The organism is Pseudonocardia charpentierae (assembly GCF_031845345.1).
GTDB classification, from domain to species: Bacteria; Actinomycetota; Actinomycetes; order Mycobacteriales; family Pseudonocardiaceae; genus Pseudonocardia; species Pseudonocardia charpentierae.
In genome coordinates this window covers 286,553-342,617 of the sequence record NZ_JAVREJ010000004.1, presented here as the reverse complement: position 1 = coordinate 342,617, position 56,065 = coordinate 286,553, and the positions used below count along the sequence as shown (strand labels likewise).

The window sequence follows — 56,065 nt, the reverse complement described above, 5'->3', positions numbered from 1 at the left end:
ACGAGGCTCGTGAACCACTCGGTCGACCAGTCCACAGTCACTGCGGCATCCCCCTACGGTTCCTGCGGTCGGAGCGCGCAGCCTAGCGAGACCGCTTCCGGCCACCGGGAGCGTGCGCACCACCGGCCGACGGCGCGCACGTCCGGGCCCTGCCTTCACTCCACACAGGACAAGGGCGATGCTGTGCGCACCAACCTCCGCGGAGAGGACGCCGATGAACGAGGAAGTCCGGCCCAGCCGGTCGCGGGTGTCCCGGCGCCGCGCCCTCGCGATCGGCGGCGTCGTCGGCCTCTCCGGCGTGCTGACCGCCTGCGCGGGGGCGGGCGACCCGCCGTCGGGCGGCGTGGCGACCTCGGCGGCGGTCGTCACCGACCCCGCGGCGCTCCTCGACGTCGCGAACACCTGCATCCTCGCGAAGGAGGGGCCGCAGGGCCCCTACTGGTTCGACGTCGACAGCATCCGGTCCGACATCCGCGACGGCCGCCCGGGCTTCACGCTCGCGCTCGCGCTGCGGGTGCACGACGTGTCGTCGTGCTCGGTCGGCGGCCCGCTCACGCCGGTGCGGGACGCGGTGGTGGAGATCTGGCACTGCGACGCCGGTGGCGTCTACTCCGGCTTCGCCGCGGCCCGTGCCGACGAGCGGTCCGGCACGTCCGGTCCGTCGCGGGAGACCTCGGACGGCGCGTACAGCCGCGGCGACCCGGAGGCGAGACCGACGGACGGCGCCGAGTACCTGCGCGGCGCGCAGGCCGTCGACCCGGACGGGATCGTCCGGTTCACGACGATCTACCCGGGCTGGTACGTCGGGAGGACGACGCACATCCACTGCAAGGTGCACCTCGACCGGAAGACGGTGCTCACCACGCAGCTGTACTTCGACGACAACCTCACCGACGAGGTCTACCTCCTGTCGCCCTACGTCGAGCACATCACCCGCGACACCCGCAACGACACCGACCCGCTCTACGACGACGTCGGCCTGGTGACCACGCAGCGGTCGGCGGACGGCTGTCTGGCGGCGGTCAACCTGGGTGTCGACTTGTAGCGCTCGGAATATCCCGGGGATCTCCGCCGCTGCCCGGAACATGAGTGCACGCACGTGGTTCATCACCGGGTCGTCGCGTGGTTTCGGTCGCGAGTGGGCGATCGCCGCGCTGGAGCGCGGCGACAGCGTCGCCGCCACCGCTCGTGACACCGGCAGCCTCGACGATCTCGTGGAGCGCTTCGGTGACCGGATCCTGCCGCTGAAGCTGGACGTCACCGACCGCGCCGCGGTGTTCGACGCCGTCGAGACGGCGCACCGGCGGTTCGGCCGGCTCGACGTCGTGGTCAACAACGCGGGCTACGGCCAGTTCGGGCTGATCGAGGAGATCAGCGAGGCCGAGGCGCGGGCGCAGTTCGAGACGAACGTCTTCGGGGCGCTGTGGGTCACCCAGGCCGCGCTGCCGATCCTGCGGGAGCAGGGATCGGGGCACATCCTGCAGGTGTCGTCGATCGGCGGGATCAGCGCGTTCCCCAACATCGGGATCTACAACGCGTCGAAGTGGGCGCTGGAGGCGTTCAGCCAGTCGCTGGCCCAGGAGGTGGCGGGGTTCGGCGTCAAGGTCACGCTGATCGAGCCCGGCGGCTACTCCACGGACTGGGGCGGGTCGTCGGCCAAGCACGCCGCACCCCTGGCCGCCTACGACGAGTTCCGCGAGCAGGCGGCCGAGGCCCGCAAGGCGCGGATCGGCTCGCCGGGCGACCCGGTGGCCACCCGCGAGGCGGTGTTGAAGGTCGTCGACGCCGAGCACCCGCCGCTGCGGATCTTCTTCGGCGACGGTCCGCTGCGGACAGCGACCGCGGACTACGAGTCGCGGCTCGCCGAGTGGCGCGAGTGGGAGCCGGTGTCGATCGAGGCGCACGGCAAGAAGGACTGACGCAGGATCAGAGCTCGCCGCGACGACGGTCGAGGAAGTCGCGCTCGACCGCGTTGCGTGTCCGGTCGGCCGCGTCGACGTAGGCGGTGGCCGCCTCGTCGGCGCGGCCGAGCCGGCGCAGCAGCTCCGCGCGGGTGGCGTGGAACAGGTGGTGGTCGCCGAGCGCCGTGCGCAGGCCGTCGACCAGCACGAGTGCCGCGCCGGGCCCGTCCACCTCGCCGACGGCGATCGCCCGGTTCAACGCCACCATCGGCGTCGGGGCGAGCGCGAGCAGGTGGTCGTAGAGCGCGACGACCTGGCGCCAGTCGGTCGGTGTCTCGCTGTGCACGGCCTGGATCGCCGCCTGCACCTGGTACGGGCCGGGCCGGTCGCGGCGCAGGCAGCGCCGGACGAGGTCGCGGCCCTGCTCGGCCAGGTCGTCGTCCCAGCGGCTGCGGTCCTGCTCGATGAGCGGGACCAGCGAACCGTCGGGCGCCGTCCGCGCCGCGCGGCGGGACTCGACGAGCAGCATCAGCGCGAGCAGGCCGAGCGCCTCCGGTTCGTCGGGCATCAGCTCGGCCAGCTGGCGGGCCAGCCGGATCGCCTCGGCGCACAGGTCGCCGCGGACCAACGCGCCGCCCGACGTCGCCGTGTGCCCTTCGGTGAAGATCAGGTAGAGGACGGCCAGCACGGCGTGCAGCCGGTCGGGCAGGTCGGCGTCCTGCGGCACGCGATAGGGGATCCGCGCCTTCCGGATCTTGTTCTTGGCGCGCACCAGCCGTTGCGCCACCGTCGGCTCGGGCACGAGGAACAGGCGGGCGATCTCCGCGGTGGTCAGCCCGCCGAGCAGCCGCAGCGTGAGCGCGACCTGGGCGGACGTGCCGAGCGACGGGTGGCAGCAGGTGAAGATCAGGCGGAGCCGGTCGTCGCGCACGGCGCCCTCCTCCAGCGGTTCGTCAGAAACGTGCAGGCGGGACGCCTCGGCCTGCCGCTCGTCCCGGGTGGACTCCCTGCGGTGCCGGTCGATCGCGCGGTTGCGGGCGGTGGTGACGATCCAGCCGGCGGGGGAGGGCGGCAGCCCGCTCTCGGGCCACCGCCGGACCGCCGCTTCGAAGGCCTCCTGGACCGCCTCCTCGGCGAGGTCGATGTCGCCGAGGAGACGGACCAGGACGGCGACGGCGCGGCCGTACTCCTCGCGGAACACCCGCGCGACGTCGGCCTGGTCCACCATCGTCTCGCCCACAGGATCAGGCCCAGTGGAACGGCCGGACCTCGATCGGCAGCCCGATCGCCCGCGCCGACCTGCGGCCCCACTCCAGCGCGGCGTCGAGGTCGGGCACGTCGATGATGCTGATCCCGCCGACGTACTCCCTGGCCTCGATGAACGGCCCGTCGGTCAGCAGCAGCTCGTCGCCCCGCGGGCGCACGACGGTGGCGGTGTCGGGGGCGTCCAGGCCGCCGGAGAACACCCAGGCGCCGGCGTCGCGCATCTCCCGGTGGAGCGTGTCGACGTTCTTCATGATCGCGTCGAGCTCTTCGGGGGTGGGCGGCGTGCCCTCGGTGGGGGTGACGACGCTGAGCAGGTAGTGCGACATCGGATCCTCCTGGGTCGTGGTGTTCCTTCGCCTCCTACACGAGCGGCACCATCGTGGATCGACACACCCGTCGAAGATTTTCTACTCTTCGGCGATGGCACCGGCCGCGTACAAGGATCTCTGTCTCGACGCTGTCGACCCGCTCCGGCTCGCCACGTTCTGGTCGGCCGTGCTCGGGTTGGAGCTCGCCGACACCGGTGACGGGGACGCGGTCCTGCGGGGACACACGCCGCAGCACTCCGTCTGGATCAACAGGGTGCCCGAGCCGAAGACCGTGAAGAACCGCATGCACCTCGATGTCCACGCCGCTTCGGTGCAGGAGCTGCTCGACCTCGGGGCCACGATCGTCGACGAGCAGCCGCGGTGGACCGTGATGGCGGACCCCGAGGGCGGGGAGTTCTGCGCCTTCGTCCGCGAGGAGCCGCCGGCGTACCGGCTGTACGAGGTCGTCCTCGACGCCGCCGACCACCGAGCGGTGGGGCGGTGGTGGGCGGACCTGCTCGGCGGGCGGTGCATCGACGAGGGGAAGGACTTCGTGTCGATCGCCGACGTCCCCGGTGCGCCGTTCGAGTACCTGGACGTCGGCACGGTGCCGGAGCCGAAGACCGCGAAGAACCGGGTGCACCTCGACGTGGTCGGCGACACCGCGGAGATCGTCGCCCGCGGGGCGACACTGCTGGGCGAGTTCCCGCGCTGGAACGTCCTCGCCGACGTCGAGGGCAACGAGTTCTGCGTCTTCCCGCCGTCGTGAGGTAGACCGGAGGTGTGATCACCACGCTGCCGACCGCCGCGTCCGTCGCCGAGGCGGCCGCCGCCGTCGCTCCGCACGTCCGCCGGACACCGGTGCTGCGCGCCGAGATCGACGGGCGACCGCTCGTGCTGAAGCTCGAGCACCTCCAGCGCGGCGGGTCGTTCAAGCTGCGGGGCGCGGTGAACGCGCTGACGGCGGGGCCCCGGCCGACGCACGTGGTCACCGCGTCGGGTGGCAACCACGGCATCGCGGTCGCCACCGCCGCGGCATCGCTGCGCCTGCCCGCCACCGTGTACGTGCCCGTCACGGCTCCCGAGGCCAAGACCCGCCGGATCGAGGCGGCCGGGGCCCGGCTGGTGCGACACGGGGCGACCTACGGCGAGGCCGCCGTGGCCGCGCTGGCCGAGGCGCAGGCGCCGGGCGCCCGGTACGTGTCGGCGTACGACGATCCGGCGGTCGTCGCCGGTCAGGGCACGGTGACGGCGGAGGCGGTCGCCGACGCACCGGAGATCGACGCGGTGGTCGTCGCGGCCGGTGGGGGCGGTCTGTCGGCCGGGGCCGCGCTCGCGTCCGGAGGCCGGACCGTGGTCGTGGTCGAACCGGAAGGCTGCTGCTGCGTGCACCGGGCCCTCGAGGCGGGACGGCCCGTCGACGCGCCGGTCGACTCGGTCGCGGCCTCGGCGCTGGGCGCCACACGGGTGGGGGAGGTGCCGTTCGCTTTGCTGTCGTCGGCGGACGTGGTGTCCGTGCTCGTCACGGACGCCGAGCTGCTCGCCGCGCAGGACCGGCTCTGGGAGGAGTTCCGCCTGGCGGTCGAGCCGGCCGCGGCCGTGCCGCTCGCGGCCTGGCTCGCCGGGCGGGTGCCGGGTGAGCGCGCGTGCCTGGTGCTCTGCGGCGCCAATACGTGAGGCGCCCACGCGTGTCCTGGGATCGAAGCCGCAGCGGAGCCAGGCGTTGATCCTCAGGTGGAATGACTAGTGTTGCACTTGTGAGCAGGCCGTTCGACGCAGTCGAGATCGTTTTCAATCCGAACAGCACCGGTGACGCCCAGGAGCGGGCGGAGGAGTTGGCGGAGCAGCTGGCCGAGCGCGCCCCCGAGCTGCCGGTGCAGCTCCGGCCGACCGAGCGCGCCGGCCACGGCCGCGAGATCGCCCGCGACGCTGCCCGGGCCGGTCGCCCGTTGGTGGTGTCGGTGAGCGGCGACGGCGGCTACAACGACGTCGTGAACGGCTTGATGGACGCCGGTGCGGACTCGGCGTACGCGGCGGTGCTGGCTGCAGGCAACGCCAACGACCATCGGCGCGTCACCCGCGAGCGTCCGCTTGCCGACGCAATCCTCGACGGCGACGTGTCGAAGCTGGACCTGCTGCGGATGACCGTCGACGACGGCCGCGAGCCCCGCTACGCGCACTCCTACATCGGGCTCGGCATCACCCCGACCGTCGCGCTGGAGCTGGAGAAGGGCGGCAAGGGGTCGATCAAGGAGATCATCTCCACGATCCGGACGTTCTCCCGCTTCCGCCCGTTCCAGATCGAAACCGACGCCGGCACCGAGACCTTCGACAGCGTCATCTTCGCCAACATCCGCGAGATGGCGAAGTTCGCGGTGCTGAGCGAGGAGGGCCGGCCGGACGACGGCCGCTTCGAGGTGGTTGTGCTGCGGCACACGGCGAAGTGGCGGGTGCTGGCGACCGCGGTCCGCGCGGCGATCCGCGGGCTGGGCCCGCAGCCGACCGCGCGCGAGTACCGGTTCCGGACGGTGAACCCGATGCCGGTACAGATCGACGGCGAGGTGTCGGAGTTCGAGCGCGGGGTCGCGGTGACGGTGGAGATCGTGCCCGGCGCGCTGCACACCGTCCTCTGACACCCCGGTAGCGCCGGCGCCCGATGCAGCGAAAGCGGCTTTCGGTGCGTTGAGTGCACCCAAAGCCGCTTTCGCTACGTTCGGGCCGCCGCCTACGACGGCTCCGGCTCCTCGGCGAGGGCGGCGATCGCGGCCAGGCGGTCGTCCCAGTGCCGGGCGATCGTCGTCATCCACCGCGCAGCCCCGGTCAACGCCTCGGGACGCACCTCGTGCCGCACCTCCCGCCCGTGCCGGTGCGCCCGAGTCAGGCCGGCGGCGTCCAGCACGGCGAGGTGCTGGACGACCGCCTGCCGGGTGACCGGCAGCTCCCGGGCGAGCGTCGTCGCGCTGGCGGCGCCCTCGGCGGCCAACCGCGTGAGCACCGACCGCCGCGTCGGGTCGGCGAGCGCCGCGAAGACCGGTCCCGGGTCGGCGAGAGTGGTCACGAGAAGTTCGTCGCCACTGCTTCCAGCACCTGACGCCAGCCGTCCACATTGCGCTCGCGGTGCCACTCCTGCTTGTCGGCCGCCCGGTCCAGCGTCGAGAAGCCGCTCTCGACCACCTTCAACAGCGTGCCGTCGCCCTTCTCGGCGAGGGTGAACTCCACCAGGGTCTCCTCGCCGGGCTTCGGCTCGACACCGGGTTCGAGCGCCCAGCGGAAGCTGAACAGGTTCGGCTCCTCGACGCGCTCGACCCGGGCCAGCCCGACCCCGTGCTCGGCCCACGTCATCACGAACGACCCTCCGGGACGCAGGTCGATCTCGGCCTTGTCCGCGCCGAACCAGCGCCCGACGTAGTCGGCCTGCGTGAGCACCTCCCACACCCGCTGGACGGGGGCGGCGACGACGGTCTCGCGGACGATGCTGTCTTCCACCACGACGACTCCTCAGCTCGACATCATGTGCAAGCTGAGGCTTTCACCAGATGAGGTGCAAGTCAATCCTTGCTCCTTGGGCGGGCCAGGCGCAGCTCGTCGACGACCACCCGCACCCGCGGGTCGTCGCGCAGCTCCTCGAGGCTCTCCGGCAGCGGCAGCCGCCAGTTCGGGTACTGGTCGACGGTGCCGGGGAGGTTCGGCTGACGCGTCTCGCCGATCACGTCGTACGGCGAGATCAGCACCAGTCGCGACCGGCTGCGGGCGAGCAACGCGTGCATCGCGACCACGAGCTGGTCCTCGCCGGGGTCGTCGCCCACCACGAGGCCCAGCTCGCGGAGCAGCTCGACCAGCTCCAGACGGTCGAGCTCGGCTCGCGCCTTCTCCGCGTCCGGGTCGGCGAGCAGGCCCAGGTCGGCCCGTGCCCGCACGTGCTCGCCACGCAGGAACCCGGCGGCCGTGGGCAGGTCGTGCGTCGAGATGGTCGCGACGGACTCCGGGTTCCACCGGTCCGGCGGCAGCAGCGGGTCGCCGGGGGTGTCGATGTCGCGGGTGAACCACAGGACCGACGAGCCGAGGATGTTGCGCTCCACCAGACCCTCGGTGACCTCACGCTCCACCGTCCCGAGGTCCTCGCCGATCACCAGCGCGTCCGCCCGCCACGCCTCGAGCGTGAGCACCGCGAGCATGACGTCGGAGTCGTAGTGCACGTAGGTGCCGCGGTCCGGGGACTCGCCCGGCGGCACCCACCACAGGCGCCACAGCCCGGCGACGTGGTCGATCCGCAGCCCGTCCGCGTGCCGGAGCTGCGCCTGCAGCAGGTCGCGGTAGGCGGCGTAGCCGGTGGCGTCGAGCCGGTCCGGCCGCCACGGCGGCAGGCCCCAGTCCTGGCCCTGCTGGCTGAACGCGTCCGGCGGCGCTCCGACGTGCACACCCATGGCGAGGACGTCCTGCAGCGCCCATCCGTCCGCGCCCTGGGGGTCCGTCCCGACAGCGAGGTCGTGCACCACCCGCACCCCGAACTCCTGTGCGACGCCGTGCGCCTCCGCCAGCTGCCGCTGGACCTGGTCCTGCAGCCACGCGTGGAACGCCACGCGTGGAGCGAGCTCCAGGCGCAGCTTGTCGACGTCGGGGGCTCCCGGATGCCGGAGTCCCTCGGGCCAGAGGCTCCACCGGCCCCCGTACCGCTCCGCGAGCGAACAGAAGATCGCGAACTGCCACAGGTCGTCCGGGGCGCCGATGGGCTCCGGACGCCCCGCCGAGTGCCACAGCAGCTCGCACGCCGACCGCTTGGCGGCCCAGATCCGGTCGTGCTCGATCCGGTCGCCGACGGTGTCCGGGCGCAGCGCGTCCACCTGCGCCCGGGTGGCCTCGTCGGCGGTGCGGTAGGCGTCGAGGTCGGTCACGCGCAGCGCCAGCGGCGTCGCGAACCGCCTGCTCGACGGGGTGTAGGGCGACGCCTGCACCGGCGATACCGGCGTGATCGCGTGCAACGGGTTGAGCAGCACCGCGTCGGCATCGTGTTCGCGGCCGGTCCAGGAGATGAAGTCACGCAGGTCACCGAGGTCGCCGATGCCCCACGACCCGCTCGAGTGCAGCGCGTAGAGCTGCAGCATCCAGCCCCACGACCGCGGCGTCTCGGGCAGGGCGGCCGGCGCGACGACCACGGTGACGTCGCGGCCGAGCTGCTCGTCGACCAGATCCAGCCGGTGATAGCCGGGCGTCAGGTCGTCGGGCAGCTCGGTGACGTCGGTCCGCGTGCCCTCGGCGTCGATCAGCACGCCGGGGCCGGGCAGCACCCGCGTCGCACCGACGCGGTGCGCGATCGTGCCGGGCAGTGCGCCGGTCGCCGCCTTCTCCCGGGCCAGAGCCAGCGCCGCCGTCCGCGACTCCGGCTCGGCGGCGTCGACGTCGAGGAGGCCGAGGATCCGGACGACGACGTCCTCGTCGACCTCGACGATCTTCCGTTCGCCGTCGCGGTAGGAGGTGGCGACGCCGTGCGCGGCCGCCAGCTCGATCAGGTCGGAGTCCACGGGCCGATGGTTCCCCGTCGAGCTCCCGGGAATGCGACCGGGTGCGCAATCCCTCTTAGACGACCACCACGTCGTCGGAGCCGTCGCGGTGCTCGACGTCCGGGTCGTTGAACCAGTTGCCGTCCTCGGCGAGGTAGCGGAACCGCAGACGAGTGCCGCGCGGCACGGTCACCGACGTCGAGCGGGTGCCGTTGGCGCGCTTGCGCAGCTCGTGGCTTCCCGGGATCCACTCGTTGAAGTCGCCGACGACACTGCAGCGCCCTGAGGCGATGTGCAGTGGCAGCGCGAACGTCACCTTGACGCGGTCGGAGGAACGGGACGTGCGGATCACGGGCGGTCTCCCTGAGGCTCGGAGGCTGTCAGTCACCTGTGGGTCCGCGCCGCGCTGCGCGCCCACAGGACATGCATCGGGCGGCGCCAGGATGAAGGGACGCGCGGCTTGATCGGAAGTCGGCACGCCGGATCGGCACCCGGGCCGAAGTCACACCCACGGATCGGTGACCGGGCTTGACATCCACTCGTGACCAGGGCGAACACACCGCCTTGCCCCGGTGGGTTACGCCCGACCGGGTGCTACGGTCACCGACGGCGGGCCACGGCGGCCCGATGCGCTCCCCCGGGCATTCCGTTGGCCGCCGTCGGCCGGGTGACACGCGGGGATGTGTGTGTTCGAGTCGTCCGGGTGGGCAAGGAGATAACGGCATGACCACCGTGATCCTGGTCGGACTGATCGTCGTCCTGCTCGCCGCAGCGGCGTACGTCGGTGTCCTGCTCCTCCGCCGCACGCGCTCGGAGCCGCCGGTCGCACCGGAGGTCGACGAAGAACGACCGCGGACCGTGGCGGACCTGGTCAAGCGGCGGTCCGAGCCGGACGACCTGTCCGGCCCGGACCTGTTCGCTCCGGTGGTCCCGCGCCAGGACGGCGTCGCCGTCCCGCCCGCACCGGTCGCGGCGGCCGCTGCCGTCGCACAGACGGCGCAGCCCGCGACGCCCGCGGGCGGTCTCGAGGTCGGCGACGCCCCGTGGCGGCGCGCGGCGCGCATGTCGGGTGCCGAGCCGGGCGGGGCGTGGGAGACCGCGCCGTTCCCGGTCACCGAAGACGCGGCGACGGGCGGCGGCACCCCGGAAGCGTCCGCCAACGGTTCCACGCGCAATGGGGGCCGGTCGAAAGGCGTCGCGGCGTCCCCGTCGGTCGTGGTCGTCTCCTGGGCCTCGACGCCGGTCGCCCCGGTCCCGGCTCCCGCGTCGCCGTGGACCGAGCCCGAGCCGGCTCCGGTCGCACCGGCTCCCGTCGTGCAGGCGTCACCGTTGACCGCGCCCTCCGTGCCCTCCGTGCCCGCCGAGGTCGAGGCCGAGATCGAGGCCGAGGTCGAGGTCGAGGTCGACCCAACGCCGGCCCCGGAGGCGGAGAGCCTGCCGGACGCCCGGGCCGACGCCGCACCGGACGACGACGACGCGACCGGCCATGCGCCCTCCGACCCTGAGGTCGCCGTCGCCGACGACTCCCCGACCCCCGCCGAGCCCGCGGCGGTCTCCCGTCCGCTGAGCGACCCCGACCTGACCCCCCTCATGGGGATCCCCGTCATCCGACCGGTCGCCGCCGATGCGCCGGGGGTGGTGGCGGCTCTGCGCGATGTACCGGAACCCGCCGCGGTCGCCGTCGCCGATGTGCCGCACGACGACACCGCGGCGGACCCGGTGCCCGGGCCCTCACCGCGGATCGCCGACACCTTCCTGCAGGACGACGACGAGGTCGTTCTGATGCAGCCCACCCCCACGCGATCGTTCCCTGTCGTGGCGGCCCCGGTCGCCTCGGGGAGCCCGCAGCCCGTCTGGTTCCGGGTGGTGCGCCGCGACGGCGAGCCTGTCGCCAAAGCCGTCGTCGCCCTTCTCGACGACCGCGGCCGCGAGGTCGACACCACCAAGACGGCGCCGGACGGTGGCGGCGAGCTGCACACCCCGCACGGGGGCCGGTTCCTGATGATCGTCAGCGCGGACGGCTACCAACCCCGCGCGGCCACCCTCACGGTCGACGAGCAGCCCGTCGAGCTCGCGTTGCTGCTGCCCCGCTCGGCGGCGGTCGCCGGGTCGGTGCATGCGGGCGGCGTCGCGGTCCGTGCCGCTCTGGTCGTCGTGCGGCAGGACCACGACGTCGTCGACGAGGCCCTCACCGCGGGCGACGGCCGGTACCGGTTCGACGACCTCGCCGAGGGCTTCTACACCGTGGCCGCGACGGGCGGGCCCGGTTCCGCGGTGGCCCGGATCAACATCGGCGAGGGGGTCGACGCGGAGGTCGACCTCGACCTGGCCCCGCCGCTCTTCGTGCGCTGACCCACGTGGAGCACGTCGACGGGCGGTTCGCCGGCGTCGAGGGCGTCGAGCTGTACTGGCAGGGCTGGTTGCCCGACGCCGCCCCGCGCGGAGTGCTGCTGATCTGCCCCGGGATGGGCGAGCACTCCGGGCGCTACGCGACCGTCGTCGACACGCTGCGGCCCGACGGCTGGGCCGTCTACGGGCTCGACCACCGGGGCCACGGGCGCTCCGGCGGCGTCCGGGTGCACGTGCGTCGCTATGCCGACTTCCTCGCCGACTTCGACACGTTCCGGCGCACCGTCGTCGCGCGCCATCCCGATCTGTGTCCGTTCCTGCTCGGCCACAGCATGGGCGGCCAGATCGCGCTCGCCTACGCCCTCGACCACCAGGACGACCTCGCGGGCCTCGTGCTCTCGGCGCCCGCGCTGCAGGCCCCGCCCGTTCCCCGCGCGCTGCGGACGGCGGTCGTCCTGGCCGCCCGCATGGCTCCGACCCTGCGCCGGGCCGTCGTGGACCTCTCGACGATCAGCCGCGACGAGGCGGTCGTCGCCGACTACCGGGCGGACGCGCTGGTCCACCAGGGGCACCCGACGATCGCGCTCTCGCTGGCGTTGCTCGACCAGATGACGCTGCTCCGGGTCCGGGCGCGCGAGCTGCGGCTGCCGCTGCTCCTGCAGCACGGCACCGCGGACCGGATCTGCTCTCCCGACGGCAGCCGGGCGCTGGAGGCCGCGGTGGGCACGGACGACCTGACCGTGCGCTGGTACGACGGGCTCTGGCACGAGATCTACAAGGAGCCCGAGCGGGCGCAGCCGCTCGGCGACCTGCGGGAGTGGCTCTCGGCGCGCGTCGGAGACGGCGTCTGATGTCCGGACATCTGGGGCAGTGTTCGACCTCTGGGAGAGATTGGGCAGCGGACCCGTCGGTGTGGTCCCATGTGCGCGTGCTGGCGGTGATCCTCGGGGAGATCTGGGGGACCCGCCGTGCCCACCACTTCGACCAGTGCTGTCGACCGAGCTGACCTCACGCGTCCGCTCGGCCCTCGACACCTCGGAGTCCTCCCGTGCTGCTGCACGCCCCTCGCGCTGCTCGTGTCCGTTCCGCCGCCCCGACCCCGCTGGGGCTCGCCGACCTGTCGACGCTCACCTCGAGCATCGCCGCGCAGGTGCGCACCGGCGCCCACGACGTCGTCCTCGATCCCGATCGCCGCTGGTACCGGCGTCTCTACGCCGATCCGTTCGTCGACGTCTGGCTGATCAGCTGGGCGACCGAGCAGGCCACCGAGCTGCACGACCACGCGGGCTCGCTGGGTGCCCTCACGGTCGTCTCCGGGGAGCTGCAGGAGCAGCGCTGGGTGGCGGAGCAGGGCCTGCGCACGCGGCGCCTGCGCGCAGGCAAGGGCGCGACCTTCGCGCTCGGCCACGTGCACGACGTGGTCAACACCGAGCCGGCACACGCCGTGAGCGTGCACGCGTACTCTCCGCCGCTGACCGCGATGTCGTACTACGCCGTCGATCCGACGGGCGACCTGCGGCGCACCCGCACCGTGCTCACCACAGGAGGAGAAGCATGACGGTGGACGACCTCCTCACCGCGGCCCGTGCGCGGCTGGACCGGGTCGGCCCTGCTCGGGCGGCCGAGCTGGCGGCGGCCGGGGCCCAGCTCGTGGACACCCGCCCGCAGTGGCAGCGCGACGACGAGGGCACGCTGCCGGGCGCACTGCTGATCGAGCGCAACCACCTGGAATGGCGGCTCGACCCGGCGAGCGACGCCCGCATCCCGCAGGCGACCGACCACGACATCACGTGGATCGTCGTCTGCTCGGAGGGCTACAGCTCGAGCCTCGCCGCGGCCTCGCTGCAGGACCTGGGCCTGCGGAATGCGACGGACCTGGACGGCGGGTTCCGCGCGTGGAAGGCGGCGGGGCTGCCGGTCGCGTAGCGGCGCGTCGAGGGGTGTCCGGGAATGCAGCATGGTGGCTTTGCTGCACTCCGACCGCAGCAAAGCCACCATGCTGCGACGACCCGGCCCTGTGTAGGTCAGCGGGGCAGGTCGTCGATCGCCTTCTGGATCCGCTTCACCGACACCGGGTACCGCGTGCGCATCGGGTGCGCGTACAGCGCCACCCTTAGCTCCTCGATCATCCAGCGGATCTCCTGCAGCTCCGGCGACGGCTCGACCCCCGTGGGCAGAGCCGCCAGCTCGGCCGCGTACTCGTCGGCGACGACCCGTACCTCGGCCGTCCACTGCGCGTCGCGGGTCGGGTCGGCCCGCAGCTTGTCGATCCGCAGTTCGACGGCCTGCAGGTAGCGGGTGAGATCGCCGAGCCGGGCGGTGCCCGCCGCGGTGACGAACCCGGGCCTGATCATGGCGTTCACCTGCCGCGTGATGTCGCGGCGGCCCTCGGCGAGGACCGGTGCCGTCAGGTCGCTTATCCGCGCCTGCACCCGGTGCCAGACCGTCAGCACGGCACGGACGGCGTCGAGCACGCGGACGGTCGTCGACTCCAGCTTCGCCCGGGTCACCGCGCGCAGCTTCGCGTACGACGCCTCGTCCCACGCCGGACCACCGGCGGCGGTCATCAGCGCGTCGACGGACGCCGTGATGCAGTCGTCGAGCAGCTTGTCGAGCGCGCCGTGCGGGGTGCGGGACATGGCCAGCCGCGCGGCGTTGTCCAGGTTCCGGGTGATCGCGCGGGCCGGCGACGGGGTCTCGAGCAGCAGCAGCCGCCGGACCCCGCGCCGGTGCGCGGGGTCACGCTCGGCGGCCGTCGGGAAGACGCGGACGTCCACCGAGGTGCCGCGGTCGACCAGGCCGGGATATCCGGCGACGACGTGCGGCCCGCGGCGCAGCCCGATCTCCCGCGGAAGCGTCCCGATCGACCAGGTGGTCAGCCCGGTGGCCTCGATGTCCGCACCGGCCGTGGCCAGCTCCTCGCGGACCTTCGGTGCCAGGTCGTGCCGGAGCTTCTCCAGGTCCGTGCCACGGGCGACCTCCCGGCCGCGCTCGTCGACCACCCGGAACGTCACGGTCAGGTGGTCGGGCAGCCGGTCGAGCTCCCACGCGTCGCGCGGGATCGTCACGCTGCGCATGCGGCCCAGCTCGCGCTCCAGGCCGTCCAGCAGCGGCTCCGACCCCGCCTGGAGGCGCGCGAGCACGGCGCGGGCGTGATCCGGCGCGGGGGCGAAGAGCCGGCGCAGCTGCTTGGGCAGCGTCTTGATCAGCGCCGTCACCAGGTCCTCACGCAGGCCGGGGACCTGCCAGGTGAACGGTGTGGGGTCGACCTGGTGCAGCGCCGCGACCGGCACGTCAACCGTGATGCCGTCGGTCTCGCGACCCGGCTCGAACGCGTACGACAGCGGCAGCGTGAGGCCGCCCGCCTCGACCGCGTCCGGGTACGCCGCGGCGTCGACCGCCTTGGCGGCCTCCGTCTTCAGGAACTCCGCGGTGAGGTCGAGCAGGTCGGGCTGCCGCCGCCGGGCCTTCTTCCACCAGCTGTCGAAGTGCCGCCCGGAAACGACCTCCGCAGGCACCCGCGCGTCGTAGAAGGCGAAGAGGGTGTCTTCGTCGACGACGAGGTCGCGCCGCCGCGCGCGGGTCTCCAGCTCCTCGACGTCGTCGAGCAGGGCCCGGTTCGCGGCGAAGAACGCGTGCCGGGTGTCCCAGTCGCCCTCCACCAGCGCGTGCCGCAGGAACAGCTCGCGGGCCAGCTCGGGGTCGATCCGGCCGAGGTCGACGTTGCGCCCGACGACGATGGGGATGCCGTGCAGCGTCACGCGCTCGACGGCGACGGCCCCGGCGCGCTTGCGCGACCAGTGCGGCTCGGAGTACGTGCGCTTGACCAGGTGCCCGGCCAGCGGCTCGATCCACTCGGGCTGGATCCGGGCGACGGTGCGCGCCCACAGCCGGGAGGTCTCCACCAGCTCGGCGGCCATCACCCAGCGCGGCGGCTTCTTCGCCAGCGGGGAGCCGGGGAAGATCATGAACTTGGCGCCGCGGGCGCCGAGGAACTCGCGGGTCTCGGCCTCGCGCAGGCCGACCTGGCTGAGCAGGCCGGGCAGCACCGCGAGGTGGACCCGGTCGGGGTCCGCCGGGACGTCGTTCAGCGTCATGCCGGCGTTGCGGGCCGCGTTGCGCAGCTGCCCGTGCAGGTCCTGCCATTCGCGGATGCGCAGGAAGTGCAGGAACTCGTCGCGCAGCAGCCTGCGGAAGCGGTTGCCGGTGAGCGCGTCGCGCCGCTCCTGGACGTACTCCCAAAGCTTCAGGAACGCGAGGAAGTCCGAGCCGTCTGCGTCGAATCCTTCGCCGGCTCCGCCGGGGGCGTAGAAGCGGGCGTGCTGCGCGTCGGCGGCCTGACGCTGCTCGGCCGGCCGCTCGCGCGGGTCCTGCACCGACAGCGCGGCGGTGATGACCAGCACCTCGCGCAGGCAGCCGGTCCGGTCGGCCTCGACGAGCATGCGGCCCAGCCGCGGGTCGACCGGCAGGGTCGACAGCGCGCGGCCGACGGCGGTGAGCTTCCGGCCGGGGTCCAGCGCGCCCAGCTCGTTCAGCAGTGCGAGGCCGTCGCCGACGGCGCGCGTGTCCGGCTTCTCGACGAACGGGAACGCGGCGAGGTCACCCAGGTCCAACGCGATCATCTGGAGGATCACCGACGCCAGGTTCGTGCGCAGGATCTCTGGATCGGTGAACTCCGGGCGGGCGTCGAAGTCGTCCTCGGCGTAGAGCCGGATGCAGATGCCGTCGGCGACGCGGCCGCAGCGCCCGGCCCGCTGGTTCGCGCTGGCCTGGCTGACCTTCTCGATCGGCAGCCGCTGCACCTTGAGCCGCCGGGAGTACCGCGAGATACGTGCCAGGCCGGTGTCGACGACGTAGCGGATGCCCGGGACCGTCAGCGACGTCTCGGCGACGTTCGTGGCGAGCACGACCCGGTTGCCCGGGTGTGCGGCGAAGACGCGGTGCTGCTCGGCTGTCGACAGGCGCGCGTAGAGCGGCAGGATCTCCGTGTTCCGGAAGTCGCGCTTGGCCAGCGCGTCCGCGGTGTCGCGGATCTCGCGCTCGCCGGGGAGGAACACCAGGACGTCGCCCGGGCCCTCGCGCTGCAGTTCGGCGACCGCGTCACCGATCGCCTCGATCTCGTCGCGGTCGGGATCGGCCTCGGGGTCGTCGGGGTCCACGACCGGCCGGTAGCGCAGCTCGACGGGATACGAGCGACCGGAGACCTCGACGACCGGCACGGTGGTGCCGAGGGCGTCCGCGAAGTGCCGGGCGAAGCGCTCGGTGTCGATCGTCGCGGAGGTGATGACGACCTTGAGGTCCGGGCGCCGGGGGAGCAGCTGCGTGAGGTAGCCCAGGATGAAGTCGATGTTGAGGCTGCGCTCGTGGGCCTCGTCGACGATCAGGGTGTCGTAGCGCGAGAGGTTCCGGTCGCCGGTCAGCTCGGCGAGCAGGATGCCGTCCGTCATCAGCTTGACCAGGGTGTTCTCGCCGACCTGGTCGGTGAAGCGGACCTTGTAGCCCACAATCCCGGATCCACTGTCGCCCAGTTCGGTGCCCAGCTCCTCAGCGATCCGGTCGGCGACCGTGCGCGCGGCCAACCGCCGCGGCTGCGTGTGGCCGATCATGCCGGTGACGCCGCGGCCCAGGTCGAGACAGATCTTGGGGATCTGCGTGGTCTTACCCGACCCGGTCTCGCCGGCGACGATCACGACCTGGTGGTCGCGGATCGCCGCGGCGATGTCGTCGCGGCGGGCGCTGACGGGCAGCGCCGCGGGATAGGTGATGCGGGGGACGGCGGCGCGCCGGGCCGCCAGCCGGGCCTCGGCGGTGTCGACGGCACCGACCAGGGTCGCGAGCGCGCGTGCACGGTCGGCCTCTGCGCGGGTGCGCTGGGCGGCGTCGAGGCGGCGGCGCAGGCGGTGCGCCTCGTGCGTGCCCAGGGCGGCGATGCGCTCGCGGAGGGCGGCGGTGTCGAGGTCGGGGGCTGCGCTCGGGGTAGTGGGGGCGGCGTCGTCGGGAGCGACGCCGCCCGGGAAGGCCGCGACGTCGGCGGCGGGAACGCCGGACGCGGCCTGGTTCGCGGGGTTGTGGGAGGGGGAGCGCCCCCGGCCGCCGCGGCGCCGACGAGGACGACGCGGGGCACCGTCGACCGGGGTGGTGGACCCGGGGTGGCGGTCGTCGTCCGGGCGCGCGCCGGCGGCGGGGGAGTTCATCGGTGATGCAGTGTGCAGGGTCGGTCTCAGACGGATCGCAGGCTGGGGGTGATCTCGTCCGCGACGGGCTCGTCGGCGGCCGGGTGCTCGACGAGGGCGAGCACGCGGTTGGCCAGGAACCGGGCCGTGCGGACCGTGGACCCGCCCCGGGTGATCTCACTGACCTCGACGACGCCGCGGCCGTGAGTGACGTTGACGCGACGTCCGGCGCGGGTGGCCGTCACGTCGTACGTACGTGTCGTCCCGCTGCCGGCGTCGATGACGATCTCGACGCGGTCGCCCTTCATGACATGTCTCCGCTGCTAGAAGAAGAAGAAGTGTCCGGACCCGGCGCTGGTCGCCTCGCGGCGAGTGGCACGACACGGCTCCAGCCGAACGGTGTTCCGTGAAGGCGCTTCATAGGTGAGACCCGGGGACACAGGTCGCCCGGTCCGGACATCTTCTTCAACCACCGCCCCCCGCGGAACATTCCCTGGAAGAGGGTGGTGTCCGAGCCGGGCGCTGGTCGCCTCGCGGCGATTCGCACAACACGGCTCCAGCCGAACGGTATTCCGTGAAGGCGCTTCAATACTGAGACCCGGGGACACAGGTCGCCCGGCTCGGACAGGTTGGTCAACGAGCGGGACCCGGCAGATGTTCCCGTCGTTTACAGGGCCGCGAGCACCCGGTCGGTGAACGGCGGCCACGCCTCGATCGCCCACGGTCCGAAGTCGCGGTCCGTCAGCACGATGCACGCCGCCCCGGCATCCGGGTCCACCCACAGGAACGTGCCGGACTGGCCGAAGTGCCCGAAGGTCTTCGGCGAGCTGTTCGCCCCCGTCCAGTGCGGCGACTTCCCGTCGCGGATCTCGAAGCCGAGCCCCCAGTCGTTGGGCTTCTGCCGTCCGTAGCCGGGCAGAATGCCGTCCAGCCCGGGGAACACCACGGTGGTCGCCTCCGCCAGCGTCGTCTCCGACACCAGCGTCGGTGCCTGGAGTTCCGCGGCGAACCGGGTCATGTCCGCGCAGGTCGAGGTGATGTCCGCGGCGGGCGAACCGTCGAGGCGGGTCGCCGTCATGCCCAGCGGGGTGAGGACCGCCTCGTCGAGGTACTCGGCGAACGCCATCCCGGCGCCTGCGGCGACCGCCTCGCCCAGCAGCTCGAAGCCGCGGTTCGAGTAGATCCGGCGCACCCCCGGCTTCGCCTGGATCTTGCCCTCCTCGAAGGAGACGCCCGAGGTGTGCGCGACCAGGTGCCGCACCGTCGAACCGTCGGGCCCGGCCGGGTCGTCCCAGTCGAGCGCGCCCTCCTCGACGGCGATCAGCACGGCGTAGGCCACGATCGGCTTGGTGACGGAGGCGAGCCGGAACGCCCGCTCCTGCTCGCCGGCCACCGCCGCGACCTCGCCGTCGGCCCGGACGACCGCGGCCGCCACGTGCGGGACGGGCCAGTCGAGCACGGTTCCTACGGCCCTGCGCAGCGAGTCGGTCACCCGACACATCGTGGCAGAAGGTGGGATCTTGTCGCGATGGCACGCGGATGGATAGGGACGTCGGGGTGGCGCTACCCGCCCTGGCGCGGTGTCTTCTACCCGCAGGGCCTGCCGCAGCGCCGCGAGCTCGCCCACCTCGCCGGTCTAGTCAACAGCGTCGAGATCAACGGCTCGTTCTACTCGCTCCAGCGGCCCGAGTCCTACCGGGCGTGGGCGGCGGAGACTCCCGACGACTTCCGCTTCGCCGTCAAGGGCAGCCGCTACATCACCCACCTCAAGCAGCTGCGCGACGTCCGCGTGCCGCTCGCGAACTTCCTCGCCTCCGGCCTGCTCGCGCTCGGGCCGAAGCTCGGCCCGGTGCTGTGGCAACTGCCGCCGCGACTGCGCTTCGACGCGGCGCGGATCGACGAGTTCCTCACGCTGCTGCCGCGCAGCACGGGCGCGGCGGCCCAGCTGGCCGGTGAGCACGACGAGCGGCTCGACGGGCGGGCCGAGACCGTCACGGACGCCGACCGCCCGCTGCGGCACGCGCTGGAGGTCCGCCACGAGAGCTTCCGCGACCCGGTCTTCGTCGCGCTGCTCCGCGCGCACGACGTCGCGCTGGTCGTGGCCGACACCGCGGGCACCTTCCCGTACCTCGAAGACGTGACCGCCGGGTTCGTCTACGTCCGGCTGCACGGTGACACCGAGCTCTACACCAGCGGCTACTCGCCCGAGGCGCTCGACCGCTGGGCCGGGAAGGTGCGGGCGTGGCTGGCGGGGGAGTCGCCTGTCGGAGAGCACACGGTGGCGCCACCGGCCCCACGGACTCCGCGCGACGTCTTCGTCTACTTCGACAACGACGTGAAGGTGCACGCCCCGTTCGACGCGATCGGGCTCGCACAGCGGGTCGATTGAGCACCGGACACGGGGGTACCAATGCGCGGTGATGTCCCGGAGCAGCGACACCCTCGAGGGGCCCGCGAACGGCCCAGTGGACGAAGACGCCCAGGCCGTGCTGGCCGAACGGGCCGGCGAGCTGGCACTCTCCCGCAACCTCACGGTGGCGGCGGCCGAGTCCCTGACGGGCGGCATGATCTCGACCGCGCTGGCCGCCGCCGGACGGTCGAGCGAGTGGTTCCTGGGCTCGCTCGTGGCGTACGCCAGCGAGGTGAAGCACGAGGTCCTCGACGTGCCGCCCGGTCCCGTGGTCAGTGCGACGGCCGCGAGCGCGATGGCCCGCGGCGTGCGTCGGCTGTTGAAGGCGGACGCGGCCGTGGCCGTGACGGGCGCGGGGGGCCCGGGCGGCCAGGACGGCCGTGATCCGGGCACGGTGTTCATCGCCTTCGACGGCGGTGACGAACACCGCGTCCTGCGCCTTAACCTGGACGACGAGCCCAAGGTCGTGTGTGCGACGACGGCGGCGGCCGCGCTGCGGGTGCTGATCGAGGGCCTCGAGGTGCTCACCGGCCAGCGAGAGGACACCGACGGGGACTGAGCGCTCAGCTTCCGGGCGCGGCGTGGGCGGCGCGGTGTGCGAGCAGCAGCCGCCGGCCCACGACTACCAGCAGGGCCGCCGCCACCATCGTCGCCGCCGCGGCCAACCACGCCGTCTCGAATGACGAGTGGGCGGCGACGAACCCGAACGCGATCGGCCCGGCGAACCCGCCCGCGTACACCCCGGTCTGCACGATGGCGCTGGCCGCCGCCGGAGCAGACGGGTTGAGCCGCACCACCGCGAACTGCATCAGGCCCGGCCACGACCAGCCCAGGCCGAACCCGAGGATCGTGCCGATCGCCAGCGCGGGCGTCCCGGGCACCGCGAGCAGTGCGAGGCCCGCCGCCCCGATCGCCATGCTGCCCGCGACGAACGCGACGTGGCCGCCCTCCCGCCGGTCGGCCAGCCAGCCATGCAGGAGCCGGCCGGCGAACCCGACCATGCTGCCGAACGTCAGCACCAGCCCGGCCGTGCCGGGGCCGATGCCCCGGTCCACCGCGGCGGCCACGAGGAAGATGCCCAGGGCGTTCGCCGCGCCGGCCCCCAGACCGGAGCCGGCCCCGAGCACGGCCAGCGCGAGCGTCGCGCGCTCGCCGGGCGGCGGCTTCGGGGCCCGGACGTACTCGCCACCGCGGGGCGCCCCGAAAAGCGCGAGCACGGCCAGCCCCGACGCGATCACGTAGGCCCACCGCCAGCCGACCGTCAGTGCAACGGCCGGCACCGCGGCCCCGGCCAGCAGCGTGGCCAGCGGGATCGCCGCCTGCTTGACGCCGAACGACAACCCGAGCCGGTGCGCGGGGACCGACCGGGACAGGGTGAGGTTCGAGGCCAGCTGACCCATCACGTTGCACCAGGCTCCGCAGAGCAGGATCGCGACGAGCGAGACGTACGAGTCGGCGAACGCCGCGAGCACGAGCATCACCACCGCGACGCCGAGCACGGCGATGCGGCTGGTCGTCGCCCCACCCCAGCGCTCGACGAGCCGGCCGACCGGCAGCGAGCACAACGCGCTCACCCCGAAGTAGAGAGCGACCACGAGCCCGAGGCCTGCGGGGTTGAAGCCGAGCTCGTCACCGAGCTGGACGGCCAGCGCGCCGGTGAGGAACACCGGGAGCACGGAGACAGTGGTGACGGTGATCGCTCCCGCCGCCGCACGGACCGCTCCCGTGTCACGGGACTCCGCGACGGGCGCGCCGGTGGGCGTCATGTGAAGCGATGCTAACGGCGTGACCAGGGGATTTCGCCCGAAAGCGACCGAGACCACCGCGGTCCGGGATGTAGCGAAAGCGGCGTTGGGTGCGTTGAGTGCACCGAAAGCCGCTTTCGCTACATCAGGGCACGGGCTAGTCGCCCCGCCGCAGCACCGGCCGGAGCGCGTCGAGCACGTCGAGGCTCTCGATCGTCGACGGCACCGGCTCCTCGACGCCGTCCGCGATCCCGCGCATCGTGCGGCGGAGGATCTTTCCCGACCGGGTCTTGGGCAGCGCCGCCACCACGTCGACGTCCCGCAGCGACGCCACGGCGCCGATCCGTTCGCGCACCAGCGCCACGAGCTCGGTCCGCAGCTCCTCCTCGGGCCGGTCGACGCCCGCCTTGAGCACCACGAGCCCGCGCGGCACCTGACCCTTGAGCGGGTCCGCCACCCCGATGACCGCGCATTCGGCGACCGCGGGATGCGAGGCCAGCGCCTCCTCCATCCCGCCGGTCGACAGCCGGTGCCCGGCCACGTTGATCACGTCGTCGGTGCGGCCCATGACGTAGACGTAGCCGTCGTCGTCGATCCGCCCGCCGTCGCCGGTGAGGTAGTAGCCCTTGAAGGCCGACAGGTACGACCGAATGAAGCGGTCGTCGTCGTTCCACAGCGTCGGCAGCGCGCCCGGCGCCAGCGGCAGCTTGATGACGATGGCGCCGTCGGTGTTCGGCGGGACCGGCTGCCCCGAGCCGTCGACGACACGCACGTCCCAGCCCACCATCGGCACCGTCGGCGAACCCGGCTTGATAGGCAGCTCCTCGACGCCGACCGGGTTCGCGCAGATCGGCCAGCCCGTCTCGGTCTGCCACCAGTTGTCGACAACAGGGATCCCCAGCAGGTCCGACGCCCAGCGGTAGGTCTCGGGGTCCAGGCGCTCGCCCGCGAGGAACAGGTAGCGCAGCCCTGACAGGTCGTACCCGCCCAGGAGGGCGCCCTTCGGGTCCTCCTTCTTGATCGCGCGGAACGCCGTGGGCGCGGTGAACATGGTCTTCGCCCCGTGCTCGGCGGCCACCCGCCAGAACTGGCCCGCGTCGGGCGTCCCGACCGGCTTGCCCTCGTAGAGGATCGTGGTCGCGCCCACCAGGAGGGGCGCGTAGACGATGTAGGAGTGCCCGACGACCCAGCCGACGTCCGACGCGGTGAACATCGTCTCGCCGGGGCCGACCGCGTAGATGTTGGCCATCGTCCATGCCAGCGCCACCGCGTAACCGCCGCTGTCGCGGACCACGCCCTTCGGCTTCCCGGTGGTGCCCGAGGTGTACAGGATGTAGAGCGGGTCGGTCGCCGCGACGGGGACCGACGCGGCCGGCTCGGCGGTCGCCATCGCCTCGGCCCAGTCGACGTCGTCGGGGCCCATCGCCGCCTGTGCCTGCGGCCGCTGCAGGATCACCCGCTTGCCAGGCTTGTGCTCGGCCAGCTCCATCGCCTTGTCCAGCAGGGGCTTGTACTCGAGCACCCGGCTGCCCTCGATGCCGCACGACGCGGAGACGACGACCACCGGTGCGGCGTCGTCGATGCGCACGGCGAGCTCGCGCGGGGCGAACCCGCCGAACACCACCGAGTGCACCGCTCCCAGCCGCGCGCAGGCCAGCATCGCGACGGCGGCCTCGGGAACCATCGGCATGTAGACGACCACGCGGTCGCCCCGCCCGACCCCGAGCCCGGCCAGCACGCCGGCGAAGCGGGCGACCTCGTCGAGCAGTTGCGTGTAGCTGTATGAGCGCACGGTCCCGGTGACGGGCGAGTCGTAGATCAGCGCCGTCCGGTCGCCGTGCCCGGCGTCGACGTGGCGGTCCAGCGCGTTCGCGCAGACGTTCAGCTCTCCGTCGGGGAACCAGCGGTAGAACGGGGGCCGGGCTTCGAGGGCCCGGGTCGGTGCCGTGTGCCAGTCGATCGCCTGCGCAGCGTCGAGCCAGAAGGCCTCCGGATCGTCGAGGCTGGCCCGCCACCGCTCCTCGAACGCGCCCACCTTGTCGTCCGTCCGCTCGTCCACGAGCCCTCCTCGCCCCGGGAGTCCGGTCGAGGAGACAGTAGGCCGTCGGATCGGTGTCGCGGCACTATCCGAGAGGGCGGCGGGGTTCCGAATCTCACTCGTTCGGACCACTCACGGACGGGTGATTCTTCTCGTTGTGCTGCACGGGGGCGGACGGGCGGCGGGAGGGGTGCCGCCCGTCCGGGTACCGAGGCGGAAGTGCCGGTCGGACGGAGGTGCCGTGTGGGCGACGGACGGCGGGCAGTGCCGGCAGGTGGCGGACTCGGGGTCGTCCTGCTCGCGGCGGTGCTCGGCAGCATGGCCCTCGTCGGTGCCACGGGATCGGAGCCGGCGCCGCGCCCCGCCGTCATGACGGCGGCGGTCGACCGGTGCGGCCCCGGATGGGTGGCCGCCTGGCGGACCAGCCCGCAGCCGGTGCGACCCGCCGACTCGCTCGCCGGCCGCACGCTGCGCATGGTCGTCCGACCCCAGATCACGGGCTCCGGGGTGCGGGTACGGCTCTCCAACCGGTTCGGTACCGCCCCGCTCGCGGTCGGGCCGGTCACGGCCGCTCGAGGGGGGCCCGGCGCGACACTGGTGCCCGGCAGCGTTCAACCGGTGACCTTCGACGGCCGGGCCGATGTCGTCGTCGCCCCCGGGGCCGAGGTGGTGAGCGACGCCGTCCCGGTGGTCGCCGAGGCGGGTCGGCCGATCGCGGTCAGCCTCGTGGTGGCGGACACCCCGGACGTCGTGGCCGGGCATCCGGTCGCACTCCAGACCTCCTACCTGTCCGGCCCGGGCGACTTCGCCCTCGACGTCGACGGCGCGGCGTTCACCACCCCGATCGACTCCTGGATCGTGCTCACCGGCGTCGACGTCGTGACGCCCCGCCCGGTCAACGCGCTGGTGGCGATGGGCGACTCGATCACCGACGGCGTGGGCAGTGGCCTCGACGCCGACTCGCGCTGGTCCGATGCGCTGTCGGACCGCCTGACCCGCCGCGGCGGTGCGGCGACCATGGCGGTGCTCAACGCCGGGATCTCCCGCAACGAGCTGCTCGCAGCCCGCGGCCCGGACGGTGGGGATTCACCTCTGGAGCGGGTGGGCAGGGAGGTCGCCGACGTGCCCGGCGCGACGGACGTCGTGCTGCACATCGGCACCAACGACATCGCCGTAGGTCGCAGTGGGCAGGAGATCGTCGGCGGTCTCGTCCGGTTCACCGGCCTCGCCCGCGCGGCAGGCAAGCGCGTCTTCCTCACCACGATCACGCCTTCGGACGCCGGGCCGCACGGCAGCGCCCGGGCCGCCGCGGTGCGGGACGGGGTCAACCGCTGGGTGCGAGAGCGCGGAGCGGAGTACGCCGACGGTGTCTTCGACTTCGCCGCGGCCGTCGCGGACCCGGCCAAGCCCGGCCGGCTGCTCGGACGCTACGACTCGGGGGACGGCCTGCACCTGTCCCCGGCCGGATACCGAGCGCTCGCGGATGCCGTCGACGTCACCCGCCTCACGGGCAGCCCGTGCCTGGCCGACCGCAGCCCGGCGCGTGTGGTGCTCTCCGATGGCTGACGCAGCCGGCCGCAACCGCCTCCTACCGGCCGAGCCGCCTCAGCGCGTTGCGCCACGCCGGTGCCTCGACGGCGACGTCGATCGGCAGCGGACCGGTCTCCGTGTCCTCCTGGTCCAGCCGTTCGAGGACCCAGTCGACGGCGAGCGCGCCGGGGGAGACGCCCCGCTCGGCGGCGAGCCGCCGCAGCTGCTCCATGCGCAACGCCGGCAACCGCAGGGGGAAGACCTGGGCCGACCCGAACCGGCCGGTGGCCGGCCCGCCCGAGGCGGCGTCCGGGGCGAGCGCCGCCATGTAGGAGTCGAGGTCGGGATCCTGCGGCGGCAGCTCCACGCTCCGCTGGCGCTGCGCCGGAATGCGGTGCCGGGACCGCTGACCGTCGTCACGGGGAGTCATCGCTGCAGGGTACGGCCTGCCGTCGGGGTGGCGTCCGGCCGATGACTGCACCGGACGATATTCACGCCGCGTACTCGTGCGGTCACTCGAAGGTGATATTGATCATCACAGGCTCACCCGGGAAGGGGCGTGCATCGGATGGCCGCGATGGGTAACGTGCAGGTCACGGCCACGGGGGTGGCTACGACATCGAACCGGACCGGGTGGGGGCGCCCGGCCCGGTCTTTGCGTGAAAGAAGGGGACGTCGCGGTTCCCGCGCTACCCCCATGCCATCAGTCGGGCGACCGGAGCGGGGGAAGCGTCGATGAGCATCGGCAGCGCACGACGGGATGTCGGCGAGGAGCGCCCCGGTCCCAACGGGTCGATCCCCGGTCCACGTACCGCGGCAGACGCCTACCGGGTGTCGGACGACCAGATCCACCGGGCCCGGCTCGTCGTCGCCCGCAACTGCGACGACCCGGACGATCTGCGCCGGCTCCTCGACATGCTCGGCCTCATCGCCACGCACCCGGACCAGCCTCCGCCCGTCGGGCGTTGACCAGCGCGGACATCGCGCTCCGACCCCGGTTCGATAGGGGGAGGGATGGTGTCCTATGCTGGTGAAGCTCCCAACGGAAAGCCGTTGGAGGGCGGGGATGGCTCCGGCCGTCCAAGCCCCCATCGTCTAGCGGCCTAGGACACCGCCCTTTCAAGGCGGCAGCGCGGGTTCGAATCCCGTTGGGGGTACGGCTCTACAGCAAGGCCCAGTGGCGCAGTTGGTTAGCGCGTCGCCCTGTCACGGCGAAGGTCGCGGGTTCGAGTCCCGTCTGGGTCGCACCATCACCGGTCCTCGGGGTCGGTGCCCGGCCAGGTAGCTCAGTTGGTACGAGCGTCCGCCTGAAAAGCGGAAGGTCGGCGGTTCGACCCCGCCCCTGGCCACGCCTCCCTGATCCGCACTCGTGCGGTCAGGGATTTTTTGTGCGATCTTGCTGGCACGGTCGGGTTGACCTGCTGTCGAGCGAGGCTCGGGTGTCACCGGCCCAGCGGTCGGGGTCGGAGGGGTACGTGCAGATCATCCACACGGAGGGCGCGCCGTCGCACACCGGCCCGGTTCCCCAAGCCGTCGAGGCGGGCGGGTGGATCTACGTGTCGGCGCTGTTCGGGGCCGACCCCGCGACGCACGCGATCCCAGTCGAGGCGCGCGACGAGGCCGAGCAGGTGTTCGCGAACCTGGTCGCCATCCTCGCCGCAGCGGGCGCTGACCTGACCGACGTCGTGCGTGTGGGCATCGTCATGCGTGCGCTGCAGCGCGATCGACCGGTGTTCAACCAGGTGTGGGCCGAGCGGTTCGGCGAGCACCGGCCGGCGCGGTCGGCGATCGAGGCCTCGGACTTCGGCCGCAAGGGCGAGAACGCCCGGTTCATGATCGAGGTTGTCGCCTTCCGTGGCTGACGACTCCGGCGGCTTCGATCTGGTCGCGAGCTTCTTCACGCTGACCGGGGCCGGCTTCGCAGAGGAACCTCGGTACTCGTTCGTCGAGCGGTGCCGAGCAGCCGCAGCGGCGGGATTCACCGGAATCGGGCTGCACGCCGACGACCTGCCTCGGACGGTTGCGTCCGGGCTCGACGTCCCGGGGATGCAGGCCGTGCTGGCGGACACCGGCCTGCATGTGGTGGAGATCGAGTTCCTCGGCGGCTGGGCGCTGGCGACCGACCCGGCCGAGCTGGATCGCACAGTGCGCCGGATCGAGGCGGTGGCAGACGCTTTCGGTGGTCGGCATGTCAGCGCCGGGGAGTTCCGCGGCAACGTCCCGCTCGATCTGGGCGTGGCGGGAAGACGGCTGGAGGAGCTCGCCCGACGACTCGCGGGACGCGGCCTGCAGGTCGCTGTGGAGGCGTTCCCCTGGTCCGTGCTGGCAGGGCCCTCCGTCGTCCCCGAGCTGCTGCGTCAGGCCCAGGCGCCCAATCTCGGCCAGATGGTCGACGTGTGGCACTTCTTCAACAACGGTGGCACCCCTGACGCCCTGACGGGGCCGATCGCAGCGGTGCAGCTCAACGACGGCCCGCGGGTGCACGGCGACTACCTTGTGCACGCCCGAGCCGCGCGGCGGCTCCCGGGGGAGGGTGAGCTGGACGTCGCCGGCCTGCTGCGGGCCGTGCTCCGCAACGGCTTCACTGGCCCGTGGTGCGTCGAGGTCAACACGCCGGAGTTCCGGGCACTCCCGGTCGGCGAGGCCGCTCGCCGGGCAGCAGCGGCGACAGCCGCGGCGCTTGATGCTGCCGGAGCACCGCGGACACGGGCCTGACCTGTAGTTCCGCCGCGTTCCCGGACTATCCGCGCGCCGCGACGATTCGGCGGCGCAGCGCTTCTTCCTTCTCGATGACCTGGTCGACCTGCTCGGCAGCCCAGGTGGCGCGGTGGCGGGGCACGAGCACGACTCCGTCGGAGTCGGTGACGATGAGGTCGCCGGCCGAGACGACGACACCGCCGACCGCGACGGGTGCTCCGATGACGCCGGGGCCGTTCTTGAAGGGGCCGGCGGGTGTGGCGGCCCGGGCGAAGACGACGAGGCCCTGGGCGGCGAGGGTTTCGGCGTCGCGGACCGCGCCGTCGATGACGGCGCCGAGGACGCCCTTCGAAACCATGATCTCGCCGATGAGGTCGCCGATCAGGGCTCGGCTGAGGTCGCCCTGGCCGTTGATGACGAGGATGTCGCCGGGCTGGGCGTCGTCGAGGGCGCGGTGGATGGCGAGGTTGTCGCCGGCGCGGGTGAGGATCGGCAGGGCGGTGCCGACGAGCCGGGTCGCGGCGGTGAACGGCCGGATCCCGCCGTCCATGACCAGCAGCCGGTCGAAGACGTCGCCGATGTTGGCCGCGGGCGCCTTGGCGAAGCGGTTCAGCAAGTCACGGTCGACGCGCGGCCAGGGGTCGGTGAGGGTGAGGGTGTCGGTGGGGGCGTTGATGAACATGGATGTCCTCGAATCAGAAGAAGGTGAGCGCCGGGCGCCGCCGGGTGGCCCCGGCGGCGGTGTGCGGGTGTCAGGCGGCGGGCACGTGCACGGTGTTGAGGTGGTGGTCGGGCACGGCCCCGGCGAGTGCCTGGCGGATGCAGGCGGTCGCGGCGCGACCGACCTCGCGCAGGGACTCCTCGGTCTGCCCGGCGACGTGCGGGGTGACGATGAGGTTGTCCAGCTCGGAGATCGGCAGGATGTTGTGCGGCAGCGGGTTCTTCATGTCGACGGACTCGGCCTCCAGCACGTCGAGCCCCGCGCCGCGCAGGCGGCCGGAGCGCAGGGCCGCCACCATCGCCTGCTCGTCGACCAGCCCTCCTCGGGAGGTGTTGATCAGTACGGCACCGGGGCGCAGCCGGGCCAGGGCAGGGCCGTCGATGATGTGCCGGGTCGAGGCGACCAGCGGGACGTGCAGGCTGAGCACGTCGGAGCCGGCGAGCAGCTCGTCGAACTCGACCTTGCGGGCGCCGAGGGCGGCGACCTGCGCGTGGTCCAGGACCGGGTCGGTGACCAGGACCTGCATGCCGAACCCGCGGGCGATCTGCAGCACGATCGATCCGATGCTTCCCAGCCCGAGCAGGCCCAGTGCGCGGCCGTGCAGCTCGAACCCGGTCAGCTCGGCCTTGTTCTGCGACCAGAACCCGTCCCGCGTCCTGCCCGCGGCGACGGGGATCTTGCGGCCGAGCGCGAGGGCGAGGGCGAAGACGTGTTCGGCGACGGCGCGGGCGTTGCGGCCGGGTGTGATGGTGACCCACACGCCGGCGTCGGTGGCGGCGTCGAGGTCGACGTTGTCCGAGCCGACCCCGTGGCGGGCGATGATCCGCAGGCGGGGCGAGTCGGCGATCTTGTCGCGGTCAAAGGTCTCGGAGCGGAGCATCACGGCCTCGACGACGTCGCGCACCTGCTGGTAGGCGACGGCGGTCGGCCCGTAGCCGAGGTGCACCTCGCCGAGCTGGCGGAGTTCGGCGAGAACGTCCGCGTGGACGGGGTCGGAGACGTAGGTGACGGTCATGGGTGAGTCCTTCGGTGCGATGGAGGCGGCGTGCGGCGAGGTGCCGCGAGGAGGGCGAAGCGGTGGAGCCGGCCCGCGGTCGTCAGCGGTAGAGGTGGCCGGCCTCGGTGGTGTTGCGGCGCACGCCCAGCAGCACCACGGCCAGGCCCAGGGCGCCGGAGAGCACGAGGATGTAGGCCGGGATGAAGGTGCTGCCGGTGACGCCGGTCAGCCAGGTGGCCAGGTAGGGACCGCCGCCTCCGCCGATCACGGCGCCGACGCTGTGCCCGAACGCGACGCCGGTGTGGCGGACCTTGACCGGGTAGAACTCGGGGATGACCGTGTAGGTGCCGGCCTGGCACAGCGCGTAGGGGATCATTCCGATGGCGAGGCCGAGCATCGCCAGACCGACCGAGTGCTGGTTCATCAGCATGAACGTCGGGATGGTGATGACGATGTAGGCCAGGTACGACCACACCAGCAGGCGCTTGCCGCCGATGCGGGTGCCGAGCTGGCCGGCCACCGGGATCAACACCGCGGCAAGCAGGACGGCGACCAGCACGATCGTCGACGCCGCGCCTTTGGAGAAGCCGAGGACGCTGGAGAAGTACACCGCGACGAACACCGTGCCGATGTAGGTACCGATGTTCTGCACCAGCGCGATGGCGGTCACCTTGGCCAGCGGGGCCTTGTAGCTGCGGAACACCTCGGCGATCGGCTTGTCGGTGGTGTGGTTCTTGGCCTGCTCCTCGACGTACTCGGGGCTGTCCTCGACCTGCAGCCGCATGTAGAGCACCAGCGCGGCGAGCGGGATGGCCAGCAGGAACGGGATGCGCCAGCCCCAGACTCCATCGCCGGCTCCGACAGTAGGGAGGCGGCGAGCGCGGCGATGCCGGCTGCGGCGCCCTTGCCCAGGTTCCCGGCCGAGGGGATGAACGAGATGTAGAGCGAGCGCCGGTCGGGCGCGGCCCACTCACGGATGAAGCTGGCCGCCCCGCCGATCTCACCGCCGGTGGAGAAGCCCTGGGCCATGCGCAGGACGACCAGCAGGATCGGCGCCAGCACCCCGATCTCGGCGTAACCGGGCAACAGGCCGGTCAGCCCGGCCGCCGTGCCCATCAGGATGATGCTGGCGATCAGGCTGACCCGCCGGCCCTTGCGGTCGCCGAGCCAGCCGAAGAACATCGCGCCCAGCGGGCGGACCAGGAACGCCGACCCGAACACCAGCAGCGTGTTGAGCAGGCCGATCGTCGGGTTGTCGCTGGGGAAGAAGACGATCGCCAGCGTCGCGGCGACGTAGCCGTAGACGCTGAAGTCGTAGTACTCGATGAAGGTGCCGAACACGGCGACGCCCGTCGCCTTCTTCGCCTTCGCCTGCCGCTCGGGTGTGGGCGGTGGAAGGATCTCGAGATCGGTCGTCGACATGACTGCTCCTTTGCGGTCTGACTCTATGTCTTGTATTTTGGGACAGTGTCCCAAAGCGATGAGTGAAGTGTGGGACTGTCCTCGCGGACTGTCAAGGGTAACTTGAGACGCTGTCCCGATATTTGTGCAGGTGATCATGCATGATGGCAGCCGGCAGGGCGCGCCATGATCAAGCGAGTGGAGAGGATGAGGCTGAGGTGAGCGAGCAGTCCGCCGAGGCGGTCCCCGGTAACGACCGGATCGTCGCCGTCCTCGACGCGTTGATCACCAGGCATCGTGGTCAGGGCTGGGGTGTGCGGGAGCTTGCCGAGGCTGTCGAACTGAGCCGCAGTACGGTGAACCGGATCCTGCAGGGGCTGACCGCACGCGGTCTCGCCCGCGTCGATGCCAACGCGACCTACTCGGTGGGGCCGCGACTACGGGTTCTCGCCAGGGTGCTGCACGACCGCCACCCCCTGCTGCGTCGTGCACCGCAGGTGATGGACGAGCTCAGCCGGGCCGCGGACGCCACCGTCATGCTCGCCGTGCACGGCCCGCGGCCCGACACCGCGTTCATCGCACTGCTGCGCCGGCAGGCCGGCCCGATCCGCTACCACCTCGAACCCGGAATGGAGCTACCCCTGCACGCCGGCGCCGCCGGACGCGCGATTCTCTCCGCGGTAGGCGTCGACGTGCTCGGCGCTGACCTCGCCCGCTACAGCGCCGACACCGTCGTCGACCCGAACCATCTCGACGAGGCCCTGCAGACCGCCCGGAAGGTCGGCTTCGTGATCAGTGTGGGCCAGCACATCCCGCTCGCCGCCGGCGTCGCGTCCCCTCTGCAGATCGCGCCCGGTCTCGTCGGGTCCGTGTCCGCCACCCGCCTGCGGCACGACACCACCGACACGGACCTCGAACGCCTCGGCCCCATCGTGCGCAAGACCGCAGACGCGATCGAGGACGCGGCCCGGCAGCCGGCTCCCACCGAGCGCCCCGCCGCCCCGTCGAGCGCCGACGCCACCGCGCTCGGGCGCATCCAGCGCCTTGTGGAGATCCTCGTCGCCGAGCCCTCCGGCACCCCCACCGGCGCCGAGCTCGCCCGCAAGCTGAGCGCCAACGAGGCCACAGCAGCACGACTCCGGACCACCGCGCTGACCTCAGGACTGGCGGTTCTCACGACCGAACGCCGCATGGCGACCGGCCCGCTCCTCCTGCGCTGGGCGGCCACCATCGGACCCGAGTGGAACATCGCCGAACTCGTCCACGATGCGGCACACACGCTCGCGCAGGCCAGTGGAGAAACCGTGGGGCTCACTGTCTACGACCCCGCCACCGCCACCGCTGTCTTCGCTGCCGAAGCCCGTGGCAGCGCTCCCATCGAGTACAGCCTCGGCGTCGGAACACCGATCCCCCTGTACGCCGGCGCCGCCGGCAAATCCATCCTCGCCCACTGCCCGCCCGAGATCGTGCGCAGCCAGTCACTACAGCCCATCACGCCACGCTCACCCACCACCCTCGAGCAGCTGGAGCGGGATCTGCAGCAGATCCGCGAGGCCGGATGGGCCCAGGCCGAAGGCGAACGTGTCCCCGACGCCTTCGGGCTCGCCGCCCCCTTCTTCGCGGACGGAGCCGTCGCCGGATCCCTCACCTTCACGATCCCGCGTTTCCGCGCCGACAGGATCGACCCATCGGCGCTGACGACGATGCTCACCGACGCGGCCCGGCAGGTCACAGCACTGCTCTCCGTATAGGACGAAATGAGGAGGTCGTGGATGCGTCTGCATCCCGGTGAGGTCGAGGCCACGGGTTGGCGGGTCGAGAAGCTCGCCGGCGTTCTGCAGCGGCTACGCGCGGCGGCACCCGACGTCGCCGGACGTCCGCGTGTGATCGCGATCGACGGCCGCGGTGGCGCAGGGAAGTCCACCCTCGTCGAACGGCTGCGGGCGCTCGTCCCCCTGTCCGGGATCGTCCACACCGACGACGTCGCGTGGAACCAGGCGTACTTCGACTGGGGCGAGCTGATGGTCGAGAGCATCCTGCGCCCTCTGCACCAGGGAGAGGCGGTCGACTTCCGGCCGCCTGCGTGGATCGAGCACGATCGACCCGGCACGATCCGCGTCGCAGCTGGCGCCGACATCGTGTGGGTCGAGGGCACCGGGATCATCCGCGAGGAGTTCGCCCCGTGGATCGACGCCTCGATCTGGGTGCAGGGCGACCTGGACGAGCAGGAACGCCGGCTGGTGGCCCGCGACGGCGACTCCGTCGCTCAGCGACAGCACGTCGCCGCGTGGCTTGCCGAGGAACTGCCCCTGATGCTCCGCGAACAGCCCTGGACGAAGGCGACGGTCGTCGTGGCCGGCACCACGGAGCTCGACGTCGACCCGGACACCGAGATCGTCGTCGCTCCCGGCGTCAGCCGTCGACGACCGTGTGCAGCGTCTGAATGAGCCCGTTCTCGACCAGCGCGACGTCCATCCCCGTGGCGACCGGGTCGCCGTCCGCGGGCCCGAACCGCCAGGCGAGGACGCCCAGGCTGCCGGCGCTCGTGTACACGGGCCCCCGGGCGGCGAAGACGAACCCGGGTGCCTGGTCCAGCAGGGCCTGGGCCTTGTCACCGACCGCTCGACCGCCGGTGACCGAGCCCTCGGGATCGTGGAAGACGACGTCGTCGGCGTAGGTCAGCGCGATGGCCCGGCCCCGGCGCTCGGGATCCCTCTCGTTGAAGATGTCGAACAGGTTCTGGTGCATGAGCTCCGCGACGGTGGCCATGACGATCATTGTCCGCCGCAACGGCCGTCGGTGCCCGTGGCTGTTGCGCTTGGCACGACCCCTGCGGTTCTGATCCGATGCGCGACATGGCCACCCTGAACGGTCTGCCGTTCTTCCACGACGTGGAATCCGCCCACAGGGTCCGTGGCATCGCCTGGACCTATCCGGTGCTCGGCCCGCCACCGGACTGGCCGGGCGACGGGTCGCGCTTCGACGCGGTCGCGGCCGTGGCGACGCACCCGGCGTTGCCCAAGCTCCTCCTGCGGGTCGGCGACGAGTACCCCTTCTTCGCCCACGTCCAGGACGCCTTCGTCAGCGCCGCCCGGGACGCGGACGCGTCGCTCGAGGTGCTCGACATCCCGCACGCGGCGCACGGTTTCGAGGTGCGGCCGTACGACGCCGAGAGCCGGTCGACGGTGGATGGGGCGATGGACTGGGTCGCGGCCGCAGCGCAGGCCGGGTAGCCGGACCCGCCGGAAAGCCGAACGGCCGGCACCCCGCAGGGCACCGGCCGTTCCGGGGAGCGGCGAGATCAGCCGTTCTTGACGTCCATCTCCGTGTTGCTGAAGATGCTGTTCCCACTCGCCGGGTTGTTCGTGTTGCCCTTCAGCATCACGCCCGTGCGGTTCGCCCAGATCGTGTTGCCGGCCATCGCGAACGGCCCGTCGCTGTCGACGTACACGCCGTAGCGCACGTTCTCGCCGATCACGTTGTTGCGCACGTCGGTCTGGCTGGCCTCGCTGACCAGCCGCAGCCCGTCCTGCTGGTTGCCGCGGACGTCGTTGTCCTGCACGACGTTGTCCTTGGCGGTCTGGCCGATGCCGATGCCCGACTCGATGTTGTCGTAGACCCGGTTCGACTTGATCGTGTTGTTCGACGCCTCGTTGATGTTGATGCCCTGCGCGGCGTTGCCGAACGTCTCGTTGCCCTCGATCACGTTCCGGTCGGAGTGCAGGTAGAGCACGATCCCGTGGTGCTGGTTGCGGTAGACGACGTTGTCGCGGATCACACTGTCGACGCAGTCTTCGGCGAGGATGATCCCGTGCTTGCCGTTGTCGTGGACGACGTTGCGCTCGATCGTCAGGTTGTGCGAGCCGGTGTGCGGGTCGATGCCGTACAGCACGTTGTCGCGGACCTCGTTGTCGCTGATCGTGAGGCCGCCGACGTCGAAGCTGTAGAGCCCGAAGTACAGGTGCGCGATGAGGCTGTTCGTGATGTGCCCGCCGCTGCCCTCGGTACGCCACGCGAGGCCGTACGACTCGACGTCACCGAAGCCGAGGTACTGCAACTCGGCCTTGTCGATCGTCATCTGCGCGCCGTCGCGGGCCAGGATGAACCCGCGGCCGTTGAGGTAGTCCTCGTCGACCGTCCCCTTGGCCTCGTTCCACGAGGTGATGCAGGTGCCGCTGATGTCGATGCCGCCGCCGAGCGCCCTCACCGAGGTGTACTTGCCGGCGTCGTCGCTCCGCAGCTTCAGCCACCGGACCGTCGGCGCCGCGATCTTGAGCGAGGCGCCCTGGTTGATCTCGATGGTCTTGCCCAGCAGCCACTCGCCGGGAGCGGTCTCCTTGAGCAGATCCGGCTTGTTGAGCTTCGCGCTCAGCGCGGGGAGGGTGACGTTCTGACCCCCGCTGAGGACGATCTTGTCGCCGGCGGCGTCGAAGGTCGCGGCCAGTCCGGCCGGTGCCTGCTCGGTCGCCGGGGCCGCCGTCCCCGCCGCTTCGCGGGTGCAGGGCTTGGTGACGTCCGACGTTGCGGCCGGCGCGACGTCACGCCGGACCAGTGCGTTCGGCGCCGTGCTGCCGCATCCGGAGAGCAGGAGTCCGGCGGCGGCCACGAGCGTGGCCACCCGGACGGTGAGTGTGCGTGTCGCGTTCATGGTGTTCCGGTTCCTCAGGCGGTCGCCGGCAGGGACGGCGGCAGGTGCCGGTTGCCTCCGCCGTAGCGGCGCTGGCGCAGTGAGTGCAATGCCTCGAGCACCAGCGCCAGGATGATCAGCGGCACGCCGATCGCACCGAGCAGGTTGATCGCCGGCAGGCTCAGGTCGTTGCCCGTGCCGGTCGGCTCCAACTGGCCGCGGACCGCCTCGAGGGCGTGCACCCGCGAGTTCGTCAGGACGACGGGCGTGCCGACGGCGACGTTCATCCCGACGGTCACCGCGTCCACGGTGACGTCGTCCACCGTGACGGGCTCCGACGTCCGGGCGCGGATGCCCTCGTTGGAGAGGCTCACCGACACCCCGGTGATCGTGGTCGCCGCCTCGGCGTCGATCCCGGTGAGGCCACCGTTGATCTGGCCACCGAGAATCTGCGCGCCGGGGGAGAAGTTGCGGACCGCGTCGTTCTCGACCCCGTCGGCCCGCATGTCCTTGATGACCACTCCGGTGGTGCCGGCAGTGGTCACCAGGCCGTCCTGGCCTCCGCTGAGCTTCAGCGCGTTCGCCACGATGTTGCCCGCACCGCGCTCGACGCGGACGCCTGTGCGCGAGTCGCTCACGGAGACGCCGTCCAGCGTGACGTCGTGGCCGCCGATCGCGATCCCGGCCACCCGGGCGCCGTCGACCGTCGTGCTGCTGATCGTCGCGCCCTTGGTGGTCTTCTCCACCACGATCCCGCGCCGTCCGCCGGTCATCTGCAGGTTCTGCAGGGTCGCGTTGGTGGTGTTCACGTGCATGTACAGCCCGATCGGCTGGTCTTCGGTCGTGACGTCGCGCACGACGCAGTCGGTGCACCGGTTGACCCGGAGCCCGCCCGCGCCGTCGCCGGTCGCGTTGATGTTGTTGACCTGCAGCCTGGTCTGGCCGACCACGGCCACTCCGTACGAGTGGTTGCCGGTGGTGGTGATGTTGTGGATCTCCCGGCCCGAGCTCTCGCCGGTGACGGCGACGCCGTTGCCCCCGTTACGCTCGGCCTTGACGTCCGTGAGCGTCGTGCCCACGTCGCCCTGCAGGAGGAACCCGTCCGACCACGACTCGGTCGCGGTGACGCCCTCGAGCTTGATGTTCTTGGACTTCGACAGCTCCACCCCGGTGGTGTTGCGCAGCAGCTGCGTGCGCACCAGTGCCCCGGTGGAGTCGGTGTTGAAGGAGATGCCGGGATCGCCCTTGTCCGTGCCGGTGGGCTGCACGCCGAGGTCGCTCAGCGTGGAGTCGGTGGCCTCGAAACGCCCCCGGGAGGAGACGACGATGTACGGACGGCCCTGCGAGTTCATCGCCAGCGGCTGGCCGTCCTTGTTCGCCGACGTCACGGTGACGCCGTCGACGAGGATCCGACCGCTGCCGGTGTAGAGGAACGCGGCCTCGGTCGGGGAGTCGCCGCCGCCGAGCGTCAGCGTCTTGATGCCGCTGATGTCGAGTGTCGTCTGCGGGGTCAGGACCACTGCGGAGTTCAGCTTCGCGGTGTCGCCGTCGATGGTCAGGAACGAGTTGGGCACGATCCGGCTCAGCGCCTGCAGCGTCACCGATCCCGACCGCGGGGTGCGCTTGGTGAGGCTGCCGTTGGTGATCGCGTCGATGCCCGACGGCCGCACGATGATCAGCTTCTTCGGCCGTCCGCGCCGGTCCCACGTCTCGCGGGCCTTCGCCGCCGCGGCAGCGGCCTGCGCCGCAGCCTTCGCGGCCCGCTCGGCGGCTTTGCGCTGTGCTTCGGCGGCCTTGCGTGCCGCCTCGGCGGCGTCCTTCTCGGCCTGCGCCTTCTCCTTGGCGGCCTTACTGGCGGCTTCGGCCCGCTCCTGGGCGGCCTCGCGCGCCTCGGCGGCAGCGGCCTGCTGCTGTGCGGCTGCCTCGGCTGCGGCCTGACCCGCGGCGTTGCCGCCGCCTGCCGCCCCGCCGCCTGCGGCCCCGCCGCCTGCGGCTCCACCTCCGCCGGTGCCACCGCCACCGGCACCACCGCCGGTGCCGCCTCCGCCGGAGCCCGAGCCGCCTCCGGCGTCGCCGGCACCACCACCGGTGCTGCCCGCGCCGCCGGCGTCACCGGTGCCGGTCTGCGCCAACAGCAGAGCCGCCGGTGCCGCCTCTGCGGCCTCGGCGGCTCCGACCGGTGCGGCGATTCCCACCAGCGTCGCGACTGTGGCGCCGGCGAGAAGCCTGCGCATCCAGTGCCTGCTCGTGGAGCTGCTCATGCGGGTACTCCTGGCTGCGCCCTCCGGTTCGGCTGGGGGCGCGGGTTGGGCTGCGGACGCGGAGCGGGTTGCGGGGAGTGCGGCGCCGGTGACGCCGAATGCGCGCCCGGGTGCGGTCGCGGAGACGGTCGCGGCCCCGGCTGTGGCTGGGCGTGCGGGTGCGGCTGGGGGTGCGGCTGGGGGTGCGGCCGAGGGTGCTCCGTCCGGACGGGCGCCGTGGGGAGCGACGCTGCACCGCCCGGGGTCCCGACCATGGCGGCCGTGGCGACCGGCTCGGTGAGTGCGACGGGGGAGGCGCCGTACCCGACCGGCTGCGGCTGCTTGAGCGGTTCGGTCAGCGGGTCCGCCAGAGCCGCGTTCTCCGCGGCGTCGTCGGCGGCCCCTTCGGTGCGCACGACCTCGCCGTTCTCGACGGCGACCTGGCGGGTGAGCCACCGCTGCTTGCGGATCGTCACCAGGGCGTGCAGCTTGATGATCGCCATGACCCACGAGAACACGACGTAGGCCGGGATGAAGAAGAACGACGAGGGTCGCCGGTACAGGTGCGGCAGCAGCTTCGCCGACCGGCTGATCTGCCACCACAGCGCGAGCACCGCGGCGAAGATCCAGTTCTGGCTGATCAGGGCGATGGCCATGAAGATCGGACCCAGCAGCACCGTGAAGCCGCTCAGCGCCTTGTCGACCATGGTGTAGGCGAGGAACGGGTGGCTCCAGACCCAGCGGCGCGACAGTGCCCGCAGGTCCGACCGCCAGGTGTTGCGCGCCCAGCGCAGCCGCTGCTTGCGGAACACCCGCGGGCTGTCCGGGAACGTCGACCAGACCTGCGCGGTGCGCTGCATGTAGGTCAGGTAGCCGTGCTCCAGGGTGAGCGTTGTGAGGCGCTTGTCGTCGCCCGACAGGCAGGGCACGCCCCAGAACGTCTCGCCCATGAACTCCTGCTGGATCTGCATCAGCACGGAGCGGCGGTACACCGCGGTGCGTCCGGAGAGGCAGGACACGGCCTTGCCGAGAAAGCTCTGGCTGGCGTTCTCGTCGAAGTAGCGGTGGTCGAGGAACATGTCGGTCAGCCGGGACAGCAGGCCCGTGCTGCCGTACACGCTCTGCCGCGTGCCGACGCCGCCCATGCGGGGGTCCGCGAACGGCTTGCACACCTCGGCCGCCACGTCGGGCGCCCAGATGGTGTCGGAGTCGACCAGTGCGACCAGCTCGGTCGACGCCGCGTTCCAGCCCTTGACCAGGGCGTCGCGCTTGCCCGGGACGTCCGTGATCACGACCGTCACCGGGTACCGGGAGGCGATCTCCTGGCAGACCTTGTCCGACGCGTCGATGACGAGGATGACCTCTTCGACGTTGTTGGCGAGCCATGACTGGATCGCCGTCTCGAAGATGATCGGGTCTTCCTGGTAGACCGGCACCGCGATGCTCATGGACGTGCGGTAGCCGTTCACGACGGGCTTGTAGAGCACCGCCGGGACGCGCCGGATCAGCCAGCACGCCCAGCGGAACAGGCCGAGCACGCCCAGAGGCGTGCCCAGCACGTAGTAATAGAGAGGTAACGTCATGCGCGATCGGTGTTCGGGACCGCCTGCTCGGCGGCGGCCTCGACCTCGTTGCTGACCACCTTCTCCAGGTGCTCGTTGACCTGGACGACGGCCCGCAGCAGCGGCATGTCCACCCCGACGCCGTCGGCGAAGCCGAGGAAGCCGCAGGTGTCCTTGGGCAGGCAGACCCCGCCGTAGGGGGCGCCGCCGCGGATGCCGTACTGCGGGTTGATCGAACCCTCGGCGGACTTCGCGACCGTCGCCGCGATCGGGTCGAGGTCGAGACCGATCTCGCGGGCGACCAGCCACATCTCGTTCCAGAAGCTGATCTTCGCCGCGTTGAAGATGTTGTGGGAGCACTTCACGAACTCGGCCTCGGCCGGGTTGCTGAAGGTGCGCATGTCGCCGCCGAACGGGGAGAGCAGCAGGCGCAGGCGCTCGACGGTCTGCGGGTCGCGGCTGGCGATGACCGTCATCCAGGGGTTCCGGAAGTCCTCGGCCGCGGAAACGGCGCGGAGGAACTCGGGGTTCGAGGCGAGCGCGAAGCCCTCGCCGGCGACCATTCCGGAGTTCTCCTCCAGGAGGTTCTTGACAAGGCCCTCGGTGGTGCCGGGCGGAACGGTGGAGCGCACGACCACAGTGTGACGTGCGGGCGAAGCCTTGAGGGCCTTGCCGACCGCCGTGCTGCCGGCGGAGAAAGCGCGGAGGTCGTACTCGTAGCCCGCGTGCGGCGTCGGCAGCGTCAGGAAGATGAAGGAGTCGGACTCGCCGCTCAGGTCCAACTCCGTCCGCACGTCGTGGCCGCGCGACTGCAGCTCACGAATGCGGGACGCCGAGATGTCGACGAAGGTGACCTCGTGTCCGGCGGCGAGGAACCCCTCTCCGGTGGCGGTCCCCACGACGCCCGAACCCACGATGAAGATCCTCGACGACTGCATGGGTGGTATGCCCCTTCCCCTTCAAACGGAGTGAACCGGTGAGGTCCTTCGCCAGCTTTTCGGAGCCGTCCGGGGGGCTGTTACGCAGGGGGTCGGTGACCCAGAGTGATCCAGTGGTACGTATCTGTACACGCCTCGTGAAGGGATGTGCAGGTCAGAGCGTTGTGGACGGACGCAGCCCCCGAGACTTGTCCACAGAGGGCAACGAACGCTTCAACACTCAGTTACGTCAAATGTGATGCAGATCACAGATTATGATTGAGTTATTTCGGTCTTCGATATTTCTGCTCCACACATGTCGCGACCGCATTTCGCGCGCAGTCGACCGTTCGTCGCTCGAAATAATCCGATCGGCGCACCGCAGGCAACTCTCGTGCAACCTCGACCGAACTCGTCGCCCGGTTGTCCGGCGTTACTTCCCGCTGGTCGACCCGCGTTCTCGGGCGCCCGACAGGACCCGCGCCGCGGAACCGTCGTCTCTCTCTCGCTCGATCCTGGCCGCGCGCAACATCCCCGATGGGATGACACCGCCGATCGTGATGGCACCGTCACCGGCGTGAGATGTGCACGGCGGGCACCATTCCGCGGCCGTCGGTGCTCGTGGTCGCCCGAGGTCACCAGTTCCAGTTGCGCACGGCTGTTCCTTCCGCGTCGTTCGGGTTCTCCAGACTCGGCGGTCACCAGTTCCAGTTGCGCATCGCCGCCTCCTTCCTGGCCGGTGCGTCAGGCGGGCTCGTGCTCACGGGTCCCCACTGCGCTCCTGCGCCTCCCGTCACTGGTGACACCAGCGTCGGCGCGCGGTTACGATCCGCTGACCGAGGAGACGAGCCGAGGATGAACGGCCGAGCGGTCCTAGAGGTACGGGGGTGCGCAACTGTCACCGCATAGCCCGTTCCGGGTCACTCGGTGGGGGGTATGGGCACTGCCTGCCCGCCTGCTCAGCTCAGTGCTCGTCGTCGAGTTGCTGGCCGTCGTCCTGTTCGTCACCGACGTCGTACGTGGTGCCGGGCGGCTGACCGGGCACGGCGCCACCGTTCTCGCGGCGCTCGCGGTGGCCGGTGTCCTGCACACAGAGATCGCGCTCCGGGTCGAGCGGATGCGCCGGCGGGTCACGCCGAGCCCGCACGTCGACCTGAGCTCGGTGTGGACGTTCGCCGCCGCGTTGCTGCTGCCGCCCCTGCTGGCGACCCTCACCGTCATCGTGATCTACCTCCACCTCTATCTCCGGGTGTGGCGACCCACGCGGAACCCGGCCTACCGCTGGCTCTTCACCACCGCAACCGTCGTGCTGGCGGTGCACGCGGCCGCGGGGGCCGTGGCCTACGTCGACAACTCGGACGTGTTCGGCTCGGGGTCGGGTCTGGCCGCCATCGTCACGGCGCTGCTCTGCTACACCGCCGTGAACACGTGCCTCGTCGTCGGCGCCGTCGTCCTCAGCGCCCCCGAGCGCACGTTCCGCCAGCTGCTCGGCCACGGCGACGAGGTCGTCCTCGAACTCGCGACGCTGTCGATGGGCGCGCTCGCCGCCGGGGCGATCTCGTCGACGAGCCCGCTGCACGCACTGCTGGTGCTGCCACCACTCGTCGTCCTGCACCGTGCCGTTCTCGTGCGGCACTTCCAGGAGGTCGCGAGCATCGACGGCAAGACCGGCCTGCTCAACGCCGCCGCCTGGCAGGACCGCGCCCATCGGGTGCTGCAGCGGGCGCAGCGCAACCAGGGAGGCGCCGCCGTCCTCATCCTGGATCTCGACCACTTCAAGCTCGTGAACGACCGGCACGGCCACCTGGCGGGCGACCGGGTGCTCATGTCGGTGGCCGAGGCCCTCCGCGCGGAGGTGCGCGACAACGACCTCGTCGGACGGTTCGGCGGCGAGGAGTTCGTGATCATGCTTCCCGGGCACGACGGAGCCGGCTACGACCGGGTCGAGCTGGAAGCCGTCGCGGACCGGATCCGCCGTCGTGTCGACGCACTCGGCGTGGAGGTCGCCACCGCGGACGGGGCCCTGACCGTGGGCGACCTCAGCGTGTCGGTCGGCGGCGCGTCGTTCCCCGACGACGCGGCGGACCTCGACGGCCTGCTCGAGGTCGCCGATTCGGCTCTGTACGCCGCCAAGCGGTCCGGCCGCAACGCCGTCCGGATGGGGTTGCACGTGCACGCCACGCAGCAGCTCCCGCAGCGGTGGGCGGACGGCGACGGCAGCTGCGCCTCGCCGGCGAAGCGGCCGCTCGGCGAGAGCGCCGAACCGGCTCCGCGGCCGTCCCCGCGCCACTGAAACAAGGGCCGACCCGGACGGGCCGTGGATCTTGGCGTGATAGATTCTGCGCCGGTTGCAGTCGTATTTCCTCGTCGCCCGCCACGCGACCGTGGAGAGCGAGCCCTTCCGGCCCGGACCGTCCGACGACGCCGATCGGCAGGGCTCATGACAGTGGACTCCACGGTGTGAAGGTCCTTCTCCTCGCGGTGTCCGCGCAGCCACCGGCCGGCACGGTGCCGGTCGGATCCGCTTCACATGTGGGAGATCAGGTATGCCGCAGGGCACCGTCAAGTGGTTCAACGCCGAGAAGGGCTTCGGCTTCATCGCGACTGACGACAACGGCCCGGACGTCTTCGTCCACTACTCGGCCATTCAGAGCGACGGGTTCCGCACCCTCGAGGAGAACCAGCGCGTCGCCTTCGAGGCGAGCCAGGGCGCGAAGGGACCGCAGGCCGACACGGTCCGGCCCATCTGACGTCTGACCGACGACTGCAACCGGCCATCGGCCGGAACTGGTGCCGGCGACCCTCCACGGGTCGCCGGCACCGGCGTTTTCCGGCCCCGTGCGTCCGTCGGCCGGGGGAACAGTGCTCCCCGGGCGACCACCGGTCGCACCTCCGGGCCGTCGGCGGCGTTCGTCGACGTCCATCCTGCCGCCCGCCCGTCGATCTGTGGTCGCGGACCGGTCGCCCTGCCGTTCGTCGGTCCTCCGATCGGGTCGTGACCGGCACGTGACGCAGAGCACCCGCTCATCTCGTCGTCACGTACGGTCATCGCTACCCACTCCCCGTTCCGTAGCGGGACGTGCATCCTCGACGTTGAGAGGAACGAAACGCGCAACCGTCATGGGGGCGCGGGTGAGGAGTCGGTGATGTTGCGCTGGGACAGCTACCGGACCGTCTACGGTGCCGAGCTGCGTGCAGCTGCCCGGGAGTACACGGACCACGGTTGGCCGGTCGTGGAGGCCGTCCCCGCGGGGCTGCTGCTGGCCACGGGCACGTCGCTCGACGTCCTGGAGGTGCCCGCCGCCGTCGGTCGGCTCGTCTGCGCGCAGCTGCGGGCTGCCGGGATGGCCGTGCCGGTCGCCGCGACGCCCACGGGCCGCTGGTGGTTCCCGGTGACGACGGGCGGCGCGCTTCCCGCCGCGCTGGCCGATCGCGCCGACGTCGTCCTGCGCACGGCGGGCGCCGTCGTCCTCGCCCCGCCGTCGGAGACCCCTGACGGATGGGTCCACTGGCGGGTCGCCCCCGCGCTCTCCGGCTACCGTCCGTCACCGGTCGGTCCGATCGTCGCGGCGGTGGTCGCCGCAACAGCAGAGGTGCACGAGCACGACCGCCTCCCCGCAGCGGTCGCCGCTCGCACGTAGCCCGGCTCGTTCCCGGTGCCGCGGACCGTCGGTCCGCGCCGGGAGCCACCGGATGCGCCAATCGGTGCGGCGCCCGAGGGGGCACTTCTCCCTCGCCGCGCAGCCGCACCCACCTTCTCGGCCGGGGCCGGTTGTCAGAGGACACCGGCCCCGGCCAGAGCCAGCTCCCCGCGCGACGCGGCACTATGGATTCGTGCAGACATCACCGGCGTCCGCTCCATCCGCGGGCACCTCGCCCCCAATCCCTCCGGGACCGCGGTCGCGACGCGTCGCCGTCGAGGTCGGGCTGGGCGTGGGCGGACCCGCCGACAAGGCACGCGACCTGCGGCGGATGAAGATGCTGGCCACCGGGCTCCTGCTGGGCGCGACGGTGGTGTTCCTGCTCGCCCGCTGGGGCGAGGCCGTCGGGGCGCCCGGCTGGGTGGGCTACATCCGCGCCATGGCGGAGGCCGCGATGGTCGGCGCACTGGCCGACTGGTTCGCCGTCACCGCCCTCTTCCGGCACCCGTTGGGTCTGCCGATCCCGCACACCGCGATCATCCCCCGCAAGAAGGACCAGATCGGCGACAGCCTCGGCGACTTCGTGGGCGAGAACTTCCTGGCCGAAGACGTGGTGCGCGACAAGCTCGGGCGCATCGAGGTCGCGCGGCGCGTGGGTGAGTGGATCGGCCAGGTGCCCAACGCCGATCGCGTCACCGCCGAGCTCGCGACCGCCGCGAAGGGCGTCGTCACCGTGCTGCGCGACGAGGACGTGCAGGAGGTCATCGACCAGGTCCTCGTCCGCAAGTTGCTCGAACGCCCGGCCGGGCCGCCGCTGGGCGCGGTGCTGGAGGGGATCCTGGCCGACGGCGCGCACCACCGGCTCGTCGACCTCGTCTGCGACAAGGCCTACGACTGGGTGACCGCGAACCACACGACCGTGCTGCGGATCGTCGAGAAGCGAGCGCCCACCTGGTCGCCCCGCTTCGTCGACGGGATCATCGCGGACCGGGTGTTCCTCGAGGTGCAGACGTTCGCCTGGGGGGTGAAGACCGACCCGGAGCATCCGTTGCGCAAGGCGATCGACACGTTCCTGGTCGAGTTCGCCGGCGACCTGCAGCGCGACCGCGACACGATCGAGCGGGTCGAGCGGATCAAGTTCCAGGTCGTCGAGCACCCCGAGGTCCAGCGGTTCATCGGTCAGGCGTGGACGACGGTCAAGAACCTCGTCCTCGACGCCGCGGCGGACCCCTCGTCGGCGCTGCGGCTGCGGGTGCGCGACGGGTTGCTGGCGCTCGGCAGGCGGCTGAGTTCGGACGCCGAGCTGCGCGGCAAGATCGACGGCTGGCTGGTGGGCGCGGCGGGCTACGTCGTGCGGCACTACCGCCGGGAGATCACCACCCTGATCACGGACACGGTCTCGCGGTGGGACGCCGAGGAGACCTCGCGCAAGGTGGAGCTCCAGGTGGGTCGCGACCTGCAGTTCATCCGGATCAACGGCACGGTGGTGGGCGCGCTGGCGGGGTTGGTGATCTACACGGTCTCGCAGTTAGCGTTCGGCGCGGTGTAGCCATCCCGCCTGCAAGCAGGGCGCTTGCAGGAGCTAGCACTCAGGCGTAACGTCGGTTGCGTGGGGACGGCAGACGACCGGGACATGCCGGGCGAGCGGGCAGGTGGTCCGGTCGGCGGCGCCGTCGGGCAGGCCGTCGACGACATCGGCGCCTACATCCGCACCCAGCGGGAGCACGCGAAGGTCTCGCTGCGCCAGCTCGCGCGCACGGCGGGGGTGAGCAACCCGTACCTGAGCCAGATCGAGCGCGGGCTGCGCACGCCGTCCGCGGAGATCCTGCAGCAGATCGCCCGTGCGTTGCGGATCTCCGCCGAGGCCCTCTACGTGCGGGCCGGGATCCTCGAGCAACGCCCGGCGGGCGCCGTCACGGACGCCGTCCTCGCCGACCCCCACCTCACCGAGCGGCAGAGACACGTGCTGCTCGAGGTCTACCAGTCCTTCCGCCGGGAGAACACCGGCGCCGACGATCCGGAGTGATCCACATGGCCTTCTCCGCACCCGAACCCGGCGACGCGCCCACCGTCACGGACACGGCGAACGGGGCTTCCGCCGAACACCGCCCGACACCGCTGCTCGCGGCGCTCGGCGCAGGCGACGCCGCCGTGGCTGCCGTCGCCAAGGCGTTCTCCGACGCGTTCGCCGCCGCCACGAACCGGCGCGAGACCGTGCAGCACCGCGCCGCCGAACTGCCCACCGAGCTCGAGGGCCTGCGTGCCCGCTTCTCCGGCGACGAGCTCCGCCGCGCACTGGAGACCTACCGGACGCAGGTCGAGCGCGCGTACGCACAGTTCGCCGGCCGCGGCGAGGAGACCTTGGGCAAGCTGCGCGAGCAGCCGCAGGTCCGCCAGGCGATCGCCCGTGTCGACGAGGCGCAGGAGGCGGCGAGCCGGGCGCTGGCGGCCGCGAGCCGGCAGGCCGGGGTCACCGGCGACAAGGTCGCCAAGGCGGGGCAGCGCTTCTCCGGGCGCGCCGCCGACGCGGTCGTGGACGCCAGCGCGGCCACGGCGGACGTCGTCGAGGACGCGGGCACCGCGACGGCCGAGGTCATCGAGGACGCCGGCGGCGAGGCCGCATCGGCCACGCGGAAGACCACGGGTACGGCCAAGGCTGCCGGTCGCACGACGGGGCCCAAGCGGACCACCGGCCACCCGTCGTCGGAGTGAGTGGCGACGGCTCGCCGCGCGGCGGGGGATGACGGCGGTCGGGCCAGGGACGTAGTCTTGGCGGGTGGACGTGTTCTACATCCTGGACCGGCTGGTGCTGTGCGCCATCGGTGTGGTGGCCGCGGCCGTCTCCGGCTACGCCTTCGTCCACGCGCTGCGGCAGCGGGGGGAGGCGTTCCAGGCGGTCGGCCGCCTGACGAAGAACGCCTGGCTCGGCATCACCGGCGCCTCGGCGCTGTTCCTGCTGCTCATCCCGCTGTTCGGGCTGCTGGCGAACCCCACGTTCTCCGGGCTCGTGCTGTCGTTCCAGGGTCCGCGCAGCAGCATGACCCTGTTTTGGCTGGCCGGCGTGGTCGCGACGCTCGTCTACCTGGTCGACGTGCGCCCGGCGGTCGTCGGGGTGCAGCGGGGGGACCAGCGCTGGTAGCCATATTTCCCGAGCGGGCTGCCTGGTCCGTACTCGGGACCCTGCGTCCCGAGCCGGCTCCGGAGCGCCCCGACCTGCTCGCGGCCCCGGTCGCGGCCGCGCTCAAGGCCCTCGACCCGGCGGACGCCGCCAGGGTCGGCGTCGCGGAGATCGATCCTGCGCTCGCCGACACCGCCGCCTTCTGCGCCGAGTACGGCTCCGCGATGGACGGCGCCGCGAACTGCGTCGTCGTCGCGGGCCGCCGCGGCGAGGCCGTGCGCTACGCCGCCTGTCTGGTGCTGGCGACCACCCGGGCGGACGTCAACGGTGTCGTGCGGCGGCGGCTGGACGCGCGCAAGGCGTCGTTCGCCCCGATGGACGACGCGGTGGCCCTGACGGGCATGGAGTACGGCGGGATCACTCCGCTCGGCCTGCCCGACGGCTGGCTGCTGCTGGTCGACGCCGCGGTGGCGGACGCGCCGGCCGTCGTGGTCGGGAGCGGGCTGCGGGCGTCGAAACTGGCGTTGCCCGGAGCGCTACTGGCGGCGCTGCCCGGGGCCGAGGTCGTCGAGGGACTGGCCCGTCCGGCCTGATCCCGTTCGCTGTGAGCTGAGCGGGTGCGACTCAACTTCGCGGAATGACTTCAACGCTGTAAGCGTTCGGCAGGTTATGACAGAGACGCTGAAGCTGCCGGTGCTTCCGCTCACCGACTCGGTGCTGCTGCCCGGCATGGTGGTTCCCGTCCGGCTCGACGAGCCGGAGATCCAAGCGGCTGTCGACGCCGCATCCAGCGTCGACCGCAAGATCCTCGTCGTTCCCCGTCTCGACGGCCGCTACGCCGCCGTCGGCACCGTCGCCGTCCTCGAGCAGGTCGGCAGGCTCCCGAGTGGCGAGAAGGCCGCCGTCGTCCGCGGCGAGGTCCGGGCCCGGATCGGGTCCGGCGTGACCGGGCCGGGTGCGGCCCTGTGGGTGGAGGCCGAGAAGGTCACCGACCCCGCGCCGACCGGGCGTGTGCTCGAGCTGGCGAAGGAGTACAAGGCGCTCGTCGTGTCGATCCTGCAGCAGCGGAACGCGTGGCAGGTGATCGACTCCGTCGAGCAGACGACCGACCCGGGCGCGCTGGCCGACCTCGCCGGCTGGGCGTCCTACTTCGACGACGTGCAGAAGGCGCAGCTGCTCGCCGAGACCGACGTGCAGCGCAGGCTCGAGCAGCTGCTCGAGTGGACGAAGGAGCACGTCGCCGAGCAGGAGATCAGCGAGAAGATCGGCAAGGACGTCCGCGAGGGCATGGAGAAGCAGCAGCGGGAGTTCCTGCTGCGCCAGCAGCTCGCGGCCATCCGCAAGGAGCTGGGTGAAGGCGAGCCGGAGGGCACGGACGACTACCGCGCCCGCGTCGAGGCCGCCGACCTGCCCGAGCACGTGTTGAAGGCCGCCCTCAAGGAGGTCGACAAGCTCGAGCGCAGCTCGGACCAGAACCCGGAGGCGGGCTGGATCCGCACCTGGCTCGACACGGTCCTCGACATCCCGTGGAACGTCCGCACCGACGACAACGACGACCTCGTCGCCGCCCGCTCGGTGCTCGACGCGGACCACGCGGGGCTGGACGACGTCAAGGAGCGGCTGATCGAGTTCCTGGCCGTCCGGGCCCGGCGCAACCGCCGCGGCCTGGCGACGGTCGGCGGCCGCGGGTCCGGCGCGGTGATGGCCCTGGTCGGGCCGCCCGGCGTCGGCAAGACGTCGCTGGGTGAGTCCGTGGCCCACGCGCTGGGCCGCAAGTTCGTCCGCGTCGCCCTCGGCGGCGTGCGCGACGAGGCCGAGATCCGCGGGCACCGGCGCACCTACGTCGGCGCGCTGCCCGGCCGGATCGTCCGCGCCATCCGCGAGGCCGGCTCGATGAACCCGGTCGTGCTGCTGGACGAGATCGACAAGGTCGGTTCGGACTTCCGCGGCGACCCCACCGCGGCGCTGCTCGAGGTGCTCGACCCGGCGCAGAACCACACGTTCCGCGACCACTATCTCGAGGTCGACCTCGACCTGAGCGACGTGCTGTTCCTCGCGACGGCCAACGTCGGCGAGGCCATCCCGGGGCCGCTGGCCGACCGCATGGAGTGGGTGGCGCTCGACGGCTACACCGAGGCGGAGAAGATCGCCATCGCGCGCGACCACCTGCTGCCCCGGCAGATCGAGAAGGCCGGCCTGGAGACCTCGGACGTCGAGTTCTCCGAGGTGGCCCTCGGTATGATCGCCGCTGAGTACACCCGCGAGGCGGGGGTGCGGCAGCTGGAGCGGGGCTTGGCGAAGGTCCTGCGCAAGGTGACCGTGGCGCTCGACTCGGGTACCGAGGCGCCGGTGCACATCGACGCCGACACACTGGTCAAGTTCCTGGGCCGGCCGAGGTTCACGCCGGAGTCGGCGGAGCGCACGGCGGTGCCGGGCGTGGCGACGGGACTGGCCGTGACCGGTGCCGGTGGTGACGTGCTCTTCATCGAGGCCACGGCCATGGACGGCGACCCGGGCCTGACCCTGACGGGGCAGCTGGGCGACGTCATGAAGGAGTCCGTCTCGATCGCGCTCTCGTACCTGCGGTCGAAGGGTCTCGCCGGCGACCTGGCGAGCAAGAAGCTGCACGTGCACGTCCCTGCGGGCGCGGTCCCGAAGGACGGGCCGAGCGCGGGCATCACGATGACGACGGCGCTCGCGTCGCTCGCGTCGGGACGCCCCGTGCGGTCGACGGTCGGCATGACCGGTGAGGTCACGCTGCAGGGCCGGGTCCTCCCGATCGGCGGGGTCAAGCAGAAGCTGCTGGCCGCGCACCGGGCGGGGCTGACGGATGTGATCATCCCGAAGCGCAACGAGCCCGACCTGGACGACCTGCCCGAGTCGGTGCGCCGCGAGCTGCGGGTGCACCCGGTGGCGGACGTCGCCGAGGTGCTGGAGCTGGCGCTGGAGCCGGCGTCGGTGGTGGCGCAGGCCGCCTGACCGCCTGCAGATGACGTAGCGAAAGCGGCGTTCGGTGCACTCAACGCACCGAACGCCGCTTTCGCTTCATCGGAGGCGTGCCCGACGGGTGCGGGTAGCTCCCGCCCTCGGGGGGTCTGGCACCACCGCCGATGCACCGGCGAGCACTCCCGATTCGGTCACGAGTGGCGGCCTAGCGTCGTCTGACCAGTTCGAGGGGGAGCTCATGACGCAGACCATCGCCAGGGACGTCACCACGCTGCGAGCGGCGGTGAACGGCGCGGTGCTGCTGCCGGGCGACGGGGGGTACGACGAGGCCCGGTCGGTGTGGAACGGCGACATCGACCGGCGGCCCGCCGTCATCGTGCGGTGCACCGGACCGGACGACGTCGCCGCCGCGCTGCGGTACGCCCAGGACTCCGGGCTCGAGGTCGCCGTACGCGGTGGCGGACACGGGTACTGGGGTGCCGCGGTACCCGAGGGCGGTGTGATGATCGACCTCAGCCCGATCCGCCACGTCGTCGTCGACCCGGAGGCCCGTCGTGCCCGGGTGGGGGGTGGCGCGACGCTCGGCGAGCTCGACGCCGCCACCCAGGAGCACGGGCTCGCCGTACCGGCGGGCACGGTCAGCCACACCGGCGTCGGCGGCCTGACGCTGGGCGGCGGCTGGGGCTGGTTCAGCCGAATGCACGGGTTCACGATCGACAATCTGGAGTCGGCGCAGGTCGTGCTGGCCGACGGCCGCTCTGTACGGGCGAGCGCGGACGAGCATCCCGATCTTTTCTGGGCGCTGCGCGGCGGAGGCGGCAACTTCGGCGTCGTCACCGAGTTCGAGTTCCGGCTGCACGAGCTGGGGCCGATCGTCCAGTTCGCGATGCTGGCCGTCGAGCAGGAACGGGCGGCCGACGCGTTGCGCGCCGCCCGCGACCTCGCCGCCGGCCTCGGCCGCACGGTCACGCCGGCGATCGTCTGCGCCGCGGCACCACCCGCCCCGTTCGTTCCCGTCGAGCACCACTTCGCGCCGGTGGTCACGCTGATCCTCGTCGGTTTCGGCGACCCGGAGGAGCACGCGGCCGCCGTCGCGGCGGCTCGCGACGTGCTGCAGCCGCTGTTCGACGTCGTGACTCCCATGCCGTATGTCGCCCTGCAGCAGATGCTCGACGAGGGGAACCCCTGGGGAACGCGCTCGTACACGAAGGGCCTCTACCTCGACGTGCTGCCGGACGCCGCGATCGACGCACTCGCCGAGCGGCTGTCTGCCCGCCGCTCGGGGCACACCGAGGTGCTGATCGCCCCGATGGGCGAGGCCATCGCCGACCTCCCTGACGACGCGACGGCGTTCGGCGGGAGCCGATCGCTGCGGTACGTGGTCGCGGTCGAGTGCAAGGCCGGCGACGCGGAGAGCTTCGTCCAGGGCCGCCGGTGGGTCCGTGACACGTGGCACGCCCTCCGGCCCGCCGCCGCGCACGACGGCGGGTACGTCAATCTGAACGCCGAGTTCGAGGGCGACAGCCTGCGCAACACCTACGGCGCCGCGAAGTTCGACAGGCTCCGGAAGATCAAGGCGCAGTACGACCCGACCAACGTCTTCCGGCACAACGCCAACATCCCGCCAGCCTGACCCGCCCCGCCTCGCGCGACCGGATGGAGCGAAAGCGGCTTTCGGTTCACTGAACGTACCGAACGCCGCTTTCGCTCCATACCGAGCGGCGAACGAACTAGCGGAAGACGACCGTCTTGTTGCCGTGCACCAGCACCCGGTCCTCGAGGTGCCAGCGCAGGCCGCGGGCCAGGACGAGGCGTTCGATGTCGCGGCCGCGCCGCACCATGTCGGCCACGGTGTCGCCGTGGTCCACCCGAATCACGTCCTGCTCCACGATCGGGCCCGCGTCCAGGTCCGCCGTCACGTAGTGGCACGTGGCGCCGATCAGCTTCACCCCGCGGGCGTGCGCCTGGTGGTAGGGCCGGGCGCCGACGAACGAGGGCAGGAAGCTGTGGTGGATGTTGAGCGCGCGGCCGGCCCAGCGCTCGCACAACCACGGCGGGAGGATCTGCATGAACCGGGCGAGCACCACGGCGTCCGGCTGGTACTTGTCGACCATCTGCCCCATCTCCGCGAAGGCAGCGGCCTTGCCGTCGGGGCCCGCGGGGAACGGCACGTGGTGGAACTCCACGCCGTGCGCCCGCACCACCCCTTCCAGAGCGTCGTGGTTGCCGATCACAGCCTCCAGCTTGACGGGCAGCTCGCCCGCCGCGACCCGGCCCAGCAGGTCGTGCAGGCAGTGCATCTCCTTGCTGACCAGCAGCACCGCCCGCTTCGGCACTCCCGTGTCGGTCACGGTCCACGTCGCCTGCCCGCCCAGCTCCGCAGCCACCTCGGCGAAGCGGCGCCGCAGCTCGTCCACCTCGAACGGCAGCGAGTCCGCACGCACCACCTGGCGCGTGAAGAACCAGCCGCTGTCGACGTCGGAGTGGTATCCGGCCTCGACGATCCAGCCCCCCGCCCCGGCGAGGAACCCGGCGATGCGGGCGACGATGCCCGTGGTGTCTGGACAGGTCAGGGTGATGACGTAACGGCGCTCGCTGGGCACCGTCCCATTCTCCCAGGACGCTAGTGGGACCCCAGCCAGCGGATCGTGAACGCGGTCTCGGCCTCGAGGAGCCTGCGCACCTGCTCGGCCACGATCTCCTCGATCTTGCCGCCGATCAGCGGGACCCGGACGTTCACGTCGGCGTGCACCTCGAAGAGGCTGCCGTCCGGCGCGTCGGCAAGCGTCATCGTCCCGGCTGCGGAGGCGGGCGCATTGCCGATCTTCACGTCGACGTCGCCCGCGTAGCTGCCCGCGGCGTTCCGGCGCAGCGTCTCGGTGCGCTCGATGGCCAGGTCGCCGTTCATCACCTTCCCGACGACCGGCGGCAGGTCGGACTCGGCGAGCCCCTGCTTGAGCCGGTAGCGGGCGCCCTCGGGGGTCGCCTCGTGCTCCAGAAGCTCCGAACCGGGCCCGCCCAGCTCGCGGAGCCTGGCCCGCAGGTACTCGGCGTCCGTCATGGCCGCGAAGACCTTCTCGGCCGGGAACGCCATGGTGGACCGGTAGTCGATCGAACGCGCCATGGCGGCAGGCTACTTTGGGAGCCGTGCCGTCACCCGTTCTGACCCGCGCACTCGCGCCGCACACCACGTTGAGGGTCGGGGGTCCGGCGGACCGGCTGGTCGAGGCCCGGTCCGCCGCAGAGATCGTCGAGGTGGTGCGCGCGGCGGATGCTGCAGGTGAGCCGCTGCTGCTGCTCGGGGGCGGCTCGAACGTCGTGATCGCGGACGAGGGCGTGCCCGGCGTCGCACTGCTGGTCCGCAGTTCCGGGCACACCGTCGAGCCACTGCCCGACGGTGGTGCGCTCGTCACCGTGGAGGCGGGGGAGGACTGGGACGCACTGGTCGCCGCCACCGTCGGAGCCGGGCTCGGCGGGTTGGAGTGCCTCTCCGGCATCCCGGGCAGTACCGGCGCCACCCCCGTGCAGAACGTGGGCGCCTACGGCGTCGAGATCGCGGACCTGCTCGTCGACGTCGACCTCTACGACCGGCGCACCGGCGAGGTCCGTCCGCACGTGCCGGCCGCCGAGCTCGGGCTCGGGTACCGCGCGAGCGTGCTCAAGCACCGCGACGACGCGGTGGTGCTGCGGGTGCGGTTCCGCCTCCGCCCGGACGGCACGAGCGCCCCGATCCGCTATCCCGAGCTGGCTCGGGTGCTGGGTGTCACACCGGGCGCGACCGTGCCCGCGCCCGCCGCCCGCGCCGCGGTGCTCGGTCTGCGCCGCGGCAAGGGGATGGTGCTCGACGCCGCGGACCACGACACCTGGAGCGTCGGCTCGTTCTTCACGAACCCGATCGTCCCCACGGCGGACGTCCCGGACGTCCCCGGCCTGCCCCGCTGGCCCGCCGATCACGACCGGGTGAAGCTCCCGGCGGCGTGGCTGATCGAGAATGCCGGCTTCGGCCGCGGGTATCCGGCGCCCGGCGGGCGGGTGGCGCTGTCCGGCAAGCACGTGCTCGCACTGAGCAACCGCGGTGGTGGAACGGCTGCCGACGTCCTCAGGCTCGCCGGGCAGGTGCGCGACGGCGTGCGGTCACGATTCGGAGTGAGCTTGGCCCCCGAACCCGTACTCGTTGGCTGCGCTCTGTAGTGGCCGCGTAGCCTGGCTCGGGGGTCCGCTTGCGCCGTCCGGGTGCTGTCTACACGAGGTGACTCTCGGGGGGAGTTGTCATGCAGAGGAGGACCGGGGTCATCCTCGCGGTCGTCGTGGTCGCTCTGCTTGCTGTCGGAATCGGCGCCGTCACGTTCGCCACCCGGTCGTCGACGCTGGTCGCCGCACCGCCACCGAAGCCCGCAGCAGCGTTCACCTACGACCCGGCCGCCGGGGCGACGGGCGTCAACCCGACTGCTCCCGTGTCGGTCCGCGTCGCGAACGGCACTCTGAACGACGTCGCTCTGCGTGACGCCCAGGGCAAGACCGTCGAGGGCACGCTGGCGGACGACCGGACGAGCTGGACCGCGTCGGGGCGCCTGACCTACGGGGTGCACTACACGTGGTCGGGCACCGCCACCGGCGAAGACGGCAACGCGGCGCCGCTGCAGGGCACCTTCGACACCGTCGCCCCCACACGGCAGCTGCGGGGCGTCCTGAACATCGGCGACGACCGCACGGTCGGCGTCGCCGCGCCGATCCAGATCCAGTTCGACGGACACGTCGACGACCGGGCGGCCGTCGAGCGCGCCCTGACCGTCGAGACCTCCACGCCGGTCGAGGGTGCCTGGGGTTGGCTGCCCGACGAGAACGGCGGCTCGCGCATCCACTACCGCACCAAGGAGTACTGGCCCGCGAACACCAAGGTGAAGGTCAGCGCCAAGCTCTTCGGCGTCGACTACGGGGGCGGCGTCTACGGCCGGACCGACATCTCGAGCAGCTTCACCATCGGGCGCTCGCAGATCGTCAAGGCGGACGCCAACAGCCACCGGCTGATCGTCATGCGCGGCGGGAAGCAGGTCGCGAACTATCCCGCCAGCTACGGCCTGGCCAGCGACCCTGACCGGAACACGCGCTCCGGTGTCCACGTGGTGAGCGAGAAGTTCACCGACAAGCGGATGGTCAGCGAGCAGTTCGACTACGACCTGGTCGAGAAGTGGGCCGTGCGGATGAGCAACAACGGCGAGTTCATCCACGCGAACCCGGACACGACGGGCGTCCAGGGGTCGAGCAACGTCACGCACGGCTGCATCAATCTCTCGACCGACAACGCCAAGGCCTACTACGACACCGCGATCTACGGCGACCCGGTGGAGGTCACCGGCACGCCGGTCAAGCTCTCGGCACGCGACGGCGACATCTGGGACTGGACGCTCTCCTGGGACCAGTGGACCGGGCTCTCGGCCCTGTAGCGGTCGGGCTTGCCCGGCGGCTCCTGCGGGTACGGGCCGGTCATGACCACGCCTGACGACGGTCCCCGTCCCGATCTCGACGAGCTGGCCGGGACGCGGGCCGAACCGCTGCCCGAGGAGGTCGCGGCCGGCGACGTCGGCGACCGGCGGGCGGAGGCCGAGGAGATCCTGCGCGACTCCGAGGAGCGCATCGCCGAGGCGGCCGAGGGGAACGCACCCGGCGACGCGGCGGACGAGCACCGGCCGTCCGACGAGGGCGTCTGAGCTCCGGACGGTCCGGCGCTAGGTGTCGCGGCGGTACGTCCGGGTCGCGGTGGCCTGGTCTCGGGCCTTGACCACGATCTGGTCGAGGTTGACGTGCGGTGGGCGGGTCGCGGCGAAAGCGATCACCTCCGCGACGTCGTCCGCGCTCAGGGGCGTCAGGCCGCGGTAGACCTTCGCCGCCTTCTCCGCGTCGCCGTCGAAGCGGACCAGGGAGAAGTCCGTCTCGACGAGGCCGGGCAGCACCTCGGTGAGCCGTACGGGCTGCCCGAGCA

The 56,065-nt window shown here is 72.0% G+C and carries 56 protein-coding genes and 3 tRNA genes (2 of these 59 cut by a window edge); 34 read left to right on the top strand and 25 right to left on the bottom strand.

The window, feature by feature from the left end:
• Nucleotides 1-41: the start of an ABC transporter ATP-binding protein/permease gene (locus tag RM445_RS09260; protein ID WP_311555717.1), read on the bottom strand. Its footprint begins 1,762 nt before the window's first position; the window shows 41 of its 1,803 coding nt (coding positions 1-41); it begins with the start codon at nt 39-41; its stop codon lies off the left edge, out of view.
• A gap of 173 nt (nt 42-214) precedes the next feature.
• On the opposite strand from RM445_RS09260, the gene RM445_RS09255 reads away from it, so the two are divergent.
• Nucleotides 215-1,045, top strand: coding sequence for a peptidase associated/transthyretin-like domain-containing protein (locus tag RM445_RS09255; protein ID WP_311555716.1), 831 nt, complete (start codon nt 215-217; stop codon nt 1,043-1,045).
• 40 nt (nt 1,046-1,085) lie between these two features.
• Complete coding sequence (locus RM445_RS09250) at nt 1,086-1,919, top strand: SDR family oxidoreductase (protein ID WP_311555715.1); 834 nt, start codon at nt 1,086-1,088, stop codon at nt 1,917-1,919.
• A gap of 7 nt (nt 1,920-1,926) precedes the next feature.
• Here the strand turns inward: RM445_RS09250 and RM445_RS09245 are convergent, their stop codons facing one another.
• Nucleotides 1,927-3,129, bottom strand: a complete 1,203-nt coding sequence (locus RM445_RS09245; protein WP_311555764.1) for an RNA polymerase sigma factor — start codon at nt 3,127-3,129, stop codon at nt 1,927-1,929.
• Between the two features lie 16 nt (nt 3,130-3,145).
• Nucleotides 3,146-3,493 (bottom strand): YciI family protein, encoded by a 348-nt coding sequence (locus RM445_RS09240; RefSeq protein WP_311555714.1) that lies wholly within the window; start codon nt 3,491-3,493, stop codon nt 3,146-3,148.
• 94 nt (nt 3,494-3,587) lie between these two features.
• Here RM445_RS09240 and RM445_RS09235 point away from each other — a divergent pair, with 94 nt between their 5' ends.
• From RM445_RS09235 to RM445_RS09225, 3 genes are all read left to right on the top strand, one after another.
• Nucleotides 3,588-4,244: a VOC family protein gene (locus RM445_RS09235; protein WP_311555713.1), complete on the top strand. Its 657-nt coding sequence runs from the start codon at nt 3,588-3,590 to the stop codon at nt 4,242-4,244.
• Between the two features lie 17 nt (nt 4,245-4,261).
• Nucleotides 4,262-5,152 carry a serine/threonine dehydratase gene (locus RM445_RS09230; protein ID WP_397469265.1) on the top strand — a complete coding sequence of 297 codons (891 nt, stop codon included), beginning with the start codon at nt 4,262-4,264 and terminating at the stop codon, nt 5,150-5,152.
• Nucleotides 5,153-5,232: 80 nt separating this feature from the next.
• Entirely contained in the window at nt 5,233-6,108 is an 876-nt protein-coding gene (locus RM445_RS09225) for a diacylglycerol/lipid kinase family protein (protein WP_311555711.1), read from the top strand.
• Between the two features lie 92 nt (nt 6,109-6,200).
• Here RM445_RS09225 and RM445_RS09220 read toward each other — a convergent pair whose 3' ends face one another.
• Genes RM445_RS09220 through RM445_RS09205 form a run of 4 tightly spaced genes read right to left on the bottom strand, consistent with a single transcriptional unit; the run spans nt 6,201 to nt 9,325 of the window.
• Entirely contained in the window at nt 6,201-6,533 is a 333-nt protein-coding gene (locus RM445_RS09220; protein ID WP_311555710.1) for an ArsR/SmtB family transcription factor, read from the bottom strand.
• Entirely contained in the window at nt 6,530-6,964 is a 435-nt protein-coding gene (locus RM445_RS09215; protein ID WP_311555709.1) for an SRPBCC domain-containing protein, read from the bottom strand. The genes RM445_RS09220 and RM445_RS09215 overlap by 4 nt, the downstream gene beginning before the upstream one ends.
• 59 nt (nt 6,965-7,023) lie before the next feature.
• Nucleotides 7,024-8,994: a 4-alpha-glucanotransferase gene (gene malQ / locus RM445_RS09210; RefSeq protein ID WP_311555708.1), complete on the bottom strand. Its 1,971-nt coding sequence runs from the start codon at nt 8,992-8,994 to the stop codon at nt 7,024-7,026.
• 55 nt (nt 8,995-9,049) lie between these two features.
• Complete coding sequence (locus RM445_RS09205; RefSeq protein ID WP_311555707.1) at nt 9,050-9,325, bottom strand: isoamylase early set domain-containing protein; 276 nt, start codon at nt 9,323-9,325, stop codon at nt 9,050-9,052.
• 371 nt (nt 9,326-9,696) lie between these two features.
• On the opposite strand from RM445_RS09205, the gene RM445_RS09200 reads away from it, so the two are divergent.
• The 4 genes from RM445_RS09200 to RM445_RS09185 all read left to right on the top strand — a co-directional run bounded on the left by RM445_RS09200 (nt 9,697) and on the right by RM445_RS09185 (nt 13,248).
• A complete protein-coding gene (locus RM445_RS09200; protein WP_311555706.1) occupies nt 9,697-11,325 on the top strand; it encodes a carboxypeptidase regulatory-like domain-containing protein in 1,629 nt (542 codons plus the stop codon).
• Between the two features lie 5 nt (nt 11,326-11,330).
• Complete coding sequence (locus RM445_RS09195) at nt 11,331-12,173, top strand: alpha/beta hydrolase (RefSeq protein ID WP_311555705.1); 843 nt, start codon at nt 11,331-11,333, stop codon at nt 12,171-12,173.
• Between the two features lie 197 nt (nt 12,174-12,370).
• Nucleotides 12,371-12,880, top strand: a complete 510-nt coding sequence (locus RM445_RS09190; protein WP_311555704.1) for a cysteine dioxygenase — start codon at nt 12,371-12,373, stop codon at nt 12,878-12,880.
• Nucleotides 12,877-13,248: a rhodanese-like domain-containing protein gene (locus RM445_RS09185; protein WP_311555703.1), complete on the top strand. Its 372-nt coding sequence runs from the start codon at nt 12,877-12,879 to the stop codon at nt 13,246-13,248. Before RM445_RS09190 ends, RM445_RS09185 begins: the two co-directional genes overlap by 4 nt.
• Before the next feature lie 98 nt (nt 13,249-13,346).
• Here RM445_RS09185 and hrpA read toward each other — a convergent pair whose 3' ends face one another.
• The 3 genes from hrpA to RM445_RS09170 form a co-directional block, all read right to left on the bottom strand.
• Nucleotides 13,347-17,516, bottom strand: coding sequence for an ATP-dependent RNA helicase HrpA (gene hrpA, locus RM445_RS09180; protein ID WP_311555702.1), 4,170 nt, complete (start codon nt 17,514-17,516; stop codon nt 13,347-13,349).
• A gap of 26 nt (nt 17,517-17,542) precedes the next feature.
• Complete coding sequence (locus tag RM445_RS09175) at nt 17,543-17,803, bottom strand: hypothetical protein (protein ID WP_311555701.1); 261 nt, start codon at nt 17,801-17,803, stop codon at nt 17,543-17,545.
• 359 nt (nt 17,804-18,162) lie between these two features.
• Nucleotides 18,163-18,987, bottom strand: a complete 825-nt coding sequence (locus tag RM445_RS09170; protein ID WP_311555700.1) for a serine hydrolase domain-containing protein — start codon at nt 18,985-18,987, stop codon at nt 18,163-18,165.
• A gap of 36 nt (nt 18,988-19,023) precedes the next feature.
• On the opposite strand from RM445_RS09170, the gene RM445_RS09165 reads away from it, so the two are divergent.
• Together RM445_RS09165 and RM445_RS09160 are read left to right on the top strand one after the other, a co-directional pair.
• Nucleotides 19,024-19,884, top strand: coding sequence for a DUF72 domain-containing protein (locus tag RM445_RS09165; RefSeq protein WP_311555699.1), 861 nt, complete (start codon nt 19,024-19,026; stop codon nt 19,882-19,884).
• Nucleotides 19,885-19,915: 31 nt separating this feature from the next.
• A complete protein-coding gene (locus RM445_RS09160; RefSeq protein WP_311555763.1) occupies nt 19,916-20,464 on the top strand; it encodes a CinA family protein in 549 nt (182 codons plus the stop codon).
• Between the two features lie 4 nt (nt 20,465-20,468).
• On the opposite strand, the gene RM445_RS09155 is transcribed toward RM445_RS09160, so the two are convergent.
• Together RM445_RS09155 and RM445_RS09150 are read right to left on the bottom strand one after the other, a co-directional pair.
• Nucleotides 20,469-21,671, bottom strand: coding sequence for an MFS transporter (locus tag RM445_RS09155; RefSeq protein WP_311555698.1), 1,203 nt, complete (start codon nt 21,669-21,671; stop codon nt 20,469-20,471).
• Between the two features lie 136 nt (nt 21,672-21,807).
• Nucleotides 21,808-23,685, bottom strand: a complete 1,878-nt coding sequence (locus tag RM445_RS09150; RefSeq protein ID WP_311555762.1) for an AMP-binding protein — start codon at nt 23,683-23,685, stop codon at nt 21,808-21,810.
• Between the two features lie 246 nt (nt 23,686-23,931).
• Between RM445_RS09150 and RM445_RS09145 the strand changes: the two genes are divergently transcribed.
• Nucleotides 23,932-25,254: a GDSL-type esterase/lipase family protein gene (locus tag RM445_RS09145; RefSeq protein WP_311555697.1), complete on the top strand. Its 1,323-nt coding sequence runs from the start codon at nt 23,932-23,934 to the stop codon at nt 25,252-25,254.
• 22 nt (nt 25,255-25,276) lie between these two features.
• Here the strand turns inward: RM445_RS09145 and RM445_RS09140 are convergent, their stop codons facing one another.
• A complete protein-coding gene (locus RM445_RS09140) occupies nt 25,277-25,648 on the bottom strand; it encodes a hypothetical protein (protein ID WP_311555696.1) in 372 nt (123 codons plus the stop codon).
• 305 nt (nt 25,649-25,953) lie between these two features.
• Between RM445_RS09140 and RM445_RS09135 the strand changes: the two genes are divergently transcribed.
• From RM445_RS09135 to RM445_RS09110, 6 genes are all read left to right on the top strand, one after another.
• Nucleotides 25,954-26,187 carry a hypothetical protein gene (locus RM445_RS09135; RefSeq protein ID WP_311555695.1) on the top strand — a complete coding sequence of 78 codons (234 nt, stop codon included), beginning with the start codon at nt 25,954-25,956 and terminating at the stop codon, nt 26,185-26,187.
• Nucleotides 26,188-26,302: 115 nt separating this feature from the next.
• A tRNA-Glu gene (locus RM445_RS09130) sits at nt 26,303-26,375 on the top strand.
• Between the two features lie 14 nt (nt 26,376-26,389).
• Nucleotides 26,390-26,463, top strand: a tRNA-Asp gene (locus RM445_RS09125).
• Between the two features lie 30 nt (nt 26,464-26,493).
• Nucleotides 26,494-26,567 (top strand) — tRNA-Phe (locus tag RM445_RS09120).
• A gap of 126 nt (nt 26,568-26,693) precedes the next feature.
• Nucleotides 26,694-27,080 carry a RidA family protein gene (locus RM445_RS09115; RefSeq protein WP_311555694.1) on the top strand — a complete coding sequence of 129 codons (387 nt, stop codon included), beginning with the start codon at nt 26,694-26,696 and terminating at the stop codon, nt 27,078-27,080.
• Complete coding sequence (locus RM445_RS09110; RefSeq protein WP_311555693.1) at nt 27,073-27,933, top strand: sugar phosphate isomerase/epimerase family protein; 861 nt, start codon at nt 27,073-27,075, stop codon at nt 27,931-27,933. Before RM445_RS09115 ends, RM445_RS09110 begins: the two co-directional genes overlap by 8 nt.
• Nucleotides 27,934-27,958: 25 nt before the next feature.
• Here the strand turns inward: RM445_RS09110 and RM445_RS09105 are convergent, their stop codons facing one another.
• From RM445_RS09105 to RM445_RS09090, 4 genes are all read right to left on the bottom strand, one after another.
• On the bottom strand, nt 27,959-28,597 hold the full coding sequence (locus tag RM445_RS09105; RefSeq protein WP_311555692.1) for an RraA family protein: 639 nt from the start codon (nt 28,595-28,597) through the stop codon (nt 27,959-27,961).
• 70 nt (nt 28,598-28,667) lie between these two features.
• Nucleotides 28,668-29,651, bottom strand: coding sequence for an NAD(P)-dependent oxidoreductase (locus RM445_RS09100; protein WP_311555691.1), 984 nt, complete (start codon nt 29,649-29,651; stop codon nt 28,668-28,670).
• A gap of 82 nt (nt 29,652-29,733) precedes the next feature.
• On the bottom strand, nt 29,734-30,417 hold the full coding sequence (locus RM445_RS09095) for an MFS transporter (RefSeq protein ID WP_311555690.1): 684 nt from the start codon (nt 30,415-30,417) through the stop codon (nt 29,734-29,736).
• Nucleotides 30,300-31,055: an MFS transporter gene (locus tag RM445_RS09090; RefSeq protein WP_311555689.1), complete on the bottom strand. Its 756-nt coding sequence runs from the start codon at nt 31,053-31,055 to the stop codon at nt 30,300-30,302. The genes RM445_RS09095 and RM445_RS09090 overlap by 118 nt, the downstream gene beginning before the upstream one ends.
• Before the next feature lie 197 nt (nt 31,056-31,252).
• Here RM445_RS09090 and RM445_RS09085 point away from each other — a divergent pair, with 197 nt between their 5' ends.
• Nucleotides 31,253-32,785 (top strand): IclR family transcriptional regulator, encoded by a 1,533-nt coding sequence (locus RM445_RS09085; protein ID WP_311555688.1) that lies wholly within the window; start codon nt 31,253-31,255, stop codon nt 32,783-32,785.
• 21 nt (nt 32,786-32,806) lie between these two features.
• Entirely contained in the window at nt 32,807-33,481 is a 675-nt protein-coding gene (locus RM445_RS09080; RefSeq protein WP_311555687.1) for a uridine kinase family protein, read from the top strand.
• Here the strand turns inward: RM445_RS09080 and RM445_RS09075 are convergent.
• Nucleotides 33,447-33,803, bottom strand: a complete 357-nt coding sequence (locus RM445_RS09075; protein ID WP_311555686.1) for a nuclear transport factor 2 family protein — start codon at nt 33,801-33,803, stop codon at nt 33,447-33,449. The genes RM445_RS09080 and RM445_RS09075 overlap by 35 nt on opposite strands.
• Before the next feature lie 86 nt (nt 33,804-33,889).
• On the opposite strand from RM445_RS09075, the gene RM445_RS09070 reads away from it, so the two are divergent.
• Nucleotides 33,890-34,267 (top strand): hypothetical protein, encoded by a 378-nt coding sequence (locus tag RM445_RS09070; protein ID WP_311555685.1) that lies wholly within the window; start codon nt 33,890-33,892, stop codon nt 34,265-34,267.
• A gap of 68 nt (nt 34,268-34,335) precedes the next feature.
• Here RM445_RS09070 and RM445_RS09065 read toward each other — a convergent pair whose 3' ends face one another.
• The 4 genes from RM445_RS09065 to RM445_RS09050 are packed head-to-tail and all read right to left on the bottom strand — an operon-like array spanning nt 34,336 to nt 40,377.
• Nucleotides 34,336-35,682, bottom strand: a complete 1,347-nt coding sequence (locus tag RM445_RS09065) for a right-handed parallel beta-helix repeat-containing protein (RefSeq protein ID WP_311555684.1) — start codon at nt 35,680-35,682, stop codon at nt 34,336-34,338.
• Nucleotides 35,683-35,696: 14 nt separating this feature from the next.
• The gene (locus RM445_RS09060) at nt 35,697-37,922 is read right to left on the bottom strand and encodes a right-handed parallel beta-helix repeat-containing protein (protein WP_311555683.1); all 2,226 of its coding nucleotides are present in this window, start codon (nt 37,920-37,922) and stop codon (nt 35,697-35,699) included.
• Nucleotides 37,919-39,484, bottom strand: a complete 1,566-nt coding sequence (locus tag RM445_RS09055) for a glycosyltransferase (protein WP_311555682.1) — start codon at nt 39,482-39,484, stop codon at nt 37,919-37,921. Before RM445_RS09055 ends, RM445_RS09060 begins: the two co-directional genes overlap by 4 nt.
• Entirely contained in the window at nt 39,481-40,377 is an 897-nt protein-coding gene (locus tag RM445_RS09050; RefSeq protein ID WP_311555681.1) for a Rossmann-fold NAD(P)-binding domain-containing protein, read from the bottom strand. The genes RM445_RS09055 and RM445_RS09050 overlap by 4 nt, the downstream gene beginning before the upstream one ends.
• Nucleotides 40,378-41,347: 970 nt before the next feature.
• Here RM445_RS09050 and RM445_RS09045 point away from each other — a divergent pair.
• From RM445_RS09045 to RM445_RS09000, 10 genes are all read left to right on the top strand, one after another.
• Nucleotides 41,348-42,673 (top strand): GGDEF domain-containing protein, encoded by a 1,326-nt coding sequence (locus tag RM445_RS09045; RefSeq protein ID WP_311555680.1) that lies wholly within the window; start codon nt 41,348-41,350, stop codon nt 42,671-42,673.
• A gap of 253 nt (nt 42,674-42,926) precedes the next feature.
• Nucleotides 42,927-43,130, top strand: coding sequence for a cold-shock protein (locus RM445_RS09040; protein ID WP_311555679.1), 204 nt, complete (start codon nt 42,927-42,929; stop codon nt 43,128-43,130).
• 396 nt (nt 43,131-43,526) lie between these two features.
• Nucleotides 43,527-44,021, top strand: a complete 495-nt coding sequence (locus tag RM445_RS09035; protein ID WP_311555678.1) for a bifunctional DNA primase/polymerase — start codon at nt 43,527-43,529, stop codon at nt 44,019-44,021.
• Nucleotides 44,022-44,313: 292 nt separating this feature from the next.
• The gene (locus RM445_RS09030; RefSeq protein ID WP_397469257.1) at nt 44,314-45,570 is read left to right on the top strand and encodes a DUF445 domain-containing protein; all 1,257 of its coding nucleotides are present in this window, start codon (nt 44,314-44,316) and stop codon (nt 45,568-45,570) included.
• 84 nt (nt 45,571-45,654) lie between these two features.
• Nucleotides 45,655-46,047, top strand: a complete 393-nt coding sequence (locus tag RM445_RS09025; RefSeq protein WP_311555760.1) for a helix-turn-helix domain-containing protein — start codon at nt 45,655-45,657, stop codon at nt 46,045-46,047.
• A gap of 5 nt (nt 46,048-46,052) precedes the next feature.
• A complete protein-coding gene (locus tag RM445_RS09020; protein ID WP_311555677.1) occupies nt 46,053-46,733 on the top strand; it encodes a hypothetical protein in 681 nt (226 codons plus the stop codon).
• Nucleotides 46,734-46,797: 64 nt separating this feature from the next.
• Nucleotides 46,798-47,160, top strand: a complete 363-nt coding sequence (locus tag RM445_RS09015) for a DUF2516 family protein (protein WP_311555676.1) — start codon at nt 46,798-46,800, stop codon at nt 47,158-47,160.
• A gap of 2 nt (nt 47,161-47,162) precedes the next feature.
• Nucleotides 47,163-47,732: a YbaK/EbsC family protein gene (locus tag RM445_RS09010; RefSeq protein WP_311555759.1), complete on the top strand. Its 570-nt coding sequence runs from the start codon at nt 47,163-47,165 to the stop codon at nt 47,730-47,732.
• A gap of 76 nt (nt 47,733-47,808) precedes the next feature.
• On the top strand, nt 47,809-50,118 hold the full coding sequence (gene lon / locus RM445_RS09005; protein ID WP_311555675.1) for an endopeptidase La: 2,310 nt from the start codon (nt 47,809-47,811) through the stop codon (nt 50,116-50,118).
• A gap of 205 nt (nt 50,119-50,323) precedes the next feature.
• On the top strand, nt 50,324-51,718 hold the full coding sequence (locus RM445_RS09000) for an FAD-binding oxidoreductase (protein WP_311555674.1): 1,395 nt from the start codon (nt 50,324-50,326) through the stop codon (nt 51,716-51,718).
• Between the two features lie 97 nt (nt 51,719-51,815).
• On the opposite strand, the gene purU is transcribed toward RM445_RS09000, so the two are convergent.
• Together purU and RM445_RS08990 are read right to left on the bottom strand one after the other, a co-directional pair.
• Entirely contained in the window at nt 51,816-52,688 is an 873-nt protein-coding gene (purU, locus tag RM445_RS08995) for a formyltetrahydrofolate deformylase (protein WP_311555673.1), read from the bottom strand.
• A 20-nt stretch (nt 52,689-52,708) separates the two neighbouring features.
• The gene (locus RM445_RS08990) at nt 52,709-53,209 is read right to left on the bottom strand and encodes a DUF2505 domain-containing protein (protein ID WP_311555672.1); all 501 of its coding nucleotides are present in this window, start codon (nt 53,207-53,209) and stop codon (nt 52,709-52,711) included.
• A gap of 14 nt (nt 53,210-53,223) precedes the next feature.
• On the opposite strand from RM445_RS08990, the gene RM445_RS08985 reads away from it, so the two are divergent.
• The 3 genes from RM445_RS08985 to RM445_RS08975 all read left to right on the top strand — a co-directional run bounded on the left by RM445_RS08985 (nt 53,224) and on the right by RM445_RS08975 (nt 55,793).
• A complete protein-coding gene (locus RM445_RS08985; protein ID WP_311555671.1) occupies nt 53,224-54,276 on the top strand; it encodes a UDP-N-acetylmuramate dehydrogenase in 1,053 nt (350 codons plus the stop codon).
• Between the two features lie 80 nt (nt 54,277-54,356).
• Nucleotides 54,357-55,529 (top strand): L,D-transpeptidase, encoded by a 1,173-nt coding sequence (locus tag RM445_RS08980; RefSeq protein WP_311555670.1) that lies wholly within the window; start codon nt 54,357-54,359, stop codon nt 55,527-55,529.
• A gap of 42 nt (nt 55,530-55,571) precedes the next feature.
• Nucleotides 55,572-55,793, top strand: a complete 222-nt coding sequence (locus RM445_RS08975; protein ID WP_311555669.1) for a hypothetical protein — start codon at nt 55,572-55,574, stop codon at nt 55,791-55,793.
• Nucleotides 55,794-55,811: 18 nt separating this feature from the next.
• Here the strand turns inward: RM445_RS08975 and RM445_RS08970 are convergent, their stop codons facing one another.
• A protein-coding gene (locus tag RM445_RS08970; RefSeq protein WP_311555668.1) for an SDR family NAD(P)-dependent oxidoreductase crosses the window boundary here: on the bottom strand, nt 55,812-56,065 show its final stretch. It continues 487 nt past the right edge of the window; 254 of the gene's 741 nt are visible here — the last part of the coding sequence; its start codon lies beyond the right edge, outside the window; it ends in the stop codon at nt 55,812-55,814.

What these genes read in the sequence shown, in the direction of transcription:
- RM445_RS09255 (WP_311555716.1), top strand. Translation starts at nt 215, where the DNA reads ATGAACGAGGAAGTCCGGCCCAGCCGGTCGCGGGTGTCCCGGCGCCGC.
- RM445_RS09250 (WP_311555715.1), top strand. Translation starts at nt 1,086, where the DNA reads ATGAGTGCACGCACGTGGTTCATCACCGGGTCGTCGCGTGGTTTCGGT.
- RM445_RS09245 (WP_311555764.1), bottom strand. Translation starts at nt 3,129, where the DNA reads ATGGTGGACCAGGCCGACGTCGCGCGGGTGTTCCGCGAGGAGTACGGC.
- RM445_RS09240 (WP_311555714.1), bottom strand. Translation starts at nt 3,493, where the DNA reads ATGTCGCACTACCTGCTCAGCGTCGTCACCCCCACCGAGGGCACGCCG.
- RM445_RS09235 (WP_311555713.1), top strand. Translation starts at nt 3,588, where the DNA reads ATGGCACCGGCCGCGTACAAGGATCTCTGTCTCGACGCTGTCGACCCG.
- RM445_RS09200 (WP_311555706.1), top strand. Translation starts at nt 9,697, where the DNA reads ATGACCACCGTGATCCTGGTCGGACTGATCGTCGTCCTGCTCGCCGCA.
- RM445_RS09185 (WP_311555703.1), top strand. Translation starts at nt 12,877, where the DNA reads ATGACGGTGGACGACCTCCTCACCGCGGCCCGTGCGCGGCTGGACCGG.
- hrpA (WP_311555702.1), bottom strand. Translation starts at nt 17,516, where the DNA reads ATGAACTCCCCCGCCGCCGGCGCGCGCCCGGACGACGACCGCCACCCC.
- RM445_RS09175 (WP_311555701.1), bottom strand. Translation starts at nt 17,803, where the DNA reads ATGAAGGGCGACCGCGTCGAGATCGTCATCGACGCCGGCAGCGGGACG.
- RM445_RS09165 (WP_311555699.1), top strand. Translation starts at nt 19,024, where the DNA reads ATGGCACGCGGATGGATAGGGACGTCGGGGTGGCGCTACCCGCCCTGG.
- RM445_RS09160 (WP_311555763.1), top strand. Translation starts at nt 19,916, where the DNA reads ATGTCCCGGAGCAGCGACACCCTCGAGGGGCCCGCGAACGGCCCAGTG.
- RM445_RS09155 (WP_311555698.1), bottom strand. Translation starts at nt 21,671, where the DNA reads ATGACGCCCACCGGCGCGCCCGTCGCGGAGTCCCGTGACACGGGAGCG.
- RM445_RS09140 (WP_311555696.1), bottom strand. Translation starts at nt 25,648, where the DNA reads ATGACTCCCCGTGACGACGGTCAGCGGTCCCGGCACCGCATTCCGGCG.
- RM445_RS09135 (WP_311555695.1), top strand. Translation starts at nt 25,954, where the DNA reads ATGAGCATCGGCAGCGCACGACGGGATGTCGGCGAGGAGCGCCCCGGT.
- RM445_RS09105 (WP_311555692.1), bottom strand. Translation starts at nt 28,597, where the DNA reads ATGTTCATCAACGCCCCCACCGACACCCTCACCCTCACCGACCCCTGG.
- RM445_RS09100 (WP_311555691.1), bottom strand. Translation starts at nt 29,651, where the DNA reads ATGACCGTCACCTACGTCTCCGACCCCGTCCACGCGGACGTTCTCGCC.
- RM445_RS09095 (WP_311555690.1), bottom strand. Translation starts at nt 30,417, where the DNA reads ATGCGGCTGCAGGTCGAGGACAGCCCCGAGTACGTCGAGGAGCAGGCC.
- RM445_RS09090 (WP_311555689.1), bottom strand. Translation starts at nt 31,055, where the DNA reads ATGTCGACGACCGATCTCGAGATCCTTCCACCGCCCACACCCGAGCGG.
- RM445_RS09080 (WP_311555687.1), top strand. Translation starts at nt 32,807, where the DNA reads ATGCGTCTGCATCCCGGTGAGGTCGAGGCCACGGGTTGGCGGGTCGAG.
- RM445_RS09075 (WP_311555686.1), bottom strand. Translation starts at nt 33,803, where the DNA reads ATGGCCACCGTCGCGGAGCTCATGCACCAGAACCTGTTCGACATCTTC.
- RM445_RS09070 (WP_311555685.1), top strand. Translation starts at nt 33,890, where the DNA reads ATGGCCACCCTGAACGGTCTGCCGTTCTTCCACGACGTGGAATCCGCC.
- RM445_RS09065 (WP_311555684.1), bottom strand. Translation starts at nt 35,682, where the DNA reads ATGAACGCGACACGCACACTCACCGTCCGGGTGGCCACGCTCGTGGCC.
- RM445_RS09060 (WP_311555683.1), bottom strand. Translation starts at nt 37,922, where the DNA reads ATGAGCAGCTCCACGAGCAGGCACTGGATGCGCAGGCTTCTCGCCGGC.
- RM445_RS09055 (WP_311555682.1), bottom strand. Translation starts at nt 39,484, where the DNA reads ATGACGTTACCTCTCTATTACTACGTGCTGGGCACGCCTCTGGGCGTG.
- RM445_RS09040 (WP_311555679.1), top strand. Translation starts at nt 42,927, where the DNA reads ATGCCGCAGGGCACCGTCAAGTGGTTCAACGCCGAGAAGGGCTTCGGC.
- RM445_RS09035 (WP_311555678.1), top strand. Translation starts at nt 43,527, where the DNA reads ATGTTGCGCTGGGACAGCTACCGGACCGTCTACGGTGCCGAGCTGCGT.
- RM445_RS09025 (WP_311555760.1), top strand. Translation starts at nt 45,655, where the DNA reads ATGCCGGGCGAGCGGGCAGGTGGTCCGGTCGGCGGCGCCGTCGGGCAG.
- RM445_RS09020 (WP_311555677.1), top strand. Translation starts at nt 46,053, where the DNA reads ATGGCCTTCTCCGCACCCGAACCCGGCGACGCGCCCACCGTCACGGAC.
- lon (WP_311555675.1), top strand. Translation starts at nt 47,809, where the DNA reads ATGACAGAGACGCTGAAGCTGCCGGTGCTTCCGCTCACCGACTCGGTG.
- RM445_RS09000 (WP_311555674.1), top strand. Translation starts at nt 50,324, where the DNA reads ATGACGCAGACCATCGCCAGGGACGTCACCACGCTGCGAGCGGCGGTG.
- RM445_RS08990 (WP_311555672.1), bottom strand. Translation starts at nt 53,209, where the DNA reads ATGGCGCGTTCGATCGACTACCGGTCCACCATGGCGTTCCCGGCCGAG.
- RM445_RS08980 (WP_311555670.1), top strand. Translation starts at nt 54,357, where the DNA reads ATGCAGAGGAGGACCGGGGTCATCCTCGCGGTCGTCGTGGTCGCTCTG.
- RM445_RS08975 (WP_311555669.1), top strand. Translation starts at nt 55,572, where the DNA reads ATGACCACGCCTGACGACGGTCCCCGTCCCGATCTCGACGAGCTGGCC.